This is a genomic window from Serratia sp. 14-2641, assembly GCF_001692375.1.
Classification (GTDB): Bacteria; Pseudomonadota; Gammaproteobacteria; order Enterobacterales; family Enterobacteriaceae; genus Chania; species Chania fonticola_C.
This window is the reverse complement of record NZ_LXKR01000044.1, coordinates 338,977-396,647: the sequence shown is the minus strand read 5'-3', so window position 1 is coordinate 396,647 and position 57,671 is coordinate 338,977. Positions and strand designations below refer to the sequence as shown.

The window sequence follows — 57,671 nt, the reverse complement described above, 5'->3', positions numbered from 1 at the left end:
GGTCGTTACCGATATCCCGGTAATGCCGAAAGCGGCCGTTCAGGCTCCGGTCACCGTGGCCCCGACAGCGCCTGCCTCCATCAATCAGCATCCATTAACCCCTGCGCCGCCACAAGACACGCCGCCGCTGTATTCGTTTGAACTGCCAGAAGAGACTCCGGCACCGAGAACGACGCGCGTAACGGAGCCTTATCGTGAGGAACATGAGCCGCGCCTGGGTGACTGGCAGACCCCCGTTACGCCAAAACCAGAGCCGTCACCGTTTGATTTCTCTGCGGCCCAGCGGGATAGCGACGATGTCATTGGCTCGACGGGTTTCAGCGCCAGAGAGGTAGTGAGGCCAGCGGCGGCTGCCGCAGCCGCAGCAACCGCCGGCGTGGTGAACAACACCTTTATGCCTGCGTTTACTGCCACCAGCGATGCGAGCTCGCAGATCAAACAGGGCATCGGCCCGGAACTGCCACGGCCAAATCCGGTGCGTATTCCAACCCGGCGTGAGCTGGCCTCCTACGGCATCAAGCTGCCTTCGCAGCGGATCGCGGAGCAGGAGCAGCGCAACCGTGGGGATGAACCTCAGCCAGAACCGGTCAGCAATCCGCAGGAAGAAGATGAAGCCTTGCAAGAGGCCGCATTGCGTCAGGCCTTTGCCGAACAGCAAAGCCAGCGCTATGGCGAAGAGTATCAGCAAGAAGAGTATCAACAAGATGACGAAGATGCGCAGCGTGAGGCCGAACTCGGTCAGGCATTTGCCGCGCAGCAACAGGCACGCTATGGCGTAGAAGAGCCGCAGCCTGATCCAGAACCGGCTCCGGTGACTCGTCCGGTGGATACTCGCCAGGCCTACAGTTTCTCACCGATGGCAGATCTGGTGGATGACGGCCCAACCGAGCCGCTGTTTACTCTGTCGCCACAGCTTGAGGATAGCATCGAGCAGGAAAGCGAGTTGGAAGACGATGTGCCGTTCGGGCAGTTTGAGCCTGAGGTGCCCGCTTATCAGGCACCGCGTCCACAAACTAACCCTGCGCCTGGTTACCAGCCGCAGCAGACTTATCAGCCACCCGTTCAGCAGCAACCGCCAGCACCAGCGATGGACAGCCTGATCCATCCATTCCTGATGCGTAATGATATGCCGCTGCAGAAACCGACTACGCCACTGCCAACGCTGGATCTGTTGACCGAGGCCCCGAAAGAGGTCGAGCCGGTCGATACCTTCGCGCTGGAACAGAAAGCGCGGCTGGTGGAAGCCAGCCTGGCGGATTACCGCGTCAAGGCCGACGTGGTCGATATTCTGCCTGGCCCGGTCATTACCCGCTTCGAACTGGATTTGGCTCCTGGCGTCAAGGCCGCGCGTATCTCCAACCTGTCGCGCGATCTGGCCCGTTCATTGTCAACTTCCGCCGTGCGTGTGGTGGAGGTGATCCCAGGTAAGCCTTACGTCGGCCTAGAGTTGCCGAACGTCAAACGGCAAACCGTGTATCTGCGCGAAGTGCTGGATTGCCCAGCCTTCCGCGATAATCCATCGCCTCTGGCGATCGTATTGGGTAAAGATATCGCGGGTCAGCCAGTGGTTGCCGATCTGGCTAAAATGCCGCATCTGCTGGTAGCCGGCACCACCGGTTCTGGTAAGTCGGTCGGGGTCAACGCCATGATCCTCAGCATCTTGTATAAAGCCACGCCGAAAGAAGTGCGCTTTATCATGATCGACCCGAAAATGCTGGAACTGTCGGTCTACGAAGGCATTCCACACCTGCTGACCGATGTGGTTACCGATATGAAAGACGCCGCCAATGCGTTGCGTTGGTGCGTAGCCGAGATGGAGCGCCGCTATAAGTTGATGTCTGCCCTGGGGGTTCGTAACCTGGCGGGCTATAACGAGCGCGTCGATCAGGCCGAGGCGATGGGGCGGCCAATCCCGGATCCGTTCTGGAAGCCAAGCGACAGCATGGATATCACGCCGCCGGTGTTGGAAAAAGAGCCGTACATCGTGGTGATGGTGGATGAATTTGCCGATCTGATCATGACGGTGGGCAAAAAGGTGGAAGAGTTGATCGCTCGCCTGGCACAGAAAGCGCGTGCTGCGGGGATCCACCTGGTGCTGGCAACCCAGCGTCCTTCGGTGGACGTGATCACCGGTTTGATCAAGGCCAACATCCCGACGCGTATCGCCTTTACCGTATCGAGCAAGATCGACTCCCGCACCATTCTCGATCAGGGAGGAGCGGAATCCTTGCTGGGGATGGGCGATATGCTGTATCTGGCACCGAACTCTTCGATACCGGTGCGTGTGCACGGGGCGTTTGTCCGCGATCAGGAAGTTCATGCCGTGGTTAAAGACTGGAAAGCGCGTGAGCGGCCGCAGTATAAAGAGGGCATTCTCAGCGCCGGTGAAGACGGTGAGGGTGGCGCAGGCGGTGGTCTGGACGGTGACGAAGAGCTGGATCCGCTGTTCGATCAGGCGGTTGAGTTTGTGGTGGATAAACGCCGTGCCTCGATTTCCGGTGTACAGCGTCAGTTCCGCATCGGCTACAACCGCGCCGCGCGTATCATCGAACAGATGGAAGCGCAGGGCATTGTCAGCGAGCAGGGGCATAACGGTAACCGTGAGGTGCTGGCCCCGCCACGGCATGACTGATTGCCATCAGGCGCTGTAACCATAATAAAAGGGCCGCTTTGCGGCCCTTGTGCAAAGAAGCGTAAACCCCCGCTTTATCGGAATAGTGCTCTGGCTGTCAGTCAAGCGCTTCGGGTAGAGTGGAGGTGTTCAGGGTTATATTGACCCAGTTTGCGGTAAACGCATTTCATAAGGTATCTGGAATAATGAAAAAACTGTTGATGGCCTGTTGTCTGCTTTCGGGATTCGCGTCTACTTCCGTGTTGGCGGATGCTGCGCAAGATTTGCAAAGTCGTCTGGCGAAAGTAAACAGTTTCCATGCCAGCTTCTCCCAATCGGTCACCAGTAGTGACGGCGCTGCGGTGCAGCAAGGGGAAGGTGAGTTATGGGTAAAACGCCCCAATCTGTTTAACTGGCACATGACCTCGCCGGATGAGAGCGTGCTGGTTTCGGACGGTGAGACCCTGTGGTTCTACAACCCGTTCGTCGAGCAGGTGACGGCCACCTGGCTGAAAAACGCCACCGGTAATACGCCCTTTATGCTGATCACCCGTAACGATGCTAACGACTGGAAAAAGTACAACGTGAAGCAGAAAGGCGATGATTTCGAACTGACGCCAAAGGCCAGCAGCGGTAATCTGAAACAGTTTGCCATCACCGTGACCAATAGCGGCACCATCAAAAGCTTTGCCGCGGTTGAGCAAGATGGTCAACGCAGCGCTTATCAGTTGAAGAGCCAGCAGAGCAGCAGCGTTGATGCTGCCAAATTCAAATTTACCCCACCGAAGGGGGTGACGCTGGACGACCAGCGCCAGTGAGGTCTACGTGAGCAACATGTCACTCGATTTTTCCCACAATGAGTTCCAGCCACTGGCCGCGCGTATGCGGCCAACCACGCTGGCGCAATACATTGGCCAGCAGCATTTGCTGGCCCCGGGCAAGCCGTTGCCACGCGCCATCGAGGCTGGGCAGTTGCACTCGATGATCCTGTGGGGGCCGCCGGGAACCGGGAAAACGACGCTGGCAGAGTTGATTGGCCGCTATGGTCGGGCCGATGTTGAGCGCATCTCAGCGGTGACCTCCGGCATCAAAGAGATCCGCGAAGCCATCGAGCGCGCCCGGCAAAACCGGGATGCAGGCCGCCGCACCATCCTATTTGTTGACGAGGTCCACCGCTTCAATAAAAGCCAGCAGGATGCCTTTCTGCCACATATCGAAGACGGCACCATTACCTTTATCGGTGCTACTACGGAAAACCCCTCCTTTGAACTGAACTCGGCGTTGCTGTCCCGTGCGCGGGTGTATCTGCTCAAAGCGCTGACGGCGGACGACATCGGCCAGGTGCTGGATCAGGCCATGGAAGACAAGGCGCGTGGTTTTGGCGATCAGAATATCGAGCTGCCGCCGGAAACCAAGCGCATGCTGTCTGAACTGGTGGGTGGCGATGCCCGCCGCGCCTTGAACAGCCTGGAGATGATGGCCGATATGGCGGAAATCGACGGCAAAGGCATGCGGGTATTAACCCCGGAGCTGCTCAAAGAGGTCTCTGGTGAACGCAGCGCGCGCTTCGATAACAAAGGCGATCGCTATTACGATCTGATTTCTGCACTGCATAAATCCGTGCGTGGTTCCGCACCGGATGCCGCCTTGTACTGGTATGCGCGAATTATTACCGCCGGTGGCGATCCGCTGTATGTGGCGCGCCGCCTGCTGGCCATTGCCTCTGAAGACGTTGGCAACGCCGATCCGCGCGGAATGCAGGTGGCTATTGCCGCCTGGGATTGCTTCACCCGCGTTGGCCCTGCAGAGGGGGAACGCGCTATCGCACAGGCGATCGTTTATCTGGCCTGTGCACCCAAAAGCAACGCCGTGTATACCGCTTTTAAAGCCGCCATGCGTGATGCCAAAGAGATGGCGGACTATGACGTGCCGGAGCATCTGCGTAACGCACCGACCAAGCTGATGAAAGAAATGGGGCTGGGCGCAGAATACCGCTATGCCCATGACGAACCCAACGCCTACGCGGCCGGAGAGAGCTATTTCCCGGCGGAAATGGCCACCACGCGCTACTATCATCCAACCTCACGCGGGCTGGAAGGTAAAATCGGTGAAAAGTTGGCATGGCTGGCTGAGCGGGATCAAAATAGCCAGACAAAACGCTACCGCTAGCGTTGCCGTTGCGGTAAGGTTAGCGGGTATCACACTTCTTTTATGCGGCTATACCGTTGCGGCATAAAACACAATTTCTCTTTCAATAACAACAAGCACAGGATTAGCATGCTCGATCCCAATCTGCTGCGTAATGAGCTAGACGCAGTCGCCGTAAAACTGGCTCGCAGAGGCTTTAAACTCGATCTGGATCTGCTGCGTTCGCAAGAAGAGCGCCGTAAGGTTCTGCAGGTAGAAACTGAAACACTGCAGGCAGAACGTAACTCCCGATCGAAATCCATCGGCGCGGCCAAAGCGCGCGGTGAAGATATCGAGCCACTGCGTCGCGAAGTGAACGAACTGGGTGACAAGCTGGATGCTGCCAAGGCCGCACTGGATAAGCTGCAGAACGAGATCCGTGATTACGCGCTGGTGATGCCGAACGTGCCGGACGACGCGGTGCCGGATGGCAAAGACGATAGCGAAAACCTGGAAATCTGCCGCTGGGGCGAACCGCGTCAGTACGATTTTCCGGTACGCGATCACGTTGAACTGGGCGAAATGGCCGGAGGGCTGGACTTTGCCGCTGCGGTGAAACTGACCGGTGCGCGTTTTGTGGTGATGAAAGGCCAAATGGCTCGTATGCACCGTGCGTTGGCCCAGTTCATGCTGGACCTGCACACGGAACAGCACGGCTATATGGAAACCTACGTGCCGTATCTGGTGAACCATGCCACGCTGTACGGTACTGGTCAGTTGCCGAAGTTTGGTGAAGATCTGTTCCATACCAAACCGCTGGAAGAAGAATCGGAAAGCAGCAACTATGCGCTTATCCCAACTGCGGAAGTGCCAGTTACCAACCTGGTGCGTGACGAGATCCTCGATGAAGAAGATCTGCCGCTGAAGATGACCGCGCATACGCCATGCTTCCGTTCAGAAGCCGGTTCTTACGGGCGTGACACCCGTGGCCTGATCCGTATGCACCAGTTCGACAAGGTCGAAATGGTCCAGATCGTGCGCCCAGAAGACTCGATGAATGCGCTGGAAGAGTTGACCGGCCATGCGGAGAAAGTGCTGCAATTGCTGAACCTGCCATATCGTAAAGTGCTGCTGTGCACCGGTGATATCGGTTTTGGTTCCTGCAAAACCTACGATCTGGAAGTGTGGCTACCTGCGCAGAACACCTATCGTGAGATCTCTTCCTGCTCCAACATGGGAGATTTCCAGGCGCGTCGTATGCAGGCTCGTTGCCGCAGCAAAACCGAGAAAAAACCACGCCTGGTGCACACGCTGAACGGTTCTGGTTTGGCCGTAGGCCGTACTCTGGTTGCCGTGCTGGAAAACTATCAGCAGGCCGATGGCCGTATTCAGGTGCCAGAAGCATTGCGTCCTTACATGGGCGGCCTGGAATATATCGGTTAATCCACCTCACGGTGTTAGCGAAAATAGTGTATCGAAAGCGCCTACGGGCGCTTTTTTCGTTTGAATGGTTTTTATTTACGAATGAAAGCTACATTTATTGATAGCAGACAAAGTTTACTACCCCCTAATGAGTAATATCCTTACTTATGGAGGGGGAATCGTTTTTCCACATCAAACCACCCAGCGCTAATTCAGCTTCCTCCTGTCTCTGCCAACCAAGGCATGACGTTTCCCGTTGTTCGGGCAAGACCAGGAGTGAGCTATGTCGAAGCAAAAATCTGCAGCATCATCATCCAACGGTATCAGCCGCCGTACGCTAATGAAATCCGGCACGGTAGCGGGCTTGACCCTGGCCGCTGGCGGTTTTTCGTTGCCTTTTAGCTGCCATGCAGTGGCAGAAACTGTCGATACGGCGGTGCAATCCGCATCGCAGGATAAAGTGGTGTGGGGAGCCTGCTCGGTTAACTGTGGCAGCCGCTGCGCCTTGCGGTTACACGTACGCGATGACGAAGTTTACTGGGTGGAAACCGACAACACGGGCGACGATGTTTATGGCAACCATCAGGTGCGCGCCTGTTTGCGTGGCCGCTCCATGCGTCGGCGCATGAACCATCCGGAACGTCTGAATTACCCGATGAAACGCGTCGGTCAACGTGGTGAAGGTAAATTCAAACGCATCAGTTGGGAAGAGGCTTACAGCGAAATCGCCACCAGCCTGCAGCGTATCGTCGCCAAATACGGCAATGAAGCGGTTTACATCAACTATACCTCTGGCATTGTCGGCGGCAATATCACCCGTTCTTCGCCTTATGCCTCGCTGGTTGCTCGCCTGATGAACTGCTACGGCGGTTTTCTCAGCCACTATGGCACCTACAGTACCGCCCAGATCGCCTGCGCCATGCCTTATACCTACGGCAGCAATGAGGGTAACAGCACCTCTGATATTGAAAACAGCAAGCTGGTAGTGCTGTTCGGTAACAATCCGGCGGAAACCCGCATGAGCGGCGGTGGTATCACCTATTTCCTGGAGCAGGCACGGGAACGTTCTAACGCGCGCATGATCGTCATCGATCCGCGTTATACGGATACGGCCGCTGGGCGGGAAGATGAGTGGATCCCGATCCGGCCAGGCACTGATGCCGCATTGGTCGCCGGATTGGCGCACGTATTGATCAGCGAGGATTTGGTCGACCAACCGTTCCTGGATAACTACTGCGTGGGTTACGATGAGAAAACCTTACCCGCGGGGGCGCCTGCCAACGGTCACTATAAGGCTTATATCCTGGGGCAGGGGCAAGACGGTGTTGCGAAGACCCCACAATGGGCATCCCAAATCACCGGCATTCCGGCCGACCGTATCATCAAGCTGGCACGTGAGATTGGCAGTGCCAAACCGGCCTATATCTTGCAAGGTTGGGGGCCACAGCGCCAGGCAAATGGTGAGCTCACCTCGCGGGCCATTGCCATGCTGCCGATCCTGACCGGCAACGTGGGGATCAACGGCGGCAACAGCGGCGCGCGTGAATCAACCTACACCATCACCATTGAACGGATGCCGGTGCTGGAAAATCCGGTAAAAACGCAGATTTCCTGCTTCAGCTGGACCGATGCCATCGCCCGCGGCCCGGAAATGACCGCCAAACGTGATGGGGTACGCGGCAAAGACAAGTTGGACGTGCCGATCAAGTTCATCTGGAACTATGCCGGGAACACCATCACCAACCAGCACTCCGATATCAACAAAACCCATGACATTCTACAGGATGACTCCCAGTGTGAAATGATCGTGGTGCTGGAAAACTTTATGACCTCTTCGGCGAAATACGCCGATATTCTGCTGCCGGACCTGATGACGGTCGAGCAGGAGGACATTATCCCGAACGACTACGCTGGCAATATGGGCTACCTGATCTTTATCCAGCCGGCCACCACTGCCAAGTTTGAACGTAAACCCATCTATGAAGTGATGAGCGAGGTAGCGCGTCGCCTTGGGCCTGAGGTACACCAAAAATTCACCGAAGGGCGCACTCAGGAGCAGTGGCTGCAATACCTTTACGCCAAAATGTTGGAGAAGGACCCGCAGTTGCCGTCGTATGAAGCTTTGCGCAGCATGGGGATTTACAAACGTAAAGACCCGAATGGCCACTTTGTGGCCTATAAAAAATTCCGTGACGATCCCGCAGCCAACCCGTTGAAGACGCCTTCAGGCAAGATCGAGATCTATTCGGCCAAGTTGGCAGAGATCGCCAGCAGTTGGGAGTTGGATAAGGACGAAACCATCAGCCCGTTGCCGGTCTACGCGTCAACCTTTGAAGGTTGGGATGACCCGTTGCGTAACACCTACCCGCTGCAAATGTTCGGTTTCCACTATAAGGCCCGGACCCACTCCAGCTACGGCAATATCGATGTGCTGCAGGCGGCTTGCCCGCAGGAAGTCTGGATCAACCCGCTTGATGCCAGCCAGCGCGGCATTGTCAGCGGTGAAACGGTGCGGGTATTCAATGGCCGTGGCGAAGTTCGCGTGGCCGCCAAAGTCACACCGCGCATCATGCCTGGCGTGGTAGCGATGGGGCAAGGAGCCTGGCATCAGGCCAACATGAACGGTGACCGTATCGATCACGGTGCCTGCATGAATACGCTCACCACCCACCGGCCATCACCGTTGGCGAAAGGTAACCCACAGCATACCAATTTGATCCAGATAGAAAAAATATGAAATGAAAATCATTATCAATAAAGCCTGTTATATCAACACTTTATTGATTGTGAGCAAAGTGTAACCACCTCTTTTGGAGCATAGTGCCGTTTAGGGCAGGCCACAATTAAAACATTTTTACCTGCTTTTTTGAAATCTACCTGCATTGGGAGCGGCGTAACACGTTGATTGCAGGTTTTATTGCCAGTTTTACTGGTTATTTTATGCAACCCAGAGCGAAATCATTATGAATGAATCCGAAAAAAAACCTCTGTCCGGCCTTCAGTGCTCCAGGCGAAAGCTGGTCAAAAATAGTGCCATTGGCGGGCTTGCCCTTGCCCTTGCCGTTGGTGGCGTTTCCCTGCCTTTCAGCCGCCGTGCCAACGCTGAAACCTCCCCGACATCCGCCCTTGCCAAACCCGAAGAAAAAGTGGTCTGGAGCGCTTGTACGGTAAACTGCGGTAGCCGTTGCCCGCTGCGGATGCATGTGGTCGACGGTATGATCAAATATGTCGAAACGGATAATACTGGCAACGACGAGTACCAAGAGTTGCATCAGGTTCGTGCCTGCCTGCGTGGGCGTTCAATGCGCCGTCGCGTGTATAACCCAGACCGCCTGAAGTATCCCATGCTCCGCGTGGGCAAGCGGGGCGAAGGAAAATTCAAGCAGATAAGCTGGGATGAAGCCTACACGCTGATCGCTGACAACATGAAGCGCATCATCAAAGACTATGGCAATGAAGCCATCTATTTGAACTACGGTACCGGCACCTTGGGGGGCACAGTCACCCGTTCCTGGCCACCGGGTTCTACGTTGATCGCTCGCCTGATGAATTGCTGCGGCGGCTATCTGAACCACTATGGTGACTACAGCACCGCGCAGATCGCCATGGGGCTGAATTATACCTACGGCGGTTGGGCTGACGGTAACAGCCCAACGGACATCGAAAACAGCAAGCTGGTGGTGCTGTTCGGTAACAACCCAGGCGAAACCCGCATGAGTGGCGGTGGGGTAACCTACTTGCTGGAGCAGGCGCGTGAGCGTTCGAATGCGCGCATGATTGTGATCGATCCGCGCTACACCGATACCGCTGCCGGTCGGGAAGACGAGTGGATCCCAATTCGTCCTGGCACCGATGCGGCACTGGTTGCCGGGTTGGCGCATGTGTTAATCAGCGAGAATTTGGTCGATCAGCCGTTTCTGGATAAATACTGCGTGGGTTACGACGAAAAAACCTTACCTGCGGGGGCTCCAGCTAATGGGCACTATAAGGCCTATATTCTGGGCCAAGGTGACGACGGCATTGAGAAGACGCCGGCCTGGGCCTCAAAAATTACCGGTATCCCGGCCGACCGCATTGTCAAACTGGCGCGCGAAATTGGCAGTACCAAACCGGCGTTCATTTCCCAAGGTTGGGGGCCGCAACGCCATGCCAACGGTGAGTTGACCTCACGTGCCATCGCCATGTTGCCGATCCTCACCGGTAACGTCGGGATCCATGGCGGTAACACGGGGGCACGCGAAGGCTCCTACGGCCTGCCGTTTGTTCGGATGCCGACCTTGGAGAATCCGGTTAAAACCAGCATCTCCATGTTCATGTGGACCGATGCCATTCTGCGCGGGCCGGAAATGACCGCCAAGCGTGACGGCGTGCAGGGCAAGGACAAGCTGGACGTGCCGATCAAGTTTATCTGGAACTATGCCAGTAACTGTCTGATCAACCAGCACTCAGAAATCAACCGTACCCATGACATTCTGCAAGACGAGAAGAAGTGCGAGATGATCGTGGTAATCGATAACCACATGACCTCGTCGGCGAAATATGCCGATCTGGTGCTGCCAGATTGCACCGCCTCTGAGCAGATGGATTTCTGTCTGGATGCCTCAAGCGGCAATATGGGTTACGTCATCTTCGCCGATCAGGCGATCAAGCCGCAGTTTGAATGTAAGAACATTTATGAAATGACCAGCGAGATCGCCCGACGTATGGGGGTTGAGCAGGCCTTCACCGAGGGGCGGACTCAGGAAGAGTGGCTGCGTCACCTTTATCAGCAGTCCCGCGAAGCCATTCCGGCGCTACCGGACTTTGAACAGTTCCTCAAGCAAGGGATCTTCAAGCAGCGCGATCCCGATGGTCACCATGTGGCTTACAAAGCCTTCCGGGCCGATCCGCAGGCTAATCCACTGAAAACGCCTTCAGGCAAGATCGAGATCTATTCTGCCCAACTGGCGGAGCTGGCAGCGACTTGGGAATTATCCAAGGACGACGTTATCGATCCGCTGCCGGTGTATGCGGCCGGTTTCGAAAGCCTCGACGATCCGTTAAGCAGCAAGTATCCATTGCAGATGACCGGTTTCCACTACAAGGCCAGAACCCACTCTACCTACGGTAACGTCGACGTGCTGAAGGCCGCTTGCCGCCAGGAGATGTGGATCAACCCGATTGATGCGCAATCCCGCGGCATAGCCAACGGGGACCTGATCCGTATTTACAACGATCGGGGTGAGGTACGCATTAATGCCAAGGTGACGCCACGCATGTTGCCGGGCGTGGTCGCTATGGGCGAAGGAGCCTGGTATGCGCCAGATGGTAGCCGTATCGATCATGCTGGCAGTATCAACGTGCTGACCACCCAGCGCCCGTCGCCGTTGGCCAAGGGCAATCCTTCCCACACCAATCTGGTCCAGGTCGCCAAACTTTAAGGAGTAGCTGATGACTACGCAATATGGATTCTACATTGATTCGAGTCGTTGCACCGGCTGCAAAACCTGCGAGCTGGCCTGCAAAGACTATAAAAACCTGACCCCGGACGTCAGCTTCCGCCGCATCTATGAGTATGCCGGGGGCGACTGGCAGCAGGACGGCGATAGCTGGCACCAAAACGTGTTTGCCTATTACCTGTCGATCGCCTGTAACCACTGCGAAGACCCGGCCTGTACCAAAGTGTGCCCAAGTGGCGCCATGCACAAGCGGGAAGACGGTTTTGTGGTGGTGAACGAAGAGGTGTGCATCGGTTGCCGCTACTGCCATATGGCATGTCCGTACGGCGCACCGCAGTACAACGAAGCGAAAGGGCACATGACCAAGTGCGATGGCTGCTATGAGCGCGTTGCCGTTGGCCAAAAGCCGATTTGTGTCGAGTCCTGCCCGCTGCGTGCCCTGGACTTTGGCCCGATCGACGAACTGCGTAAACAACATGGCACCCTGGCGCAAGTGGCACCGTTACCGGCCGCGCATTTCACCAAACCGTGCATCGTACTGAAACCTAACGCCAACAGCCGCCCGAGTGGTGACACTACCGGCCATCTGGCTAATCCGAAGGAGGTTTAAAATGGGAACGGGATGGCATGAATGGCCGCTGATGGTGTTCACCGTATTAGGGCAGTTTGTGGTGGGCGGCGTTATCGTAATGGGGCTGGCGTTGATCGCCGGTAATCTGACCGATCGCCAGAGCAAGGCGGTACACGGTTCTATGTTTTTCCTGTGGTTGCTGATGGGGATCGCCTTTATCGCCTCCGTGATGCACCTGGGGACGCCGATCAGGGCCTTTAACTCGCTCAATCGCATCGGTGAGTCGGCGTTGAGTAATGAAATCGCCAGCGGTTCGGTATTCTTTGCGGTAGGCGGCCTCTATTGGCTGCTGGCCATGTTGAAAAAAATGCCGCAGGCGCTGGGTAAAGCCTGGCTGGTAGTCACCATGGTGCTGGGGCTGCTGTTTGTCTACGCCATGACGCGTGTCTACCAGATCGATACCGTACCGACCTGGCATAACGGTTACACCACGCTGAACTTCTTCCTGTCGGTGTTTATCGGCGGGCCGCTGTTGGGCGTGTTGCTGCTGCGGGCGGCTGGTTTGCAAGTGGCTGGCCGTGGTCAACTGATGATGATCAGCGTGCTGGCGCTGTTGCTTAGCCTGTGCTCGGCACTGTTGCAAGGCAGTGAGTTGGCTACCATCAGCAGCTCGGTACAGCAGGCGTCGGCGCTGATCCCGGAATATGGCCAACTGATGGTATGGCGGCTGGTCTTGCTGGTTCTCGGCCTGGGTTGCTGGATTTGCCCGCAGTTGCGCCGTGGTAACGCCAGTGTGATGGGGTTGACCTTGGGCTTTGTGTTAGTCTTTGCCGGTGAGTTGATTGGCCGTGGCGTGTTCTACGGCCTGCATATGACCGTTGGCATGGCCGTGGCTGGCTAACGTTAATCTGGGCGCGGCCTGGCTGCGCCCCTGGAGAAGCCCCAAGTTATGATGCTTGAAAAAATCGCCCTGACTGGCCGTGTGCTAGGTGTTTTATTGTATGCCCCACCGGAGAGCAAAGAGTGCCAGCCTTTACTGGATTCTCTGGCCGACCCGCAGTGGTTGACCGAATGGCCTTATGAAGGTGCACAAGAGGCCGCAGCCCTGATCGCCGAAGGTTTGACTGGAAACCAGCCAGAGACGCTGTCAGAGGCTTATCAACGCCTGTTCGTTGGCCCACATACGCTGGTTGCTCCTCCTTGGGGATCGGTCTACCTGGATAGAGAGAGCGTGCTGTTTGGTGATTCGACGCTGCGCCTGCGCCAATGGTTGCGGGTGAACGGTATCGAAGCCCAGCGCAACCAGAATGAGCCGGAAGACCATATTGGCACTTTGCTGATGATGGCGGCCTGGTTGGCCGAAGAGAAGCAGCACAAAATGATTTCCGGGCTGATTGCGTTGCACATTCTTCCGTGGGCACCGCGATATCTGGAGCTGCTGCAGCAACATGCCGGACATCCGTTCTATCAAGGTGTGGCTCAGTTGGCACAAATCACGCTGGCAGCCTGGGCGGAAGAGTGCCCGTCACCGGTGCCGAGCCTGGAGCTGTATTTCTAATGAACAACAACCAACAGCTATCTGCGCAAGGCAATAGCCGCCGCCGGTTGCTGACTGGTTGGCTGGATCGTAATAAAGCCTTGCCGGAACAGGATACGCCCTCTGTAACATTGCCTGCGGTGGCTCGTCCACCTCAGGCTTTGCCGGAGGCGTTGTTCAGCTCGTTATGCAACGGTTGTGGCGGCTGCGTGAGCAGCTGCCCGTACGGATTATTGAGCCTCGAGCAAAGCAAGCCGGTATTGAGCATCGATTTCACCGAGTGTGATGTCTGCCGCAAATGCACCACCGCCTGCCAAACTGGGGCGCTGCGTGACAAAATGCCCTGCGACACGCTGCTGCGCCCGCAAATCAGCCATAGCTGCCTAGGGCGGCAAGACAGCTGCCGGATGTGTACCATCAACTGCCCGCAACAGGCTTTATCCTTCCAGCTTTCTGAAAACGGTACCCGCCAATTGCAGTGTGACGATACGCTGTGTAATGGTTGCGGACTGTGCAAGCTATCCTGCTTTCATGGGCATATTTCCCTGGCCGCCTCGGGTGAAAAATCGTTGCCGGAACAGCTATAAAGACACTTTTAACCCGTTGTTAAACATATTGTGCGATCGCCCGTTAACCGCCGATTGACTTTTTTATCGCCAGTGGCATGATGCGCGCACTCTACTCTGTCTGTTCGGTTTCAATTTCACTATGTCCGCATATTCTCGCCCAGTGCTTATGTTGCTCTGCGGCCTATTGCTGCTTACGGTTTCCATCGCCGTTTTGAACACTTTGGTTCCCCTCTGGTTAACGCATGCTCAATTGCCAACCTGGCAAGTGGGGGTGGTGAGTTCGTCTTATTTTACCGGTAACCTGCTGGGAACGCTGGTGGCGGGCAAACTGATCAAGCGGATTGGCTTTACCCGCAGCTATCATCTTGCCTGTCTGGTCTTTGCCTTCGCTACCGTGGGTATGGTGCTGTCGCTGGACTTCTGGAGTTGGATCGGCTGGCGCTTCTTTGCCGGGGTAGGGTGTGCCTGGATTTGGGTGATCGTTGAAAGCGCACTGTTGCGCAGCGGCAATCTGAGTAACCGTGGTCAACTGCTGGCGGCGTATATGATAGTTTACTATCTCGGTACGGTTGCGGGGCAGTTGCTGCTAAGCAGTGTTTCAACCCAACTGCTGGATGTGGTGCCGTGGGTGACCGCCGTTGTGATGGCCGCCATGCTGCCGATGCTGTTTGCGCGGGTCAATAACCAGGATGACGAACCGCAGCAGGCCTCTATCTGGCAGATGTTTAAACGTCGTGACGCCCGGTTGGGCATCAACGGCTGTATTATCTCGGGAATTGTGCTGGGCTCGCTGTACGGCCTGATGCCGCTGTATTTAAACCATCAGGGGATGAGTGATGCCAACGTGGGTTACTGGATGGCGCTGCTGGTCAGTTCCGGCATCGTGGGGCAGTGGCCGATAGGGCGCCTGGCCGATCGCTATGGTCGCCTGTTGGTGCTGCGCATTCAGGTGTTTGTGGTGATCCTTGCCAGCATCGCGATGCTGGGTAACTATGCGATGGCTCCGGCGCTGTTTATTCTGGGCTGTGCTGGCTTTACCTTATATCCGGTGGCGATGTCCTGGGCCTGCGAAAAGGTGCTGCCGCATCAGTTAGTGGCGATGAACCAGACATTGTTGATGAGCTATACCGTCGGCAGCTTGCTCGGCCCATCGATGACGTCGATGCTGATGCAGAGCTACTCCGATCGGCTGCTGTTTGTGATGATTGCGGTAGTGGCGCTGGTTTATTTGGTGATGCTGCTGAAGAAGCCGGACCATCACCACACCCCGTTGGCCGCGGCATGAAATAAAAAAACCCGGCAGATGCGCCGGGTTTTTTGTTGAGCAGGGAGAGGCTTAATAGATCACTTTATGGCCGTAGCTTTCCAGGATCCCCTTCACGCGATCCATGGTGTCGGCCTTCGGCGGATGAACGCCGTCCAGTTTGTACTCTTCACCCATCGCGATCCATTTGTGCTTGCCTAGCTCGTGGTAAGGCAACAGCTCGATCTTCTCGATATTGGTCATATCCTTGGTGAACTCACCGAGCAGATGCGTCGATTTATCATCGTCAGACCAGCCCGGCACCACCACGTAGCGGATCCAGGTGCGTTGATTACGTTTGGCCAGATAACGGGCAAACTCCAGCGTGCGATGGTTGGAAACTCCCACCAGGTTCTGGTGAATATCGTCATTCATCTGTTTCAGGTCTAGCATCACCAGGTCGGTAGTATCCAGCAGCTCATCGATCACCGGGTCGTAACGGCGGACAAAACCGTTGGTGTCCAGACAGGTGCTGATCCCTTCCTTGTGGCAGGCGCGGAACCAGTCGCGAACAAATTCGGCCTGCAGGATCGCTTCACCGCCGGACGCCGTTACGCCGCCGCCGGAAGCGTTCATAAAGTGACGGTAGGCCACGGTATCGGTCATCAGCTCTTCAACCGTGACCTCTTTGCCGCCGTGGGTGTCCCAGGTATCGCGGTTATGGCAGTACAGGCAGCGCATCAGGCAACCCTGGAAGAACACGATAAAGCGGATACCAGGGCCATCAACGGTGCCACAGGATTCGAAAGAGTGGATGCGGCCTTTCAAGGACATTGCGGGTTTCTCCAAAATTGACTGTCAAACGCAGTCTAAAATAGGCTGGTAACCGCCAGGCAGGGATCAACGATGTGGCGAAAAAAAGTCGCCAGGTAAAACGATTCCTGTTGGCCGGTTACGTACCGGTTCACTGTTTTGCCAGATATCCATGCAGTATATACCCATCACAGGCTAAGCAGCAGCGTAGATACCTGGCAAAACAGACTCAAGACCAGAGTCAGGGGGTAGTTAGTAAAAAGGCCGGAATATCCGGCCTTGGTAAGATTTGTTCAGCGGGGCAGAACGATCCGCCCCGGAGAAACAGCGATTAGATCGACTGGGTGAAAGTACGAGTAATCACGTCTTGTTGCTGTTCTTTGGTCAACGCGTTGAAACGCACTGCGTAACCCGATACGCGGATGGTCAGCTGAGGATATTTCTCAGGGTTTTCCATCGCGTCCAGCAGCATTTCACGGTTCATCACGTTCACGTTCAGGTGCTGACCGCCTTCGATGGACGCTTCGTGGTGGAAGTAACCATCCATCAGACCCGCCAGGTTGGCTTTACGCACGTCGTCATCTTTACCCAACGCGTTAGGCACGATGGAGAAGGTGTACGAGATACCATCTTTTGCATAGGCAAACGGCAGTTTGGCTACGGAGGTCAGAGAAGCTACAGCACCTTTCTGATCGCGGCCGTGCATTGGGTTGGCACCTGGACCAAATGGAGCGCCTGCACGACGACCATCTGGGGTGTTACCGGTTTTCTTACCATAAACCACGTTAGAGGTGATGGTCAGCACGGACTGAGTTGGTACCGCATTACGGTAGGTACGCAGTTTCTGAATTTTCTTCATGAAACGTTCTACCAGGTCACAAGCGATGTCATCTACGCGAGAATCGTTGTTACCGAACTGCGGATATTCACCTTCGATTTTGAAGTCGACAGCCAAGCCGTCTTCGTCACGGATGGTGGATACTTTGGCGTACTTGATGGCAGACAGGGAGTCGGCTGCTACGGACAGACCCGCGATACCACAAGCCATGGTGCGATAAACATCACGGTCATGCAGAGCCATCAGCGCAGCTTCGTAGCTGTACTTGTCGTGCATGTAGTGAATGATGTTCAACGAGGTCACATACTGCTTGGCCAGCCAGTCCATGAAGTGGTCCATACGCTCCATGACTTTGTCATAGTCCAGCACGGTGTCCATCATTGGGGCTTCTTTCGGGCCAACCTGCATTTTCAGTTTTTCATCAACGCCGCCGTTGATTGCGTACAACATGGTTTTCGCCAGGTTGGCACGCGCACCGAAGAACTGCATTTGCTTACCGACAATCATCGGGCTGACGCAACAGGCGATGGCATAGTCATCGTTGTTGAAGTCTGGGCGCATCAGGTCGTCGTTTTCATACTGTACGGAGGAGGTGTCGATAGACACTTTCGCGGCGTATTTTTTGAAGTTCAACGGCAGTTTTTCAGACCACAGGATGGTCATGTTTGGCTCTGGAGATGGCCCCATGGTGTACAGCGTATTCAGGAAGCGGAAGCTGTTTTTGGTTACCAGCGTACGACCATCAACACCCATACCAGCCAGGGATTCTGTTGCCCAGATTGGGTCACCAGAGAACAACTCATCATACTCAGGAGTACGCAGGAAGCGAACCATACGCAGTTTCATGACCAGGTGGTCGATCAGTTCTTGCGCTTGCAGTTCGGTCAGTTTACCGGCCTTGATATCGCGCTCAATGAACACGTCCAGGAAGGTAGATACGCGGCCGAAGGACATGGCTGCACCGTTCTGGGATTTCACCGCGGCCAGGTAGCCGAAGTAGGTCCACTGTACGGCTTCTTGAGCGGTGCTGGCTGGGCCAGAAATGTCGTAGCCGTATTTGGCGGCCATTTCTTTAATCTGAGCCAGGGCACGGTGCTGTTCAGCAATTTCTTCGCGCAGCTGGATGGTCATTTCCAGGTCTTCGCCATTTTCCAGACGGGTCTGCAGAGACTTGAACTGGTTCAGCTTGTCGGCCATCAGGAAGTCGATACCGTACAAAGCAACGCGACGGTAGTCACCGATGATACGGCCACGGCCATACGCATCTGGCAGACCGGTCAACACGCCAGACTTACGGCAGTTCAGGATGTCTTTGGTGTAAACATCGAATACGCCCTGGTTGTGGGTTTTGCGGTATTCGGTGAACACTTTCTTCACTTGTGGATCCAGTTCACGGCCATAAACCTTGCATGAACCTTCAACCATCTTGATGCCGCCGAATGGGATCAGCGCGCGTTTCAGAGGAGCATCGGTCTGCAAACCCACGATGGTTTCCAGATCTTTGTTGATATAGCCCGCATCATGAGAAGTCACGGTGGAGACGACGTTGGTATCGAAATCAACTGGCGCATGGGTGCGGTTTTCCAGTTTGATCCCTTCCATAACCTTGTCCCACAGGGTGGTAGTGGCTTGACTTGCGCCAGCCAGGAAGGATTCATCACCCTCGTAAGGAGTGTAGTTTTTCTGGATGAAGTCACGTACGTTGACTTCTTTCTGCCAGTCACCTTCGCTGAAACCTTGCCAAGCGGTCGCTAACTTCTCGTTAAGTTCGGTCATTATACACCTACCTTCTAATGTGGATTTCTTTGTAAACCCGGCGCCGTGCCAGCCAACAGATTAGTGATTCTGTTTGCCGCCACGCAGATAAATTACCCAGTAAGTCAACCCAACCAGAAGACCACCGCCAATGATGTTACCGATGGTGACGGGGATCAGGTTGTCGATGATAAAGTTGCTTACGGTCAGATGAGCGAATTGCTCGGGTGCTGCCCCCACGGCTTGCCAAAACTCTGGCGTGGCAAAGTGCTTAACCACTATACCCATAGGGATCATAAACATGTTGGCGATACTGTGCTCAAAGCCGCTGGCGACGAACATGGCTACCGGCAGGATCATGGCGAACATCTTGTCCATCAGGCTGCGGCCGGAGTAGCTCATCCAGACGGCCAGGCAAACCATCAGGTTAGCCAGGATACCCAGACAGACGGCTTCTATAAAGGTGTGGTGCAGTTTATGGTCGGCGGTTTGCAATACGTTCAAACCCCACAGGCCATTGGCTGCCATATACTCGCCTGAGAACCAGATCAGCGCTACGAAGAACAAGGCACCAATCAGGTTGCCAATATAGACGTTTAACCAGTTAAGAGCCAGTTGCCCCCAGGTAATACGCCCGCTGGCTTTGGCAATCACGGTCAGTACGGTGGAGGTAAACAGGTCCGCTCCGCAGACGACGACCAGCATTAACCCCATGGAGAAGCAGATACCACCCACCAGCTTGGCGAGGCCGAAAGGAATGGCGGCGGTGCCGGTGGTCGCTGTGATATAAAAAACAAAGGCGATAGAAATGAACACACCTGCGGTGATCGCTAAATAAAAAGTCGTCAGCGGATGCTTGGTGGCTTTATAAACCCCCGCATCCTCGGCAACTTTCGCCATCGCGGCAGGTAACAGCATATCGAAGGGGTTGTCAGCTCTCACACTAACTCTCGCTCTTAAGGGTTATTACAACACACTGAGATACTAGCAAAGCAGTATAGGGTAAAAATTGACTTGGATCATAACGCGCGGAAGTAAAACGGCTTAAAACCGCAAAATCAGTAGGGTCTATTGAGTTATATTATTGATTTTTATGTAAAAAATATTTTTTAATGTTTGCAAAAAATTTTGAAGTTAACGCCGTTTTGGGGTGGGGAGAGTTAAATTTTTGTACTTATTGTCGCTTTTTGATGAATAAGCATTAATTGATGGTTAATTAATATTTCACGCTGACGTAACAATTGGCGATTTAATTATCCTGTTGGCTGATAAGTACGCTTTTGATAAAAACATTCAACGCCAAGGTTTGCCTGTTTTTTGATCGGCAACCGAATCAAGCTGCTTCTTTGGGAGTAACGCCGGTAAGGTTCTACCGGCGTATCAATCAGGCTTATGCCTGCGCCCAGTGACGGCGTTTGGCAGTTTGCAGCTTTTCGTAAGCCGCCAACAGCGCTTGATGGGCCGGCAGGGCTTTCAATTCACTGTCGATGGCAAACAGGCCGTTGAAGCGCTCTTCGCCGCTCATAGCCGCAGAGGCCGCGTCAACAGCATCCTGACCATACATCTTCACGAAGGCCGTGTGATATTGGGCTGGGTCGCGTTCTGGCTCCAACGCCAACAGCAGCAGTGTCTGCAGGCAACGATAGTAGTTGCTGCGCTCTCGGGTAAACAGCGAGGCGTTAAACTCCTGCGTCCACTCGGCCCAGATCAGTGCCTGCTCGAGATCGCCACCGGCCAATGCCAGCATGGATTTCAGTTCGCCAACGCGCAGGGTGTACCAGGCGTTGTCTTTACCAGAGGCAATGCCCAGCAATTCACGTACGCGGGTGAAATCGTCCAACCCTTCATCATCCAACTGTTGGATCAGAGCCAGGTACTCTTCTGGCTCCCATTCGCTGCCCGGCAGTTGCAGCAGGGTTTCACGCAGGTGCGCGCCCATGCTGTTGTTTGCCAGTAGCAGATCCTCTGCCGGATAGATGTCGGACATCCCCGGTACGATGATGCGGCAGGCGTACACGTCCAGGTGCTCGTAATCGGCGATGTACACTTCGGCATCTTCTTTATTAAAGATGCTCATCAGGGTGGCGAACTCTTCCTGCGTGCTACCGCTGAAACTCCAGTCGACAAATGGATAGTCGGCATCCTGTTTGAACATATCCCAGGAGATCAGACCGCTGGAATCGATGAAGTGAGTTTCAAGGTTGGCATGCTCGGCCACTTCTTCGTCGTCGAAGGTTGGGGCGGTAAACACATCCAGATCTTTCAAGTCGCGGCCTTGCAGCAGTTCGGTAACGGTACGCTCCAGCGCGACCCCGAAATCGGGGTGAGCGCCAAAGGAGGCAAAGCAGGTGCCGTTGGCGGGGTTGAACAACACCACGCAGATCACCGGATAGTTGCCACCTAACGAGGCATCATAAGAGAGGATCGGGAAGCCTTCGGCCTCCAGCTTGGCGATCGCCTCAACCACGTCAGGATAGCGGTTCAGCACTTCACTCGGGATTTCCGGCAGGCTGATGGACTCGGCGATGATGCGGTTTTTCACATAACGCTCGAACACCTCGGAGAGACCCTGAACCCGCGCTTCGTTGGCGGTATTGCCAGCGGACATGCCGTTGGACACATACAGGTTGCCGATGATGTTCATTGGAATATAAACGGTCTGCTGATCCGACTGGCGGGTGAATGGCAGGGCGCAGATGCCACGATCGCTATTGCCAGACTGCAGATCGATCAGATCGTCGGCAGTCAATTCCTGCTCTGGATCGTAGAAGGCGTGGGTACGCTCATCTAGGATACCTTGTGGCAGCGAGTTGTCAGCCGGGATCGGGAACCATTTCTCATTGGGATAGTGAACGAAATCGCCTTCGGCAATCTGTTGACCCAAATAGAAATCGGCGAAGAAATAGTTGGTCGACAGGCGCTCGAAATATTCGCCCAGCGCGGACGCCAGCGCGGCCTTCTTGCTGGCACCCTTACCGTTGGTGAAGCACAGTGGGCAATCGCGATCGCGGATATGCACTGACCAGACGTGTGGCACCGGATTCAGCCAGGAGGCTTCTTCGATATTGAAACCCAGATCGGTTAATTTCTGCTGAAAACGGGCGATGGAGTCTTCTAGCGCAGCGTCTTTGCCAGGAATAAAAGTTTGCGTCATTGTCTTCACTTATGTGGCGTACTAAAAACGCGCAATGATACGGGGTTTTGTCCCCAAGCTCCACGTATTCCTAAAGCCGATCAGATGTCACAGTAATTATGTGGATAAAGACGATAATTCAGCGGGTTATCAATAACGGAGAAACGTAATGAAATCAGTGAAACTCAGCGTGTTGGCACTACTGTTGGCCGGGGTTTGCGGCTCGGCACTGGCGTTACCTAATATCACCTTGCTGGCCACTGGCGGTACTATCGCTGGCGGCGGCGACTCGGCCACCAAGTCCAACTACACCGCAGGTAAATTGGGCGTTGAAGCATTGGTTGATGCTGTGCCGGAGCTGAAAAAGGTTGCCAACGTCCAGGGCGAGCAGGTGGTCAACATCGGTTCACAGGATATGAATGACGAAGTCTGGCTCAAGCTGGTCAAGAAGATTAATGCGGACTGTGCCAAAACCGATGGCTTCGTGATCACCCACGGTACCGACACGCTGGAGGAGACCGCCTATTTCCTGGATCTCACCGTCAAGTGCGATAAGCCGGTCGTGATCGTGGGGGCGATGCGCCCGGCAACGGCCATGAGTGCCGATGGCCCATTTAACTTGTATAACGCCGTTGTCACAGCCGCTGACCCTCAATCGGCCAAGCGTGGCGTGCTGGTGGTGATGAATGATACGGTGCTCGATGGCCGCGACGTGACCAAAACCAATACCACCGGCGTACAGACTTTCCAGTCGCCTAACTTTGGCCCGCTGGGTTACATCCACAACGGCAAAATCGACTACCAACGTTCACCGCAGCGCAAGCACACCAGCGAAACGCCGTTTAACGTCGACCAGATGAGTACGCTGCCGACGGTCGGTATTATCTATAACTATGCCAACGCGTCCGATGCCCCTGCCAAGGCGCTGATCGCCGAAGGTTATCAAGGGATTGTCAGCGCCGGGGTGGGTAACGGTAACCTGTATAAAACCGTGTTTGATACGTTGGCCACGGCGGCCCATAACGGCGTAGCGGTGGTGCGTTCTTCCCGCGTGCCTACCGGTTCCACCACCGAAGATGCAGAAGTGGATGATACTAAACTCGGTTTTGTGGCAGCCGGAACGCTGAATCCGCAAAAAGCGAGAATCTTGCTGCAGTTGGCATTAACTCAAACCAAAGATGCTAAACAGATCCAGGCGATGTTTAATCAGTATTGATTCCTGACTCAAGTGGGGGCGTAATGCCCCCATTTTCCCCGCCCCGACTATGCTGTAGGAAATCTCTTTTTTCAGGAACGATTTCATGCAGGCATTTGATATCCAAAGAATGGCATTTGACGAGACCACGCCAGAGTTCCTGGCCGAGGTGGCACTACGCTGTCTGTTCACTTTTTTGCTGGTGTTTATCTTTTTAAAAATGACCGGGCGGCGTGGCGTACGCCAAATGTCGCTGTTTGAAGTGCTGATTATCCTGACGCTGGGATCGGCAGCCGGAGATGTCGCGTTTTATCATAATGTTCCCCTGTTGCCGGTGCTGATGGTTTTCGTTTGTATGATGGTGATGTACCGCTTTTCCACCTGGTTGATGGATCGCCATCAAAAAATACAGGTGTGGATGGAAGGCGAACCGCTGATTCTGGTCAGCGAGGGGCTGTTCGATTGGAACATTCTGTGCCGGGAAAATATCACCCATGATGAGTTCTTTATGGAACTCCGTCAGGCCGGTGTCGAGCATCTCGGCCAGGTGAGACTGGCCATCCTGGAGGTAAACGGCACCATATCGGTGTATTTCTACCCGGACGAGGAGGTACGGCCCGGGTTACCGGTGTTACCGGCACAATGCGTCAAAAGCGTGGTTGAGATTGATGTGGAGGGTGATTATGCCTGTGGGATGTGTAGCCTGATCTCCACCTTGACGCCATCGCCCGAACACGACTGCCCACGCTGTGGCAACCGTAAATGGATCGCAGCCTTGTCCCATAGCCGGGTAAGCTGAATACAGCACAAAAAACCGCGTTAACCCGCTGAATACGCCAGTGTCACAGCGTTTTATGGCACAAATAAACCCTGAGGCCGCAGAGCCTGTTATTTGCGGTCTCGCCAGTTTCCCACCCTTGGAACAATAAGCATTGCAGCCGGGTTACGTGAGTGATAAAACCGATAGAGTTGGTTAACATCAGCGTTAACTTCGGGCATATGTCGAAAGCCGGTTTTTACGGCGCACAGTGAATGTGGTGAGGGGAAATGACTCAGGTTTATAATTTTAGCTCAGGCCCGGCGATGCTGCCGGTTGAAGTGTTGCGTCGTGCGGAACAAGAACTGTGCAACTGGCACGGTCTTGGCACTTCGGTGATGGAAATCAGCCATCGCAGTAAAGAATTCATCGCCGTCGCCGAACAGTCCGAACAGGATCTGCGCGATCTGCTGAAAGTCCCCGCCAACTATAAAGTGCTGTTCTGCCACGGTGGTGCCCGCGCGCAATTCGCCGCGTTGCCACTGAACCTGTTGGGCGATAACACCACTGCCGACTATATCGATGGCGGTTACTGGGCGCACAGCGCGATCACCGAAGCGGAAAAATACTGCCAGCCAAAGGTGATCGATGTTAAAACCACCGTTGACGGCTTAAGCGGCATCAAGCCGATGAAAGAGTGGCAACTGAGCGATAACGCGGCTTACGTCCACTATTGCCCGAACGAAACCATCGACGGCGTGGCCATTGATGAAACGCCAGACTTTGGCGATAAAGTGGTGATTGGCGATTACTCTTCGACCATCCTTTCCCGTCCGTTGGACGTCAGCCGTTTCGGCGTTATCTATGCGGGCGCACAGAAGAACATTGGCCCGGCTGGCCTGACGCTGGTGATCGTGCGTGATGATCTGCTGGGTAAAGCACGCCGTGAAGTCCCGTCGATCCTGGATTACACCGTGTTGGCAGAAAATGACTCGATGTTTAACACGCCGCCAACCTTCGCCTGGTATCTGTCTGGCCTGGTCTTCAAATGGCTGAAAGAGCAGGGCGGCCTGGTGGAAATGCAAAAACGCAACCAGGCCAAGGCCGAGTTGCTGTATAGCACTATCGATCAGTCGGACTTCTACCGTAGCCGAGTGGCCATTGCCAACCGCTCCTGGATGAACGTGCCGTTCCAACTGGCCGATCCTGCGCTGGATAAAGTGTTCCTGAGTGAAGCAGAAGCCATTGGCCTGCAGGCACTGAAGGGGCACCGCGTAGTAGGCGGCATGCGTGCTTCCATCTATAATGCGATGCCGCTGGCCGGCGTGAAGACCCTGACCGACTTTATGGTCGATTTTGAACGTCGCCATGGTTGATTGCCACCGCCCGCATTGAACGGGCGGTCGTACCGCTGTTGTCCTTTTGCATTAAAGCGGCTCCGGCATTATCCCGGGGCCGTTTCGTTTATCAGATTCTGGAGAGTTTTGTTCACATGGTGGATTCCCTGACGTTACAACCGGTTGCTTTGGTCGATGGCACCGTCAACTTACCTGGCTCCAAGAGCGTATCCAATCGGGCTTTGCTACTGGCTGCGCTGGCGCGGGGAACGACCCGGCTGACCAACCTGCTGGATAGCGACGACGTGCGTCATATGCTGAATGCCTTGCAAGCGCTGGGGGTGAGTTACCAACTCTCCGACGATCGCACCACCTGTTCCGTTGAGGGCAACGCGGGTCCGTTGGTTGCCGCGCAGCCGTTGGAGCTGTTCCTCGGTAATGCCGGTACGGCAATGCGTCCATTAGCGGCGGCACTGTGCCTGGGTGAGGGCGACGTGGTGTTGACCGGTGAACCGCGCATGAAAGAGCGCCCGATTGGCCATCTGGTCGATGCTTTACGCCAGGGCGGCGCGCAAATTGATTACCTTGAACAAACCGATTATCCACCTGTGCGCCTGCGTGGTGGTTTCCGTGGCGGCGACGTCAGCGTTGACGGCAGCGTATCCAGCCAGTTCCTGACCGCCTTGCTGATGATGGCACCGTTGGCGGCCCAAGACACCGCTATCCATATTTTGGGTGAACTGGTTTCCAAGCCTTATATCGATATTACTCTGCACCTGATGAGTACTTTCGGCGTTGAAGTCACGCACGACAACTATCGCGTGTTCCATATCCGTGGGCAGCAGACTTACCGTTCGCCAGGTGACTATCTGGTGGAGGGCGATGCCTCTTCGGCATCCTATTTCCTGGCCGCTGCGGCGATTAAGGGCGGCACCGTGCGTGTTACCGGTATCGGTAAGAAAAGCGTTCAGGGCGATACCAAATTTGCCGACGTGCTGGAAAAAATGGGCGCGCGCATCACCTGGGGCGATGACTTTATCGAGTGTAGCCGCGGCGAGCTCAAAGGCATCGATATGGACATGAACCACATTCCAGATGCGGCGATGACCATTGCCACCACCGCGCTGTTCGCGACCGGGCCGACCACCATCCGCAATATCTACAACTGGCGGGTAAAAGAAACCGACCGTCTGGCGGCGATGGCTGCAGAACTGCGTAAAGTTGGCGCAGAGGTTGATGAAGGTGAGGATTACATTCACGTCGTGCCGCCAAGCAAGCTGCAGTTTGCCGAGATTGGTACCTACAACGATCACCGCATGGCGATGTGCTTCTCGCTGGTGGCGCTCTCCGATACACCGGTGACCATTCTGGATCCGAAGTGTACCGCCAAGACCTTCCCAGACTATTTTGAGCAGTTGGCGCGTATCAGCCAGTTGGCCTAATATTCTCCATATCCGTTATCGATGGGCCTCGTTTGAGGCCTTTTTTACGCATTGGTGGCCATCTTTTCGGCAATCAGACAGTTCGCGGTAACAGTAAACTCCGCAGGCGCGTATAATACGCCCCCGAATCTGCTCCTACTTGGGCAGAGAGCAGGCGTGTTCCTGTGAGGTTTCTACCTGAAGGAGAGAGAAATGACGGCTACAGTTCCGGTGATAACCGTGGATGGACCAAGTGGTGCAGGCAAAGGCACGTTGTGCAAGGCGCTGGCAGAATCCCTTGGTTGGCGTTTGCTGGATTCCGGCGCGATTTATCGCGTACTGGCCCTGGCAGCGTTGCACCATCAGGTGGATATCACCTCTGAAGAGGCGTTAGTCCCCTTGGCCGCCCATCTCGACGTCCGCTTTGTTGCTCAGGACGGCAAGCTGCAGGTTATTTTGGAAGGTGAGGACGTCAGTAATGAGATCCGCACCGAAACCGTTGGCAATACGGCTTCGCAAACGGCCGCATTTCCACGGGTTCGTGAGGCGCTGCTGCGCCGCCAACGCGCATTTCGCGAGGCCCCGGGCCTGATCGCCGATGGCCGTGACATGGGTACGGTAGTGTTCCCGGATGCGCCGGTTAAAATTTTCCTTGACGCCAGTTCCGAAGAGCGTGCGCATCGTCGCATGCTACAGTTGCAGGAAAAGGGCTTTAATGTTAACTTTGAACGTCTTTTAGCCGAGATAAAGGAACGGGATGACCGTGACCGTAATCGGGCTATTGCGCCACTGGTACCGGCTCTCGATGCCCTCGTGTTGGATTCTACCAGCATGTCGATCGAGGAAGTGATCCAGCGGGCGTTGGCATATGCACATGAAGTTTTGGCGTTGCCGCAGCAATAAGCGCGGCGGCGTTTTTAGCTTTTTGTTATATTTGTCATCGTACTGCATAGCAGTAACTGAATATATCGGGTAAAATTTTACCCCTGTAACCTAAACCTTGTCGGCAGGAAGCCAATGGCAAGGTATGTGAAACAACCCCATTCGGCGGGACGCTAAATGGACGTTAAACTATAGAACCCTGAAGATTAAACATGACTGAATCTTTCGCTCAACTCTTTGAAGAATCCCTGAAAACAATCGAAACCCGTCCGGGTTCCATCGTTCGTGGTGTTGTTGTTGCTATCGATAAAGATGTCGTACTGGTTGACGCCGGTCTGAAATCTGAATCTGCCATCCCGGCTGAGCAATTCAAAAACGCCCAGGGCGAGCTGGAAATCCAGGTTGGTGACGAAGTTGACGTTGCGCTGGACGCTGTTGAAGATGGCTTCGGTGAAACTCTGCTGTCCCGTGAGAAAGCTAAGCGTCACGAAGCTTGGATCACGCTGGAAAAAGCTTACGAAGAAGCTGAAACTGTCGTCGGTGTTATCAACGGCAAAGTTAAGGGTGGCTTCACTGTAGAGCTGAACGGTATTCGTGCGTTCCTGCCAGGTTCCCTGGTTGACGTGCGTCCAGTTCGCGACACTCTGCACCTGGAAGGCAAAGAGCTTGAGTTTAAAGTCATCAAGCTGGATCAGAAGCGCAACAACGTTGTTGTTTCTCGTCGTGCAGTAATCGAATCTGAAAACAGCGCAGAGCGCGATCAACTGCTGGAAAACCTGCAGGAAGGCATGGAAGTTAAAGGTATCGTTAAGAACCTCACTGACTACGGTGCATTCGTGGATCTGGGCGGCGTTGACGGCCTGCTGCACATCACTGACATGGCTTGGAAACGCGTTAAGCACCCAAGCGAAATTGTCAATGTGGGCGACGAAATCACTGTTAAGGTGCTGAAGTTCGACCGCGAGCGTACTCGTGTATCTCTGGGCCTGAAGCAACTGGGCGAAGATCCATGGGTTGCTATCGCTAAACGTTACCCAGAAGGCACCAAGCTGACTGGTCGTGTTACCAACCTGACTGATTACGGCTGCTTCGTGGAAATCGAAGAAGGCGTTGAAGGTCTGGTACACGTTTCTGAAATGGATTGGACCAACAAAAACATCCATCCGTCCAAAGTTGTTAACGTGGGCGATGTAGTGGAAGTGATGGTTCTGGACATCGATGAAGAGCGTCGTCGTATCTCCCTGGGCCTGAAGCAGTGCAAAAACAACCCATGGCAGCAGTTCGCAGAAACCCACAACAAGGGCGACCGCGTTGAAGGTAAAATCAAGTCTATCACTGACTTCGGTATCTTCATCGGCCTGGACGGCGGCATCGACGGCCTGGTTCACCTGTCTGACATCTCCTGGAACGTTGCAGGCGAAGAAGCAGTTCGTGAATACAAGAAAGGCGACGAAATCGCAGCTGTGGTTCTGCAAGTTGACGCAGAGCGCGAGCGTATCTCCCTGGGCGTGAAGCAACTGGCTGAAGATCCGTTCAATAACTACCTGTCTATGAACAAGAAAGGTACTATTGTTACTGGTAAAGTCACTGCAGTTGACGCCAAAGGTGCTACAGTTGAATTAGCAGGCGGCGTAGAAGGTTACCTGCGTGCTTCTGAAGCCTCTCGCGACCGTATTGAAGACGCAACTCTGGTTCTGAACGTTGGTGACGAAGTTGAAGCTAAATTCACTGGCGTTGACCGTAAGAACCGCGTTGTAAGCCTGTCCGTCCGTGCGAAGGACGAAGCTGACGAGAAAGATGCAATTGCTACGGTTAACAACACCAAGCCGGAAGAAAGCAACTTCTCTAACGCTATGGCTGAAGCCTTCAAAGCGGCTAAAGGCGAGTAATGACGGGGGGCGGTTTCTGACCGCCCCGATACGGTAGTTTAGCTGCAAAGCTTGGAGGAACTATGACCAAGTCTGAACTTATTGAAAGACTTGCTGGCCAGCAATCTCATATTCCGGCGAAGGCCGTTGAGGATGCAGTGAAAGAGATGCTCGAACACATGGCAGCTACGCTAGCCGAGGGTGAGCGCATCGAGATCCGCGGATTCGGCAGTTTTTCTCTTCACTACCGTGCTCCGCGCGTCGGCCGTAACCCTAAAACGGGTGATAAAGTTGAGTTGGACGGCAAGTACGTTCCTCACTTCAAGCCAGGTAAAGAGTTACGTGACCGTGCCAATATCTATGGCTAGTCGCTGACCACCCATAGTGTTGTTGCTTGTAAAGAATATAAAACGGTGCCTTAGGGTGCCGTTTTTTTTCGCCTGAAAACCCTCCCATACCAGCCAAAATTTGCGCTCCGCTACGCAACCTTTCCTGCAAATGCCAAATAGCCAACCGATTGTTTACGACCTCCTTTCCTGAGTAGCAACCTGCAACTGGTGGTTATCCGTTTGAGAAGTCACATTTGTTGCAGGATAAAATTTGCAAGGAGTGTGGAAATCAGGATCTCACTGGATAGGGCCACCATCGCTTCGGTGATGGGGATGCTGCCGATACTGTTTTTGCCCCACTTACCGTCGTGGCCTTTATTGATGGGGCTAGCCGTTCCGGCTTTGTGGCTATGGCGATATAAGCCGAATCCATGGCGCCAGGCACTGTGCTGCTGCCTGCTGGGCTTTATCTACGCCACTGGTAGTGCCAGCCTGTTGATGCAGCAAGTCGCAACGTTGACGACCAGCGGCGATAAAGCCGTGATTGCTTCCGTGCGTAGCATCCGGTTGAACGGGGCTGAAACGCCACAGGTACAACTGCGTATTGAGCAGGTTAGCGGGCGTTGGCTGGTGCCTGCGTTGTCCTTTACGGCAAACTGGCGCGGCGAAAAGCCCTGTGCAGGGCAACGTTGGGCGATGAAAGTTCGCTTTCGCCCGGTACACAGCAGCCTGAATGAAGGGGGTTTTGACGGGCAGCGTTGGGCCATTGCTAATCGGCAACCGTTGCGTGGCTTTATACGTTCTGCAACGGCACTGGATAAGGGCTGCAACTGGCGCCAGTTGATCGTCAAACAGAGGGATCAATCCCTCATGCCGCTGACACAACGCCCGGTGTTGCTGGCGCTGGCGTTTGGCGAACGGACGCTGATGAGTAATGAGCTGCGCGGGCAACTGATGAAAACCGGTGTGGCTCACCTGATGGCGATTTCTGGCCTGCATATTTCCCTGGCCGCTGCCTTTGCCTGGGGGTTGGCGCGTGGCGTGCAGTTTTTATTGCCCGCGCGTTATATCGGCTACCGTTTGCCGCTGATCGTCAGTTGGTTGATGGCGCTGTGCTATGTGTGGCTGGCAGGTGGGCAACCTCCGGCAATGAGGGCCTTTATTGCCTTGTCTCTGTGGCTCTGCTTGCGCCTCAAAGGCGTTTCCTGCACTTCCTGGCAAATCTGGCTGTGGTGTATCAGCCTGCTGTTGCTGTGCGATCCTATGTCAGTGCTTTCGGACAGCTTCTGGCTCTCCGCCCTAGCGGTTGCGGCCTTAATCTTTTGGTTTGAATGGGCACCGTTGCCAAGGCGCTTCAGCACTTCTTTGGGCTGGGCACCTCTGCGTTGGCTACACATGCAACTAGGAATGACGCTGTTGCTGATGCCGCTACAATTTGGCCTGTTTCATGGCTTGAGCTGGACATCGTTACCCGCCAACCTTTGGGCGGTACCGATCGTCTCTCTGTTGTCGGTTCCGCTGATATTGTTGGCACTGATGCTGTTTTTTATTCCGCCGGTAAGCCACTGGTGTTGGCAATTGGCCGATCTTACCGTCAGTTGGGCCTTATGGCCGCTACCTGGGCTTGAGCAAGGGTGGCTACAGGTTGGGGCTGCCTTGCTGCAATTTAGCGTCCTTGGGTGGTTAGCCGTGGTTTGCTGGCGTTTTCGCTGGTGGTATCACTTTCCTGTCGGTTGCGCCGTTGTGGTGCTAGGCTGTCTGTTCTGGCGGGAAAGATCGTCAGATTATCGCTGGCGGGTCGATGTGCTCGACGTAGGGCACGGCCTGGCGGTGGTGATCGAGCGGGAAGGAAAGGCCGTCATCTTTGATGCGGGCAACCGCTGGCAAGCCTCCAGTGCGGCAGAGCGCAACATTTTGCCATTTCTGCGCTGGCGGCAGATTTCGCTGGAGCAAATCGTTATCAGCCATAGCCATCTGGATCATATCGGCGGTTTGCCGATATTGGCAGCCGCATTTCCACAGGCCAGCGTGCGTACGCCGATCGTGAACGTTGGCTACCTGCCTTGCGTTCAAGGGCAGCGGTGGGTGTGGCGAGAGCTAAACTTTCAGGTGTTGTGGCCACCAGCACGGGTGGATTATGCCGCTAACGATGACTCCTGCGTAGTGCGTGTCGATGATGGCAAGTTCAGCCTGTTACTGACTGGGGATATTGAACGCCGGGCCGAGCAGGCGTTGCTGAAACAACGTGCGAATTTACCCAGCACTATCCTTCAGGTGCCTCATCACGGCAGTAAGACATCTTCAACGCCGCCATTTTTGCGTGCAGTTTCCCCCGAGCTGGCGTTTGCCTCGGCATCCCGCTATAACGCCTGGCGGTTACCGGCAGCAAAAATAGTCAAACGCTATCGGGAAAATCACATTCCCTGGCGTGATACGGCCCGCTCAGGGCAGCTTAGCGTGTTTTTTTATCGTCATGATTGGCAAGTTAAAGGCTTTCGCGAACAACTAAATCCACGTTGGTATCATCAGCGGTTTGGCGTTGAGGGGGATAATGAGTAGAATGGGCCGCTATTTCTTCCGATGCTGGTATTTGCATGATGAATGATAAAGATCTGTCCACCTGGCAGACGTTCCGCCGCCTCTGGCCGATGATCACACCGTTTAAAACCGGGTTGGTGGTCGCCGCCATTGCGCTGGTTTTAAACGCAGCGGGGGATACGTTAATGCTGTCCCTGCTCAAACCGTTATTAGACGACTTTGGTAAAGCCGATAGCCGAGTCTTGCATTGGATGCCGCTGGTCGTGATTGGCCTGATGTTGATGCGCGGCATCACCAGCTATGTCTCCAGCTACTGTATTTCCTGGGTGTCAGGCATGGTGGTGATGCAGATGCGCCGTCGTCTGTTCGGCCATATGATGCGAATGCCGGTGGCCTTTTTTGACCAGCAATCAACAGGAACTCTGCTTTCACGTATTACCTACGACTCGGAACAGGTAGCTTCATCCTCCTCCAGCGCGTTGGTTACCGTGGTGCGTGAAGGGGCCTCGATCATCGGCCTGTTCATCATGATGTTTTATTACAGTTGGCAGCTTTCACTGATCCTGATCGTACTGGCACCGATCGTCTCCTTCGCGATCCGCCTGGTCTCCAAACGTTTCCGCAATATCAGTAAAAATATGCAAAACACCATGGGGCAGGTGACGACCAGTGCAGAACAGATGCTGAAAGGGCATAAAGAAGTGCTGATCTTTGGTGGCCAACAGGTGGAAACCGAGCGCTTCAACACCGTCAGTAACCGCATGCGTCAGCAGGGGATGAAGCTGGTTTCGGCTTCTTCTATTGCCGATCCTATTATTCAGTTGATCGCCTCATTGGCTTTGGCGTTTGTGCTGTTTGCAGCAAGCTTCCCTAGCGTGATGGATACGCTGACAGCCGGTACCATTACCGTGGTGTTCTCCGCCATGATTGCCTTGATGCGCCCACTGAAATCCTTGACCAACGTGAATGCTCAGTTCCAGCGCGGGATGGCGGCCTGCCAGACGTTGTTCTCTATCCTGGATTTGGAACAGGAAAAGGATACCGGTACTCGCCAGGTTGAGCGTGCCAAAGGTGATATCGAATTCCGTAATGTGACCTTTGCCTATCCAGGGCGTGAGATCCCGGCGCTGCGTGACATCAATCTGAGCATTTCAGAAGGTAAAACTGTGGCGTTGGTTGGCCGTTCTGGTTCGGGTAAATCGACGATTGCCAACCTGTTGACGCGCTTCTACGACGTGCAGGAAGGGCAGATCCTGATGGATGGCCATGATCTGCGGGAATATACCCTGGCCTCATTGCGCGATCAGGTTGCCCTGGTCTCACAGAACGTCCACCTGTTCAACGACACCATTGCCAACAACATTGCCTATGCTCGTGAAGAGCGTTACAGCCGTGAAGAAATTGAGAAAGCGGCACGTATGGCCTATGCCACCGACTTCATTGATAAAATGGAGCATGGTCTGGATACGGTGATCGGTGAGAACGGCGTGATGCTTTCCGGTGGTCAGCGTCAGCGTATTGCCATCGCTCGTGCCTTGCTGCGAGATTGCCCAATCCTGATCCTGGATGAAGCCACCTCCGCGCTGGATACCGAATCCGAGCGTGCGATCCAGGCGGCCTTGGACGAACTGCAGAAAAACCGTACCTCATTGGTGATTGCCCACCGTCTGTCGACTATCGAGAAAGCCGATGAGATCCTGGTGGTTGAAGATGGGCGTATCGTTGAGCGTGGCCAGCATGCCGAGTTGATCGAGCAGAAAGGGGCTTACGCACAACTTCACCGCATGCAGTTTGGTCAGTAATGATAGAGCGCATCTGGTCCGGTAGTTCACTGGTTTACCTGCTGCTGTTGCCGCTCTCCTGGCTGTATGGCCTGGTGAGCGGCCTGATCCGCCTTAGCTACCGCTGTGGCTTGCGCAAGAGTTGGCGTGCGCCGGTGCCGGTGGTTATCGTGGGGAACCTCACTGCGGGTGGCAATGGTAAAACACCGATGGTGATCTGGTTGGTTGAACAGCTGCAACAGCGTGGCTACCGGGTCGGCGTGGTTTCCAGAGGTTACGGCGGCAAGTCGGCGGTCTATCCGCTGGTGCTGGATGCTCAGACTACCACCCGGCAAGCCGGTGATGAACCCGTGCTGATCTATCAGCGTACCGGGGCGCAGGTGGCTATTTCGCCAAAGCGCGCCGAAGCGGTGCAAGCCTTGTTGAACCAAGGCGAGCTTGATTTGATCATCACCGACGATGGTCTCCAGCACTATGCTTTACAGCGTGATTTTGAGCTGGTGGTGATCGATGGCGTTCGTCGCTTCGGCAACGGTTGGTGGTTACCCGCTGGCCCAATGCGTGAGCGTGTGTCCCGCTTAAAGACGGTGGATGCCTGTGTGGCAAATGGCGGTGTTGCCCAGCCGGGGGAAATCGCCATGAAGCTCCAGGCGCAGGATGCGGTGAATATCGCCAGCGGTGAACGCCGCCCGGCGATCGAATTACCCCACGTAGTGGCGATGGCAGGGATAGGTCATCCCCCAAGGTTTTTCGCCACGCTAGAAAAGTTGGGAGTTGAGGTCGAGCGTGAGGTGGCCTTTGCCGATCACCAGGAATACAACCACGGGCAGTTAGCCGCATTGGCGAGCCAAGGCCAAACGCTGCTGATGACCGAGAAGGATGCGGTGAAATGCCGTGCCTTTGCCCAGCCTGACTGGTGGTATTTACCGGTTGAAGCGGTACTTCCCACCGAGCAGGCCGAGCAACTGTTGCAAGGGATCCAGAAGTTAATCAAATAATCTAAGCTTCTAAAGCGTGCAAGCCCAAGGCTTGCGCGCAAGCTTGCAGTGAGCGCTGCTGCGTTTGCTGATAAAGCGCCAATTCATCAATCACGCCTGCCCCTAATGCCTGTTCAAACGCCGTACGGCTCGATGACGCCGCGTATTGCGCATGGCGGCTGCCCCCCAGATTAGACTGAAAAATTCCGGCGGCGCTGACTGGCAGGAAATCCTCATACACCAACGGCTGGAAGCGGATGTAGTCCAGTGCGATGAGCTGTTCGAGCGTGCTGTGCTGCTCAACGGTCTCTTTAGCTGCCAGCCCGCATTCGGTAGGGAAATAGCGGAACCAGGCTAATTGCTGCACACGTAGTGCATTGTAATCATCCGGGAAGGTCTGGAAATGTTCAGCCAGCAGTTGGTAATAGCGTGGAGCATTATCTTCCGTAGCCGGAACCTGTAATGCATCCTGCGCGGCCTGCAGCAGGCGATCGTAAAGCGCACGCCCTTTGGCGGTTAGGGCGACTCCCCGTTGCTCAATCTCACCGAAACGCGCGGTATGATGCCCCACAACCTGATGACCGTCAGGTTCGATAAACAGGACTTGCTCCTCTAACGCTTTGAAACTGGTCTGGCGTAACAGAATAGGGCAGTGGCGCGTAGGCGGGCCTTCGATCACCGCTTTGGGGGGGATCCCGCGTTCTGGCATTGCCGCCTGTACCCGATCGATATCCAGCGTTCTTGGCGTCAGATGGTTGATATGTGGCCCTTTGAAGGCAACGATATCGGCGATCAGACGATGTTGATTGTGCAACTGTTGATATTCACTGGCGCTGACGGTGGCCAAACGGTGCCAACGGAAGGTTTCGAGCGCCTGGGCAACAAATTCTTGCGCCTGTTCGGCATCCAGCCCGCCCTGGATTTCATGTACCGCTATCAGCTCCAAAGCCCGCTCGGTAAAAATGCAGCGGCGATCCAGCAGTCGTTGTGCCAGCTCGCGCAGCGCCACATTCTCAATCAGTTCCAGTCGTAGCAACGAAGTAAATATGCGAAACGGGCTGACTTGCAGATCGGCTTCGTGTACGGCACGAAAGGCGGTGGAGTGGACGGGGACGCCAGCAGCTGTCAGATCGTAATAACCCACCGGAGACATGCCCATGACGGCAAACAGTCGTCGTAAGGTCTGCAATTCAGCTGCCGTGCCGACGCGGATAGCGCCGTGGCGCTCCATCGATAATCGACCGATTTCACCGGTAATCTGCAACCCATGTGCCAGGGCTGAATCTTTACTCAGCACCTCCCGATTGGTTTCAGCGACCAGTTCGATCAAGTCACCGTACAGTGGCACCTCTTGTTGATACATGGCCGACATTGCCAGGGAAAATTTGGCGCGAATGTCATTCGGCGAGACGAAGTGCTGGTCGATCATACTGCTAGCTCCTTAGCTCAATAAAATCTGAAAAATGCGGTTTAGGCCGCCAATAGTGCTGACTAGATGACACCTCACCGTGTTTTTGACTCAAGTCTAGTCAGTTGGTTCGTGATTTGTTATCGATTGGCTAACGATATTAGTGTTTTATGCGTTGGCTCTCATTTGCAGGCATAACCCCAAGTGGTGAGTGATGAGCGAGATGCTCCTGCAATGCGCTAAAAATAAGAGGAATTTAAACTATTAAAATCAGTGCGATAGGAATATTCTTGGCGAATGTAGCTAAAAAGTGTGATAAACCTCTTGTCTTGATGATGAGTTTATGAGTAAATGTATACCGGCCTGTGATGCAGCGCTATTTATGTACGAGTATAGATTAAGTAGTTCCTCCCAAGACGTTATCATCTGATTCCGCTTCAAAGACGAACCTTCTAAGTACCTCCCATAAGTAATGATTCTGAAAAACGGCCAAATTGCCATAGGGCAGGTTTTTGTAAATATTTAAAAGGTAATAGTAATGTCTAAGAAGACTGGTCAGGTTAAGTGGTTCAACGAAAGTAAAGGTTTTGGTTTCATTGAACAACAAGATGGCGGCAAAGATGTATTCGTACACTTCTCTGCAATCATGACCGAAGGTTTCAAGACTCTGGCAGAAGGCCAGCGTGTTGAGTATACCATTCAGGACAGCCCGCGCGGGCCGGCTGCCGCCAACGTTGTTGCTCTGTAAGTTTACAGGGAATAGCGTATAGAGAGCTTAATACAACCATAATGACGCGTTAATGCTGAGTTATGCGGAAGATATTAAGCTCAACAAGCCCGCCGCAGTGCGGGTTTTTTAATTTTTGCTCACGAGAGGTTTGTTACGAAAAACTTTAGGATGGGCTGGTAGCGTCCACACAATAACAAAAATAACGTTGTGAAGGATGCTCAAGTGAAAGGATATAAAATATGTTTAAGAATACAATGCTAAAAATGGGCCAGGTAAAATGGTTTGATCAGGCTCAAGGCTATGGTGTTATTTCACCGGTCGATGGTAGTGACGAAATTTATGTTAGCCGCCGTGCTATCGCCAATACCAAAAACAAGTCATTAAACGAAGGTCAGAACGTCGAGTTCTCGATTTATCGTAGCTCTCACGGGCTGTCAGCGGCAGACGTTATCGCGTTCTGACCCAAACTTTCCTCGCCAGTGCCGGTGCCGCCACCCCATGCACTGGCGAAGAAAATTTCCTCAGGATCCTCTATCATCAGGCCATTGCTCAATGACCCTTGGATATCAGGATGCCAATCCCCGTTATTTCGCTTTCCTCTGCCCGCGCGCTTCATCTTGCCGCTCAAGGGCTGCTATCCCCAATTAAACGCCAGGCTTGCCCCGATGATGTAGTGAACGCCATCGATCGTATGGGGTTGCTGCAAATTGACACCATCAGCGTGGTGGCCCGTAGCCCTTACCTGGTGCTGTTCAGTCGCCTGGGCGATTATCGGCCAGAATGGCTGGAACAGGCGTTGGCTAGCCGCAAACTGTTCGAGTACTGGGCGCACGAAGCCTGTTTTCTCCCCATCGATGACTTTGGTTTGTTACGCCATCGCATGCTGCAACCGCAGGGGATGGGGTGGAAATACTCGCAGGAATGGGTACAACAGCACCAACAGGCTATCGATGAACTGCTACAGCATATCGCGGTGCAAGGGCCGGTGCGTTCGGCCGATTTTAGCGCGGAAAAGAAAGGCGCTAACGGCTGGTGGGATTGGAAGCCGGAAAAGCGTCATCTGGAAATTCTGTTTACCTCTGGCAAGTTGATGGTGGCTGAACGCCGTAATTTTCACCGTGTCTATGATCTCACCGAACGTTTATTGCCGCAGTGGGATGATGATGTGCATGCCTTATCTCAGGCGACAGCGCAGCAACAGATGCTCACCCGCAGTTGCCGCTATCTCGGCGTGTTTAAAGCCGAATGGCTGGCGGATTATTACCGATTGAAACGCGTCGCTCCCAAACCGTTGTTGGCAACGCTATTACAGCAGGGAGAGATCTCCCAGATCGCTATCGACGGGCTGGAAGGGGAATTTTATGTCCATCAGTCGCTGGCGGCCGAGTTGGCACTGGCGGAACAAGGGAAGTTGAAATCCACGGTAACCTGCCTGCTGTCTCCTTTTGATCCGGTGGTGTGGGATCGGCGGCGCGCGCTGGAACTGTTCAGCTTTGACTATAGGTTGGAATGCTACACGCCAAAAGAAAAACGCCAGTACGGCTATTTCACCTTGCCGCTGTTGCAGCGGGGCGAACTGATTGGCCGGGTAGATGTGAAAATGCACCGAAAGCAGGGTGTTTTTGAAGTGATCAGTTTCCATCTTGAAACTGGGATCAAGCTGGGTAAGCAGCGTTGTCAGGATATTCGTCAGGCAATTACCCGTACGGCGAAATGGCACGGGGCGCAGCAGGTCTCGCTAGGAGATGTACCCGCATCGCTGGCAGCAGAGTGGGGGCAAGGCTGGGGAATAGAATAACGAACGACGTTGTCACCGAGGGTAAAACGAATTTCAACGCCGCCCGCTAAATTGTAGGGGCGCATATACTCGCCCCGCGTTCCTCAGTTGCTGTAGTTGGCAAACAGCGCGATGATTTTATGGAGACGTTTGATCATTTGCAGGTTCTCATTTTTTTGTGATGTAAGTCACAAAAAATTCTACGCCTGCCAATGGAGTGATTCAACCCCCGCAGAAAAATTTCCCGTTCGGCAGCCCTCTGAGCAAATCAGGCGGTGATTAACCGGCCCTATGGCGTTATGCTATCCTCACGCACTTTCCTTGTTAGCATATCTTCCCCTGGAGGAAGCATGGATCACCGTTTACTCGAAATCATTGCCTGCCCAGTTTGCAACGGTAAGCTCTATTTCAATAAAGAACATCAGGAACTGGTCTGCAAACTGGACGGCCTGGCCTACCCACTGCGTGATGGTATTCCGGTATTGCTGGAAAACGAAGCACGCACCATCCCACTGGACGAGAAGCACGCATGAGTTTTATCGCTATCATCCCGGCGCGTTACGCGTCCACCCGCTTGCCGGGTAAACCGTTGGCGGATATCCACGGTAAGCCGATGGTGGTGCATGTGATGGAACGAGCCCGTGAATCAGGGGCTTCCCGCGTGATTGTCGCCACCGATCACCCAGAGGTGGCCAAAGCGGTTGAGGCTGCCGGCGGTGAAGTTTGCATGACCAGCCCGGACCACCATTCCGGCACCGAACGCCTAGCGGAAGTGATCGAGAAATGTGGCTTTGCCGATGATGAGATCATTGTCAATGTGCAAGGCGATGAGCCGATGATCCCGCCGGTTATCGTGCGTCAGGTAGCAGAAAACCTGGCGGCCAGTAGCGCAGGGATGGCCACGCTGGCGGTGCCGATCGAAACCGCAGAAGAAGCCTTCAACCCGAATGCGGTCAAGGTGGTGATGGATGCGCAAGGCTATGCGCTCTATTTCTCACGCGCCACCATCCCTTGGGATCGTGAGCGTTTTGCTCAGTCAAAAGAGAGTATTGGCAATAGCCTGCTGCGGCATATCGGGATTTATGCCTACCGTGCCGGTTTTGTCCGCCGCTACGTCAGTTGGCAACCAAGCCAGCTGGAACAGATTGAACTGCTGGAGCAGTTGCGTGTGCTGTGGTACGGCGAAAAGATCCACGTCGCGGTGGCGCAGGCCATTCCGAGCGTCGGTGTCGATACTCCAGAAGACCTGCAACGAGTGCGGGACAGCATCAAGCGTTGAGTCGTCTATCGGCCGGAGACCCCGGCCATCTCAATTCCCTGATTCCCTCCTTTTATTGATCTGCATTGAAGAATTTCTCCGCTCACCGTTCAATGATGACAGGTGCTTATCCTTAATCTGGAGGGGGTCGTCCTATGGAGCAGCTGCGTGCCGAATTGAGTATTGTGCTGGGAGAGTCCGTCGGTCGTCTGGAACGCGTCAGCGAACAGCCTTATGCCCATCTGTATTCATTGTACGATCGCCAGGATCATGCGATCCCGCTGATGGCGAAAAGCTTCGTCTGTGAGGGCATTGCCCAGCAGGAAGCTTACAAGCTATCCATGCTGGCGCGCGAAGGGGACATTCGTCTGCCAACGGTGTTTGGCGTGGTCTACACCCGGCAAGCGCCCTACAAAGAGATTTTGCTGATCGAACGCCTGCGTGGCGTGTCGGTCGAGGCGCCAACCCGGACTTTGGCCCGTTGGGAAGCCTTGATGGACCAGATTGTCGACGGCATGCTGGCCTGGCACCGTATCGACAGCCACGGCTGCGTGGGCACGGTTGACAGCACGCAGGAGAATGACTGGTGCAGCTGGTACCATCAGCGTATCGAGGTACTTTGGTCAACTCTGGGTAATATGAACTCGCCGCTGTTAAGCATGGCAGATCGCCGTCTGCTGTACCGCACGCGCGAAATGCTCATCGACTTCTTTGCCGATTTTGACGACCCTTGCGTGCTGGTGCACGGTAATCTGGGCTTGCGCAGCATGCTGAAAGATGCCAAAACCGACCAACTGCTGGCGATGCTCAACCCAGGCATGATGCTGTGGGCGCCACGGGAATATGAGCTGTTCAGGCTTTGCGAGGCGGGGATGCCGGATCAACTGCTGTTCCACTACCTACAGCGTGCGCCGGTGGCGGAGTCTTTCCTGTCTCGTCGTTGGCTTTATGTGGTGTGGGAGGCGGTAGCCAGGATGATCCATACCGGCAAGCTGGATCGCCCGGCGTTCGATCAGGCCGCACAACAGCTACGGCCCTGGCTGGCTCACTAATCGCTGCTGACCTCACCATCCCCTTTTAGCTGTTGCCACAGGCTGCCCAGCGTTTCATATGCCGCCCGTTCGCTGTGCCCAAGGAACATGGCGGAAGGCATTACCCGATCCCAGATATTCAGCGGTGAAGTAATGGCCAGTTGATTGGCCGGAGCCGGGATTGGGTGCAGGCCTTGGGCCTCAAAGAAACGCATGGCACGTGGCAAGTGATTGGCGGATGTCACCAGCGCAAACGGCTGTTTCCCCACCAATTTGGCGACCTCTGCGGCTTCCTGTTCGGTATCCCGCGGGCGGTCCACCAGCACGATGTCGTTGGCAGGTACGCCCAGGCTTTCCGCCACCAGTGCTGCGGTGGCCGCGCTGCTTTGCGTTTTCGCGCCTTTTCCACCGGTAAAGACCATCTTGCTACCCGGGTGCGACAGGTATAGCCTGACGCCTTCGGTCACCCGTGGCAGGCTGTTGTTGAGCAGGTTAGAGCTGGGAGCCCAGTCCGGGTTATAAGTATAACCGCCGCCAAGCACCACGATATAGTCAATCTGGCCGTTGCCTCTATAGGTCGGGTAACTGGATTCTAACGGCTTCAACAGGCGATCGGCGACCGGTTGCAGGCTGAGCAACAGCAACAGCAGCCAGCTCAGGCTTAATATGACTTTGCCGCTTTTCTGCCAACGGGTAAACCACAGCAGCAATAATGCCAGCCCCATTAACAACAGCAGGGCGGGTAGAGGCATCATCAGGCCACCAATAAATTTTTTTAAGTTAAATAACATCAAAAATCAGGTCCTTTTGGGCGAAAAAACGACATCTGGCCGCATTCATGCTGCAAGAAGATTTATTCTAAGCCAGTCTGTGCCAAAATAGCAGGTTTGAATGGGCAGGCGCTTTGCCGTCGGCCAAGATAAAATCAGCGGAGCCGTTGTCCATGCAGGATCGCAATTTTGACGATATTGCCGAGAAGTTTGCGCGTAATATTTACGGCACCACCAAGGGGAAAATCCGTCAGGCGGTGGTCTGGCAGGATCTGACCACGCTGCTGGCCCAGTTGCCACAGCGGCCGCTGCGCATTCTGGATGCTGGTGGGGGCGAAGGCCATATGGCCTGCCAACTGGCAGAATTAGGACATCAGGTCTTGTTGTGCGATCTTTCTGGTGAGATGATCCAACGCGCTGCGTTGCTGGCCGAGCAGAAAGGTGTGAGCCAGAACATGCAATTCATACAAAGTTCGGCGCAAGAGATTGGTCAGCATTTGGCACAACCGGTCGATCTGATATTGTTTCATGCGGTTTTGGAGTGGATCGCCGAACCACAGGTGGCATTACAGGCGTTGTTTGATTGCCTGGTGCCCGGTGGCGCACTGTCATTGATGTTCTTTAATGCCAACGGTTTGTTGATGCGTAATGTGGTGTTGGGCAATTTCCAACTGGTGGATCCCGAGGTCAGGCGGCGTCGCAAGCGCTCGCTGTCGCCGCAGTATCCACACAGCCCACCGCTGGTCTACGGCTGGTTGGAGCAGATGGGCATGCAGATTTCAGGCAAAACCGGCGTGAGGGTTTTCCATGATTATCTGCAAAGCAGGCAGCTACAGACCCAAAAATTTGAAGAGTTACTGGCGCTTGAACAGCTTTATTGTCGGCAAGAGCCTTACGTGAGTTTGGGGCGCTATATTCACGTCTCGGCGCATAAACCGAACCTGAAGGACGAACTATGAGTGAATTTTCCCAGACAGTACCCGAACTGGTCGCCTGGGCACGGAAAAATGATTTCTCTATTTCGCTCCCCACTGAGCGTCTTGCGTTTTTGCTGGCTATCGCCACGTTAAATGGTGAGCGGCTGGACGGCGAGATGAGCGAAGGTGAGCTGGTTGATGCATTTCGCCATGTCAGCAAAGGGTTTGAACAGACGCATGAAACGGTGGCGATACGCGCCAACAATGCGATTAACGACATGGTGCGCCAGCGCCTGTTGAACCGTTTTACCAGCGAGTTGGCAGACGGCAATGCCATCTATCGCCTGACGCCGCTGGGTATTGGTATAACCGATTACTATATCCGCCAGCGTGAGTTTTCGACCCTGCGCCTTTCCATGCAGCTGTCGATCGTGGCGGAAGAGTTAAAGCGTGCCGCAGACGCAGCCGAAGAGGGCGGCGATGATTTCCATTGGCACCGCAACGTCTTTGCTCCGTTGAAATACTCGGTAGCGGAGATCTTCGACAGTATCGATCTGACCCAGCGCCTGATGGATGAACAGCAGCAGAGTGTGAAAACCGATATTGCGGCGCTGCTGAATCAGGATTGGCGAGCGGCGATCTCCAGCTGTGAAATGCTGCTGTCTGAAACCTCCGGTACCTTGCGTGAACTTCAGGATACGCTGGAGGCCGCAGGTGATAAACTCCAGGCCAACCTGCTGCGCATTCAGGACGCCACGCTGGGTGAGATGGAGCTGGGCTTTGTCGATAAGCTGGTGTTTGATTTGCAAAGCAAGCTGGATCGCATCATCAGTTGGGGCCAACAGGCGATTGATCTGTGGATCGGCTACGATCGCCACGTGCACAAGTTTATCCGTACCGCCATCGATATGGATAAAAACCGCGTGTTCGCCCAACGCCTGCGCCAATCGGTACAAAACTACTTCGATAACCCTTGGACGCTGACCCATGCCAACGCCGATCGTCTGCTCGATATGCGAGACGAGGAGCTGGCGTTACGCAGTGAGGAGGTCACCGGGGAACTGCCGCCAGATCTGGAATATGAAGAGTTCAGCGAAATTCGCGAACAGCTGGCAGCGATGATCGAACAGGCACTGAAGGTTTACCAGGAACAAAAAATGCCGCTCGATTTAGGGGCAGTGATGCGCGATTATCTGGCGCAATATCCGCGTGTGCGTCACTTTGACGTTGCCCGCATTGTGGTCGACCAGGCAGTGCGCCTTGGTGTGGCTGAAGCTGATTTTTCAGGGTTGCCCGCGCAGTGGCAGGCAATCAATGATTACGGAGCCAAGGTACAGGCCCATGTCATCGACAAATATTGAACAAGTAATGCCAGTCAAGCTGGCCAAGGCATTGTCTAATACGCTGTTTCCGGCGTTGGACAGCCAATTGCGCGCAGGTCGTCACATCGGTATCGATGAATTGGACAACCACGCATTCCTCATGGATTTTCAAGACGAGCTGGAAGAGTTTTATACCCGTTACAGCGTCGAGCTGATCCGGGCGCCGGAAGGGTTCTTCTATTTGCGCCCGCGCTCGACCACGCTCATTCCACGCTCGGTGCTTTCCGAGCTGGACATGATGGTCGGCAAGATCCTGTGCTACCTCTACCTGAGCCCCGAACGCCTGGCGCACGAAGGCATTTTCAGCCAGCAGGAACTGTACGATGAGCTGCTGAGCCTGGCGGATGAGAGCAAGCTGCTGAAGTTCGTCAACCAGCGCTCCACCGGTTCGGATCTCGATCGTCAGAAGCTGCACGAGAAAGTGCGCTCCTCGCTCAATCGCCTGCGCCGTCTGGGCATGGTGTATTTCATGGGCAATGACAACAGCAAATTCCGCATTACCGAGGCGGTGTTCCGCTTCGGTGCCGATGTGCGTAGCGGTGACGACCCGCGCGAAGCCCAGTTGCGGATGATCCGCGACGGTGAGGCGATGCCGGTTGAAAACAGCCTGTCACTGAACGATGACGTTGATGCGGAAGATGCGCAGGCAGAAGCCACCCCGGACAGTGCAGAGGATGAACAGGAATGATTGAACGCGGTAAATTTCGCTCACTGACGCTGGTTAACTGGAACGGTTTCTTTGCCCGAACCTTTGATCTCGATGAGCTGGTCACCACGCTTTCGGGCGGTAACGGGGCCGGTAAGTCCACCACCATGGCGGCCTTCGTCACGGCGCTGATCCCGGATCTGACGCTGCTGCACTTTCGTAACACCACCGAAGCCGGTGCCACCAGCGGTTCACGCGATAAAGGCCTGCACGGTAAATTGCGCGCCGGTGTCTGCTACTCAACGCTGGACGTAGTCAACTCACGCCACCAGCGTGTGGTGGTCGGGGTTCGTCTGCAACAGGTTGCGGGGCGCGATCGTAAGGTCGATATCAAACCTTTCACCATTCAGGGGCTGCCAACGGCGGTGCAACCGACCGAACTGCTGACCGAGACCGTGGGTGAGCGCCAGGCTCGAGTCCTCTCGTTGCAGGAACTGAAAGAGCGTGTTGAAGAGATGGAAGGGGTGCAGTTCAAGCAGTTCAACTCCATCACCGATTACCACGCCTTGATGTTTGATCTGGGGGTGCTGCCCAAGCGCCTGCGCACTTCTTCCGACCGCAGCAAGTTCTATCGTCTGATCGAAGCCTCGCTGTACGGCGGGATTTCCAGCGCCATCACCCGTTCTCTGCGTGATTACCTGTTACCGGAAAACGGCGGTGTGCGTAAAGCGTTCCAGGATATGGAAGCCGCACTGCGCGAGAACCGCATGACGTTGGAAGCGATCCGCGTCACCCAGTCGGACCGCGATTTGTTCAAGCATCTGATCTCCGAAGCGACCTCGTACGTTGCCGCAGACTACATGCGACACGCCAATGAACGGCGTATCCATCTGGATGGGGCGCTGGTATTGCGCAACGAGTTGCTGAGCAGTCGCAAACAGCTGGCCGCCGAGCAGTTCCGCCACGTTGAAATGGCGCGTGAGCTGGCTGAGCAAAGCGGTGCCGAATCCGATCTGGAAACCGATTATCAGGCTGCCAGCGATCACCTCAATCTGGTGCAGACCGCAATGCGCCAGCAGGAAAAGATCGAACGCTATGAAGGCGATCTGGAAGAGCTGACCTACCGTCTGGAAGAACAGAATGAGGTTGTCGCCGAAGCGAGCGAGCAGCAGGCAGAAAACGAAGCGCGTGCCGAAGCCGCAGAGCTGGAGGTGGATGAGCTGAAAAGCCAGCTCGCCGATTACCAGCAGGCGTTGGACGTGCAGCAAACCCGCGCCATTCAATATCAGCAGGCTCTTCAGGCTCTTGAACGCGCTCGTGCGCTGTGCCAGGTGCCGGAACTGACCGCCGAAAATGCCGAGGAGTGGCTGGATACCTTCCAGGCGCGTGAGCAGGAAGCGACAGAGTCCCTGTTGCTGTTGGAACAAAAGTTAAGCGTGGCGGATGCCGCTCACAGCCAGTTCGAGCAGGCCTACCAACTGGTGGGTAAAATTGCGGGCGAAGTCAGCCGCAGTGAAGCCTGGCAAACTGCGCGTGAGCTATTGCGTGATTGGCCTTCGCAGCAGCATCAGGCCGAGCGTGTGCAGCCGTTGCGGATGCGTTTGAGCGAGTTGGAGCAACGCTTGCGCTCGCAGCAGGATGCCGAACGTCTGTTACAGGAGTTCTGTAAACGTCACGGGCAGAGTTATCAGCCGGATGAACTTGATGCCTTGCAGCAAGAGCTGGAAGAGCGTTTGGAATCGTTGTCGCAAAGCGTCAGCGAAGCCGGTGAGCGCCGGATGGAAATGCGCCAGGAGCTGGAGCAGATCCAACAGCGCATCAAAGAGCTGACCGCCAGGGCACCAATTTGGTTGGCCGCGCAGGATTCACTGACCCAGCTCAGCGAGCAGAGCGGTGAAGCCTTCGAAGATGGTCAGCAGGTTACCGAATACATGCAGCAACTGCTGGAGCGCGAACGCGAAACCACGGTTGAACGTGATGAAGTGGCCAGCCGCAAGCGCGAAATCGAAGCGCAGGTTGAACGCCTCAGCCAGCCGAGCGGGGCAGAAGATCAGCGTCTGGTGACGCTGGCGGAGCGCTTTGGCGGCGTGCTGCTGTCGGAAATCTATGACGATGTCACCATTGACGATGCCCCGTACTTCTCCGCGCTGTACGGCCCGTCGCGCCACGCCATTGTGGTGCCGGATCTGTCTCTGGTGCGCGAGATGCTGGAAGGGTTGGAAGATTGCCCGGAAGATCTCTACCTGATCGAAGGGGATCCGCAGTCGTTTGACGACAGTGTGTTCGCCGTCGAAGAGCAAGAAAAAGCGGTGGTAGTGAAAATTGCCGATCGCCAGTGGCGTTACTCGCGCTACCCTGAGGTGCCGCTATTTGGCCGTGCTGCCCGGGAAAATCGCCTGGAAGTGCTGTACGCAGAACGTGACTCATTGGCCGAACGCTACGCCACCTTGTCATTTGACGTGCAGAAAACCCAGCGTTCTCACCAGGCGTTCAGCCGCTTTATCGGTTCACACCTCGCCGTGGCGTTTGACGCGGATCCTGAAGCGGATATCCGTGCTCTGAACAGCCGGCGGGGTGAAATTGAGCGTGCGCTCAATAACCACGAAGCGCAGAACCAACAGCAGCGTCAGCAATACGATCAGGCAAAAGAGGGCATTTCTGCGCTCAACCGCCTGATGCCGCTGGTCTCACTGTTGAATGATGAAACCTTGCAGGATCGTGTCGAAGAGATCCGTGAGGAAATGGAAGAGGCGCAGGATGCTGCGCGCTATATCCAACAGCACGGCGTTTCCTTGGCCAAGCTGGAGCCCATGTTGTCGGTGCTGCAAAGCGATCCGGAGCAGCATGAGCAGCTACAGCAGGACTATGTACAGGCCCAGGCAACCCAACGCCAGGCCAAACAGCAAGCCTTTGCCCTGACGGAAGTGGTACAGCGCCGCGCGCACTTCAGCTATACCGACTCTGCCGGTATGCAGAATGCTGATAACGATCTCAACGATAAACTGCGTCAACGCCTGGAACATGCGGAAGCGGAACGTACCCGCGCCCGCGAGCAACTGCGCCAGTATCAGACCCAGTTTACGCAATACAGCCAGGTGCTGGCCTCGCTGAAAAGCTCTTATGACGCCAAACGCGACATGCTTAAAGAGCTGAGCCAGGAACTGGTGGACATTGGCGTGCAGGCCGATGCCAATGCCGAAGCCCGCGCGCGGCAGCGCCGGGACGAATTACATGCCTCGCTGAGTAATAACCGTAACCGCCGTAACCAGTTGGAGAAACAGCTGACCTTCTGCGAAGCGGAAATGGACAGCCTGCAAAAGAGACTGCGCAAGCTGGAGCGTGATTATTACCAACTGCGTGAGCAAGTGGTGACGGCCAAGGCGGGCTGGTGTGCCGTGATGCGTCTGGTGAAAGACAACGGGGTTGAACGCCGTTTGCACCGTCGTGAACTGGCCTATATGGACGGTGACGAGCTGCGTTCGATGTCGGATAAGGCATTGGGTGCGCTGCGTCTGGCGGTGGCAGATAACGAACATCTGCGTGATGTGCTGCGCCTGTCGGAAGATCCGAAACGGCCAGAGCGCAAGATCCAGTTCTTTATCGCGGTCTATCAGCATCTGCGCGAGCGTATCCGCCAGGATATTATCCGCACTGACGATCCGGTCGAAGCTATCGAACAAATGGAGATCGAACTGGGCCGTCTGACCGAAGAGCTGACCGCGCGCGAACAGAAACTGGCGATCAGTTCGAAGAGCGTGGCGAACATTATCCGCAAGACCATTCAGCGCGAGCAGAACCGTATCCGGATGCTCAACCAGGGGCTGCAGGCGGTTTCCTTCGGTCAGGTGAAGAGCGTGCGCTTGAACGTCAACGTACGGGAAGCACATGCCACCTTGCTGGATGTGCTCTCCGAGCAGCAGGAACAGCATCAGGATCTGTTTAACAGCAACCGTCTGACCTTCTCGGAAGCGTTGGCCAAGCTGTATCAGCGCCTGAATCCGCAGATCGATATGGGCCAGCGTACGCCACAAACCATTGGTGAAGAGCTGCTGGATTACCGTAACTATCTGGAGCTGGAAGTGGAAGTCTTCCGTGGCTCCGACGGCTGGCTGCGTGCAGAAAGTGGCGCGTTGTCTACCGGGGAAGCGATCGGTACCGGCATGTCAATTCTGGTGATGGTGGTGCAGAGCTGGGAAGAGGAATCACGCCGCCTGCGGGGTAAAGATATTTCACCTTGCCGCCTGCTGTTCCTTGATGAAGCCGCGCGTCTGGATGCCAAATCCATCGCCACGCTGTTTGAGCTGTGCGATCGTCTGGAGATGCAGTTGATTATCGCCGCGCCAGAAAACATCAGCCCGGAAAAAGGGACTACCTATAAACTGGTGCGTAAGGTGTTCCAGAACCATGAGCATGTGCACGTGGTTGGCCTGCGTGGGTTCGCCAGTGAACAACCGGCTTTAGACTCGGTGTCGGAATAAACGCCACAAAGTTAAAAAAGTGCACTATAAATCTGAAAATAGCCGCCTGAAGGTGGCTATTTTTTTACATGGCGAGGATGATAGGCGTGTTTTTTTGCCAGTGGTAAGCTGGGACTAAATGGTTATTTACGGCGCTGAGAGCAAAAGCGCCGTTCTGTTTGTATACTGAAACTAATAATAGTCTGTGCGGTATTTTTGTGAGCCTACAGGGGGCAAGGGATGTTGCTTAAAAATGGAAACTCAGTACGACTTCTGGCATTGAGTTGCGCAATAGCGTGTGGTTTTGCCGTGTCGTTTTCCGCATGGGCAACCGTTCCGGCGTTACCGGTGGCGTCATCGTCATCGGGAATGTCCGTGGCACAAAGTCGTGCCGAACTGCTGGCGGCATTGCCGAAAAGCGTTGTGCCGTATTATCTTTCCACTTTGGCACCGCTGTACGCTGCCAACCAGATGCAGCCTATGTGGCAAGATCGGGAAGCGGTACAGCAATTTCAGCAGCAACTGGCTGAGTTGGCAATTTCTGGTGTACAGCCGCAGTTTACTCAATGGGTAAAACTGCTGACCGATCCGCTTATCACCGATATGGCACGTGATATTGTGCTGTCGGATGCGATGCTGGGTTATTTGCAGTTTGTCTCCTCAATCGGGGCCAACGGCAACAACTGGCTGTACAGCAATGTTCCTTACAAGCTGAAGGTACCAGCGAATACGGTGATCAACCAGTGGCAGCTCTCGATACATCAGGGCAAAACGCTGGCGTATATTAATTCGTTGGCCCCGCAGCATCCTCAGTACGCCAAAATGCATTTGGCGCTGCGCGAAATGCTGGCGGCTGGGCGCCCGTGGCCACAAATGACCAATGGCGCAAGCCTGCGTCCAGGTCAGCTCAGCGACGATATTCCCGCACTGCGCGAGATTCTGGCGCGTACCGGAATGCTAATCGCCACTCCGGCGGTAGCATCTGCTTCGCCTGAGGCTCAAGTTACCAACGCCAGCGCGACGACCCCGGCGGCGGATGACGATCTGTCGGTGGATGAAGAGAAGGATCGTGCTACCGCAGTGGCTGTTGTTAGCCCGGGCGCGGCATCGATCAAAGATCTCGCTCCCTCTCCAGAAGCGACCGCGCAGGTACAACCTGCCAGTCCGGTTTCGGTAACGGATAATCGTTACACAGAAGATTTGGTGGAAGGAGTCAAACGTTTCCAAACCTGGCAAGGGCTGACGCCTGATGGCGTCATCGGTGCCCGGACACGTGAATGGCTGAACGTTTCGCCACAAACTCGTGCTTCACTGCTGGCGTTGAATATCCAGCGCCTGCGCATTCTGCCAGGGCACGTTGATACCGGCATTATGGTCAACATCCCGAACTACTCGCTCACCTACTATCTGAATGGTAATGAAGTGTTATCTTCGCGGGTGATTGTTGGCCGTCCGAGCCGCAAAACGCCATTGATGAGCAGCGCGCTGAATAACGTGGTGGTCAACCCGCCGTGGAACGTGCCAACCAAGCTGATCCGTGAAGATATCGTGCCCAAGGCCATGCATGATGCCAGCTACTTCCAGAAACACGGCTACCGTGTATTCTCTGGCTGGAGCAACGATGCGCAAGTGATCGATCCGGCAATGATTGACTGGAGTGTGGTTTCACCACGCAACTTCCCTTACCGCATCCAGCAGGCGCCGGGGACCAGCAACTCGTTAGGGCGTTTCAAGTTCAACATGCCGAGCTCGGATGCCATCTATCTGCATGACACCCCGAACCACGGCCTGTTCCAGAAGGATATCCGGGCGTTAAGCTCTGGCTGTGTGCGCGTTAACAAGGCTTCCGATTTGGCCAATATGTTGCTGCAGGATGCCGGTTGGAACAACGCGCGCGTTTCCTCCACGCTGAAAGGCGGTAATACGACGTATGTGAACATCCGCCAGAACATCCCGGTGCAGCTGTATTACCTGACGGCCTGGGTCTCTGATGATGGTAAGCCACAGTTCCGCACAGATATTTACAATTATGATGCGACAGTGAGATCGGGTGCACAAATTTTGGCTCAGGCCGAAAAATTGATGCAATAAATGCAGTAATTCTAGATAAATAACGGTCTGAATGTCTGGCCAGTAGCAGGCTCTGTTTTTTGTGAGCACTGGTAAACCACAGCGTATCGCGGGTTGACTCCGCATACGCTGGCGGTTATGGTTCGGGCAGTGCGCAGTTTTGTGCATATATTTTGACATTCTTGCCGAGTTTAAAGAGTCATGGACAAAATTGATCATCATCGCCGTAAATGGCTGGCGTTAGGTAGCGCCGCCGTGGGTATCGCACTGCTTCCTGGGCAGGCGTTTGCCAGTCTTTCTACCTCTCGCCCACGTATTCTGTTGTTGAACAACCTCAATACCGGCGAATCCATCAAGGCCGAGTTCTTCAACGGTAAAGGTTACAATAAAGAAGAATTGGCGCGCCTGAACCATATCTTCCGTGACTATCGGGCCAACAAGGTCAAGAGCATCGATCCGGCTCTGTTTGATCATCTCTATCGCCTACAGGTGATGCTGGGTACCAGCAAACCGGTACAGCTGATCTCCGGCTACCGTTCAATGGCGACCAATACCGAAATGCGTGAGCACAGCCGTGGCGTGGCCAAGCAGAGCTACCACACCAAAGGCCAGGCGATGGATTTCCATATCGAAGGGATCCAGCTGAGTAATATCCGTAAGGCAGCGTTAAAAATGCGCGCCGGCGGGGTAGGCTATTATCCACGTAGTAACTTTGTGCACATCGATACCGGCCCGGTGCGGACCTGGTAATCATTGTGCATCATGATCGCTGAATGACACCCGCCCCTTGGGCGTGGTGCCGTTGTCGTTGGAGCTTTATGAAATACCACATTATCCCCGTTACGGCGTTCAGTCAGAACTGTACGCTCATCTGGTGCGACGTGACCAAACAGGCGGCGTTGGTCGATCCTGGTGGCGATCCGGAAAAACTGAAGGCCGCCATTGCCGAAAAGGGCGTGCAGGTCAGCCAGATCTTACTGACGCACGGCCATCTCGATCACGTAGGCGCGGCGGCAGAAATGGCCGAGCATTATCAGGTACCAATCTATGGGCCGGATAAGGAAGATGCCTTCTGGCTTGAAGGTTTGCCAGCACAGAGCCGTATGTTTGGCCTGGATGAATGCGCCGCTCTAACGCCGACCAAATGGCTGGAAGAGGGGGATAAAGTGCAGGTGGGCGAAATGTCGCTGAACGTACTGCATTGCCCTGGTCATACGCCTGGTCATATCGTTTTTATCAACGAACAGGCGCGTTTGGCATTGGTGGGTGACGTGTTGTTCAACGGTGGCGTTGGCCGCAGCGATTTCCCGCGCGGTGACCATCAGGCGCTAATCGCTTCAATCCGCAGCAAATTACTGCCTCAGGGCGACGATATGGCGTTTATTCCAGGACATGGCCCAATGTCTACCTTTGGCCATGAACGTCAAACCAACCCGTTCCTGCGCGAAGAACCGGCCATCTGGTAAGGGTACTTCCCGATAAATAACAAAGGGGCGCAAATGCGCCCCTTTTTCAATGCCAAAACTGCTTACAGCACGGCAACGATGGCTTCGCACAGCGGCGCCATATTGTCCGGCGTCATCCCCGCCACGTTAACTCGGCCGGAGTTAACGGCATACACGCCAAATTCATCACGCAGACGCAGAACCTGCTCTTTGGTCAGGCCGCTGAAAGAGAACATGCCGTTCTGGTTGATGATGAAGCTGAAATCCTGCTCCGCCCCTTTTTCCTGCAGGGTATTAACGAACAGCTGGCGCATACGGTGAATGCGCTGGCGCATGTCAGTCAGCTCTTGTTCCCAAATGGCGCGCAGCGCCGGGTTACCCAAGATGGTAGCAACTACGGCCGCACCGTGTGACGGCGGGTTCGAGTAGTTGGCACGGATCGCGGCTTTAACCTGGCTGAAGGCGCGCTCGGCGGTTTCTGCATCGGTAGCTACCACGGTGCAGGCACCGACACGCTCGTTATACAGGCCGAAGTTCTTCGAGTAGGAGCTGGCAACGATCAGTTCCTGATGTTTGGCAGCAAAGATACGCAGACCCTGTGCATCTTCCTCCAGGCCCTTGGCAAAGCCTTGGTAAGCGAAGTCGAACAGCGGCAACCAGCCCTTGGCTACGGACAGTTCAGCCAACTGAGCCCATTGTGCTTCGGTTGGATCGATACCGGTAGGGTTATGGCAGCAGCCGTGGAACAGTACTACGTCGCCGGCCTGAGCCTGGTTCAGGCTGGTGAGCAGACCGTCGAAGTCCAGCGCATGGTTGGCGGCGTCGTAATAGTTGTATTCCAACACTTCCAGGCCAACGGCACCAAAGACGTTTTTATGGTTTGGCCAGCTTGGATTGCTGACCCAGATACGCTTGACGTTGGTCTGGTTGGCGATAAAATCGGCCGCGACACGAAGAGCACCGGTACCACCAGGAGTTTGTGCGGTACGGGCACGCTTGTCGGCAATGATTGGGCTCTGCTTGCCGAACAGCAGCTCTTGCGTGCAGCTGGCAAATTCAGGAATACCTTCAATACCCAGATAGTTTTTGGTGGTCTCATTTTCCAGCAGATACTGCTCAGCTTTCTTGACGCTGGTCAGCACCGGCGTTTTGCCAGTTTCGTCTTTATAGACGCCAATACCCAGGTTGATTTTATTCTCACGCTTGTCGGCGCGGAAAATGTCGGTCAGACCCAGAATCGGATCGGCAGGTGCAGCGGTGATTTTTTCAAACATGTCAGATGCTTCCATGGCCTAGAGTTAAGCAGACAGAAACATCAGGGTAGCGCCAGTTATCGTCTTTGCCAACCGTTTGCGAGAAAAACACCTCGATCTTGTGACGGCGGCAGATTCAGCACAAAAAATGACGGGGAAGGGCGGGTTGGCAGAATAAAAAATGGCGCAAAGCGCTAAAAACAAAAACAGGGCCGAAGCCCTGTTTTTTTAACTTAACTGACGGCGAGCCGTCATCAAGTGCAACAACTTAGAACTGGTAAACCAGACCGGTAGCTACGATGTTGTCAGTAGCGATGCCGTTAGCACGAGTGAAGTCGTTTTCGTCCAGCAGGTTGATTTTGTAATCAACGTAGGTAGACATGTTTTTGTTGAAGTAGTAAGTAGTACCTACATCAATGTATTTAACCAGGTCTTGATCGTTGCCATAAGCTGAACCCAGGTTTTTACCTTTAGACTGCAGGTAAGCGATAGATGGGCGCAGGCCGAAATCGAACTGGTACTGTGCTACCACTTCAAAGTTCTGAGTTTTGTTAGCGATAGTGTCAAAAGAATCGCCATATGGAGTCATGTTGCGAGTTTCCGCATACATGGTTGCCAGGTAGACGTTGTTGGCGTCGTATTTAGCACCAACGGTCCATGCTTCAGCGTCTTTACCACCAGCAGTCGACAGATTGGTCTGAGCGTCAGTACGGTCAGAACCAGAGTATGCAGCACCTACGCTCACGCCTGAATCCAGGATTGCGTAAGTAGAGGAGATACCCCAACCGTCACCGTTTTGTTTCTTCAGAGCACGACCGTCGTTTTCGTTCTTGCCTTGGTACTGCACAGCGAAGTTCAGGCCATCAACCATACCGAAGAAGTTGTTGTTACGGTAAGTAGCAACACCGTTGGTACGGCCAGTCATGAAGTTGTCGGTAGTAGTGTAAGTGTCGCCACCGAACTCTGGCAGCATATCTGTCCAGCCTTCAACGTCATACACAACGCCGTAGTTACGGCCGTAATCGAATGAACCGAATTCAGCAAATTTCAGACCTGCGAAGCCCAGACGAGTCTTAGTACCTTCGGTACCTTGTGACTCAGCGTGGTTAGCTTGCACGTTGTATTCCCACTGGCCGTAACCGGTCAGTTGGTCAGTAATCTGGGTTTCACCTTTGAAGCCAAAACGCACGTATGACTGGTCGCCATCGTTGTTTTTGTCGTTAGAGAAGTAGTGCAGACCGTCAACTTTACCGTACAGATCCAGTTTGTTGCCGTCTTTGTTGTAGATCTCAGCTGCGTTGGCTGCACCAGCTGCTAACAGAGCTGGGATCACTACTGCAAGAATGTTGCGCTTCATCATCATTATTACCCTCATTGGTTTTATTCGGACACCCTGCCACTGCCGCCAATAATTCTTTTGGAACTATTGTTGATAGATTGGTGTCGTCCTGTGTCTGCACGCAGTGTTCCATTCACGGGCAGGTTTATCTAGAACGAAAATGCTACCAATGTCGCAATCTGGTTTCAGAAAGAAACGATGTGTAACAATTTGTGTATTTTGGGGAACTTTGTGATGTAGGTCAATAATCAAAAATGCGAAAGGCCAGCTAAGCTGGCCTTTATTATGTAAAAAAAATGTTTAAATTATGCTGAATTTTCTGACTTAGAAGCTGGCGTTACGAGGCGTTCTTGGGAACGGGATCACGTCACGGACGTTCTGCACCCCGGTGACATAGGCGATTAAACGCTCAAAACCTAAGCCAAAACCAGAATGTGGCACGGTGCCATAGCGGCGCAGGTCACGATACCACCAATAATCTTCTTTATTGAGGCCCATCTCTGCCAGACGCTGATCCAGCACATCCAGACGTTCTTCACGCTGTGAACCACCGATGATTTCACCAATGCCCGGCGCTAGCACGTCCATCGCCGCGACGGTTTTGCCATCTTCGTTCATGCGCATATAGAAGGCTTTGATATCTTTCGGGTAGTTTTTCACAACTACCGGAGCCTTGAAGTGTTGTTCGGCCAGGTAGCGTTCGTGTTCAGATGACAGATCGATACCCCAGGAAACCGGGTTCTCGAAGGTCTGGCCCGAAGCAATCAGGATCTCGACCGCCTCGGTGTAGTCCACCTGGGCGAAATCGGAGGAGACAAAGCGCTTCAGACGGTCAATAGCGTCTTTATCTACCCGCTCAGCAAAGAATTGCAGATCGTCGGCACGTTCATCCAGCACCGCCTGGAAGACATACTTCAGCATGCTTTCGGCCAGCCCGGCAACGTCGTCCAGGGTAGCAAAGGCGACTTCCGGTTCAATCATCCAGAATTCCGCCAGGTGACGACTGGTGTTCGAATTCTCGGCACGGAAGGTGGGGCCAAAGGTATAAATTTTTGACAGCGCACAGGCGTAGGTTTCGCCGTTCAACTGGCCGGATACGGTCAGGAAGGCTTCTTTACCGAAGAAATCCTGGCTGAAATCGACCGCACCTTTATCGGTGCGTGGCAGGTTTTCCATATCCAGCGTGGAAACGCGGAACATTTCACCGGCACCTTCGGTATCAGAGGCGGTGATCAGCGGGGTTGAAACCCAGAAATAACCGTTCTCGTGGAAGTAGCGGTGGATTGCCTGTGCCAAGGTGTGGCGAACGCGGGCAACCGCGCCAATCAGGTTGGTGCGTGGGCGCAGGTGGGCAACTTCGCGCAGGTATTCGATGCTGTGGCGTTTGGCCGCCATTGGATAGGTGTCTGGATCGTCAACCCAACCGACCACCTTGATAACCGTGGCTTGCAGTTCGAAGCTCTGGCCTTCACCCGGCGATGGCACCACGGTACCGGTCACTTCAATGGAACAGCCGGTAGTCAGGCGTAGCACTTCGTCCTGATAATTCGGCAGAGAATCATTAACGACGGCCTGTAACGGATTAAAGCAGGAGCCGTCATAAACGGCGAGGAAGGAGATACCAGCTTTAGAATCTCTCCGGGTACGTACCCAACCGCGCACGGTGACTTCACTGTCAACCGCAGCACGACCTTGCAGTACGTCGACTACAGGCACTACGCTCATAGATTTCTCTCTTATAAGTTTTTCAGAAATAGGCTAACAACCCAAGAATTTGGGGATATTGCTATGTTACTTGCCGCGTTGCAGAGCACAAGTAGAAATCATCAGAATGGGACAACATTTATCGCGGTGGGGTAAAAAAACAGGGGGTATATAAAGGAAGAGAGGGATCGCTGGTGAGAAATGCCACACGGTTTGTATCACCGGTTGGCTCCTGTTCCTTAATGCTCCTCCGTAAAGTACCCTCTCCCAGTGGGAGAGGGTTGGAGAGAGGGGGCACCTTAACTGGCTTTCTTCACCAGCGGCAGATCGAAGGCTTTGCGC

The 57,671-nt window shown here is 54.5% G+C and carries 44 protein-coding genes (2 of these 44 only partly in view); 34 read left to right on the top strand and 10 right to left on the bottom strand.

The features are described 5' to 3' along the window. The 11 genes from A6U95_RS17165 to A6U95_RS17115 form a co-directional block, all read left to right on the top strand. A protein-coding gene (locus A6U95_RS17165) for a DNA translocase FtsK 4TM domain-containing protein (protein WP_065685427.1) crosses the window boundary here: on the top strand, nucleotides 1-2,632 show its 3' portion. Its footprint begins 842 nt before the window's first position; the window shows 2,632 of its 3,474 coding nt (coding positions 843-3,474); its start codon lies beyond the left edge, outside the window; its stop codon occupies nucleotides 2,630-2,632. A 185-nt stretch (nucleotides 2,633-2,817) separates the two neighbouring features. After that, entirely contained in the window at nucleotides 2,818-3,429 is a 612-nt protein-coding gene (gene lolA, locus A6U95_RS17160) for an outer membrane lipoprotein chaperone LolA (protein ID WP_024529867.1), read from the top strand. Between the two features lie 7 nt (nucleotides 3,430-3,436). Continuing rightward, a complete protein-coding gene (locus A6U95_RS17155) occupies nucleotides 3,437-4,780 on the top strand; it encodes a replication-associated recombination protein A (protein ID WP_065685332.1) in 1,344 nt (447 codons plus the stop codon). A 108-nt stretch (nucleotides 4,781-4,888) separates the two neighbouring features. Then, nucleotides 4,889-6,181: a serine--tRNA ligase gene (serS, locus tag A6U95_RS17150; protein WP_024529865.1), complete on the top strand. Its 1,293-nt coding sequence runs from the start codon at nucleotides 4,889-4,891 to the stop codon at nucleotides 6,179-6,181. Nucleotides 6,182-6,443: 262 nt separating this feature from the next. Then, nucleotides 6,444-8,897: a selenate/tellurate reductase subunit YnfE gene (gene ynfE, locus A6U95_RS17145; protein ID WP_065685331.1), complete on the top strand. Its 2,454-nt coding sequence runs from the start codon at nucleotides 6,444-6,446 to the stop codon at nucleotides 8,895-8,897. Nucleotides 8,898-9,123: 226 nt separating this feature from the next. Further along, the gene (gene dmsA, locus A6U95_RS17140) at nucleotides 9,124-11,580 is read left to right on the top strand and encodes a dimethylsulfoxide reductase subunit A (RefSeq protein ID WP_065685330.1); all 2,457 of its coding nucleotides are present in this window, start codon (nucleotides 9,124-9,126) and stop codon (nucleotides 11,578-11,580) included. A 10-nt stretch (nucleotides 11,581-11,590) separates the two neighbouring features. Then, a complete protein-coding gene (locus A6U95_RS17135; RefSeq protein ID WP_024529862.1) occupies nucleotides 11,591-12,208 on the top strand; it encodes a DMSO/selenate family reductase complex B subunit in 618 nt (205 codons plus the stop codon). Between the two features lies 1 nt (nucleotide 12,209). After that, nucleotides 12,210-13,070, top strand: coding sequence for a dimethyl sulfoxide reductase anchor subunit family protein (locus A6U95_RS17130; protein WP_024529861.1), 861 nt, complete (start codon nucleotides 12,210-12,212; stop codon nucleotides 13,068-13,070). 48 nt (nucleotides 13,071-13,118) lie between these two features. Further along, nucleotides 13,119-13,727 (top strand): Tat proofreading chaperone DmsD, encoded by a 609-nt coding sequence (gene dmsD / locus A6U95_RS17125; RefSeq protein ID WP_037412102.1) that lies wholly within the window; start codon nucleotides 13,119-13,121, stop codon nucleotides 13,725-13,727. Continuing rightward, nucleotides 13,727-14,293 (top strand): ferredoxin-type protein NapF, encoded by a 567-nt coding sequence (napF, locus tag A6U95_RS17120; RefSeq protein WP_065685329.1) that lies wholly within the window; start codon nucleotides 13,727-13,729, stop codon nucleotides 14,291-14,293. Before dmsD ends, napF begins: the two co-directional genes overlap by 1 nt. Before the next feature lie 121 nt (nucleotides 14,294-14,414). Then, nucleotides 14,415-15,560, top strand: coding sequence for an MFS transporter (locus tag A6U95_RS17115; RefSeq protein ID WP_065685328.1), 1,146 nt, complete (start codon nucleotides 14,415-14,417; stop codon nucleotides 15,558-15,560). Nucleotides 15,561-15,611: 51 nt separating this feature from the next. Here the strand turns inward: A6U95_RS17115 and pflA are convergent, their stop codons facing one another. The 4 genes from pflA to ycaO all read right to left on the bottom strand — a co-directional run bounded on the left by pflA (nucleotide 15,612) and on the right by ycaO (nucleotide 22,078). Beyond that, nucleotides 15,612-16,352, bottom strand: a complete 741-nt coding sequence (gene pflA, locus A6U95_RS17110; RefSeq protein WP_024484611.1) for a pyruvate formate lyase 1-activating protein — start codon at nucleotides 16,350-16,352, stop codon at nucleotides 15,612-15,614. A 310-nt stretch (nucleotides 16,353-16,662) separates the two neighbouring features. Next, nucleotides 16,663-18,945, bottom strand: a complete 2,283-nt coding sequence (gene pflB, locus A6U95_RS17105; protein ID WP_065685327.1) for a formate C-acetyltransferase — start codon at nucleotides 18,943-18,945, stop codon at nucleotides 16,663-16,665. A gap of 60 nt (nucleotides 18,946-19,005) precedes the next feature. Beyond that, a complete protein-coding gene (gene focA / locus A6U95_RS17100; RefSeq protein WP_024484609.1) occupies nucleotides 19,006-19,866 on the bottom strand; it encodes a formate transporter FocA in 861 nt (286 codons plus the stop codon). 448 nt (nucleotides 19,867-20,314) lie between these two features. Then, complete coding sequence (gene ycaO / locus A6U95_RS17095; protein ID WP_065685326.1) at nucleotides 20,315-22,078, bottom strand: 30S ribosomal protein S12 methylthiotransferase accessory factor YcaO; 1,764 nt, start codon at nucleotides 22,076-22,078, stop codon at nucleotides 20,315-20,317. Nucleotides 22,079-22,226: 148 nt separating this feature from the next. Here ycaO and ansB point away from each other — a divergent pair, with 148 nt between their 5' ends. The 10 genes from ansB to lpxK all read left to right on the top strand — a co-directional run bounded on the left by ansB (nucleotide 22,227) and on the right by lpxK (nucleotide 35,163). After that, on the top strand, nucleotides 22,227-23,273 hold the full coding sequence (ansB, locus tag A6U95_RS17090) for an L-asparaginase 2 (protein ID WP_024529856.1): 1,047 nt from the start codon (nucleotides 22,227-22,229) through the stop codon (nucleotides 23,271-23,273). A gap of 85 nt (nucleotides 23,274-23,358) precedes the next feature. Beyond that, a complete protein-coding gene (locus A6U95_RS17085; protein WP_065685325.1) occupies nucleotides 23,359-24,051 on the top strand; it encodes a DUF421 domain-containing protein in 693 nt (230 codons plus the stop codon). A 248-nt stretch (nucleotides 24,052-24,299) separates the two neighbouring features. Further along, nucleotides 24,300-25,385 (top strand): 3-phosphoserine/phosphohydroxythreonine transaminase, encoded by a 1,086-nt coding sequence (serC, locus tag A6U95_RS17080; protein WP_024529855.1) that lies wholly within the window; start codon nucleotides 24,300-24,302, stop codon nucleotides 25,383-25,385. 116 nt (nucleotides 25,386-25,501) lie between these two features. Beyond that, on the top strand, nucleotides 25,502-26,788 hold the full coding sequence (aroA, locus tag A6U95_RS17075; protein WP_065685426.1) for a 3-phosphoshikimate 1-carboxyvinyltransferase: 1,287 nt from the start codon (nucleotides 25,502-25,504) through the stop codon (nucleotides 26,786-26,788). Nucleotides 26,789-26,980: 192 nt separating this feature from the next. Beyond that, nucleotides 26,981-27,670, top strand: coding sequence for a (d)CMP kinase (cmk, locus tag A6U95_RS17070; protein ID WP_021804920.1), 690 nt, complete (start codon nucleotides 26,981-26,983; stop codon nucleotides 27,668-27,670). A gap of 191 nt (nucleotides 27,671-27,861) precedes the next feature. After that, nucleotides 27,862-29,538 carry a 30S ribosomal protein S1 gene (gene rpsA, locus A6U95_RS17065; RefSeq protein WP_021804919.1) on the top strand — a complete coding sequence of 559 codons (1,677 nt, stop codon included), beginning with the start codon at nucleotides 27,862-27,864 and terminating at the stop codon, nucleotides 29,536-29,538. A 62-nt stretch (nucleotides 29,539-29,600) separates the two neighbouring features. Continuing rightward, nucleotides 29,601-29,885 (top strand): integration host factor subunit beta, encoded by a 285-nt coding sequence (ihfB, locus tag A6U95_RS17060; protein WP_004928264.1) that lies wholly within the window; start codon nucleotides 29,601-29,603, stop codon nucleotides 29,883-29,885. A gap of 243 nt (nucleotides 29,886-30,128) precedes the next feature. Next, complete coding sequence (locus A6U95_RS17055; protein WP_083196401.1) at nucleotides 30,129-32,405, top strand: ComEC family protein; 2,277 nt, start codon at nucleotides 30,129-30,131, stop codon at nucleotides 32,403-32,405. 35 nt (nucleotides 32,406-32,440) lie between these two features. Beyond that, the gene (msbA, locus tag A6U95_RS17050; RefSeq protein ID WP_024484602.1) at nucleotides 32,441-34,186 is read left to right on the top strand and encodes a lipid A ABC transporter ATP-binding protein/permease MsbA; all 1,746 of its coding nucleotides are present in this window, start codon (nucleotides 32,441-32,443) and stop codon (nucleotides 34,184-34,186) included. Continuing rightward, nucleotides 34,186-35,163, top strand: a complete 978-nt coding sequence (lpxK, locus tag A6U95_RS17045) for a tetraacyldisaccharide 4'-kinase (RefSeq protein ID WP_065685324.1) — start codon at nucleotides 34,186-34,188, stop codon at nucleotides 35,161-35,163. Before msbA ends, lpxK begins: the two co-directional genes overlap by 1 nt. A gap of 1 nt (nucleotide 35,164) precedes the next feature. On the opposite strand, the gene A6U95_RS17040 is transcribed toward lpxK, so the two are convergent. Next, nucleotides 35,165-36,571 (bottom strand): VOC family protein, encoded by a 1,407-nt coding sequence (locus A6U95_RS17040; protein WP_065685323.1) that lies wholly within the window; start codon nucleotides 36,569-36,571, stop codon nucleotides 35,165-35,167. A gap of 517 nt (nucleotides 36,572-37,088) precedes the next feature. Between A6U95_RS17040 and A6U95_RS17035 the strand changes: the two genes are divergently transcribed. The 6 genes from A6U95_RS17035 (at nucleotide 37,089) to A6U95_RS17010 (ending at nucleotide 41,367) form a co-directional block, all read left to right on the top strand. Further along, entirely contained in the window at nucleotides 37,089-37,298 is a 210-nt protein-coding gene (locus tag A6U95_RS17035; RefSeq protein WP_021804914.1) for a cold shock domain-containing protein, read from the top strand. A 221-nt stretch (nucleotides 37,299-37,519) separates the two neighbouring features. Continuing rightward, nucleotides 37,520-37,741 (top strand): cold shock domain-containing protein, encoded by a 222-nt coding sequence (locus A6U95_RS17030; RefSeq protein ID WP_021804913.1) that lies wholly within the window; start codon nucleotides 37,520-37,522, stop codon nucleotides 37,739-37,741. A gap of 110 nt (nucleotides 37,742-37,851) precedes the next feature. Beyond that, nucleotides 37,852-39,078 carry a winged helix-turn-helix domain-containing protein gene (locus A6U95_RS17025; protein WP_065685322.1) on the top strand — a complete coding sequence of 409 codons (1,227 nt, stop codon included), beginning with the start codon at nucleotides 37,852-37,854 and terminating at the stop codon, nucleotides 39,076-39,078. A gap of 329 nt (nucleotides 39,079-39,407) precedes the next feature. Then, nucleotides 39,408-39,590 (top strand): Trm112 family protein, encoded by a 183-nt coding sequence (locus A6U95_RS17020; RefSeq protein ID WP_021804911.1) that lies wholly within the window; start codon nucleotides 39,408-39,410, stop codon nucleotides 39,588-39,590. Then, nucleotides 39,587-40,336: a 3-deoxy-manno-octulosonate cytidylyltransferase gene (kdsB, locus tag A6U95_RS17015; RefSeq protein WP_024530368.1), complete on the top strand. Its 750-nt coding sequence runs from the start codon at nucleotides 39,587-39,589 to the stop codon at nucleotides 40,334-40,336. The genes A6U95_RS17020 and kdsB overlap by 4 nt, the downstream gene beginning before the upstream one ends. Before the next feature lie 134 nt (nucleotides 40,337-40,470). Then, nucleotides 40,471-41,367: a YcbJ family phosphotransferase gene (locus A6U95_RS17010; protein WP_065685321.1), complete on the top strand. Its 897-nt coding sequence runs from the start codon at nucleotides 40,471-40,473 to the stop codon at nucleotides 41,365-41,367. Here the strand turns inward: A6U95_RS17010 and elyC are convergent. Beyond that, nucleotides 41,364-42,137 carry an envelope biogenesis factor ElyC gene (gene elyC / locus A6U95_RS17005; RefSeq protein ID WP_065685320.1) on the bottom strand — a complete coding sequence of 258 codons (774 nt, stop codon included), beginning with the start codon at nucleotides 42,135-42,137 and terminating at the stop codon, nucleotides 41,364-41,366. The genes A6U95_RS17010 and elyC overlap by 4 nt on opposite strands. Nucleotides 42,138-42,289: 152 nt before the next feature. Between elyC and cmoM the strand changes: the two genes are divergently transcribed. From cmoM to A6U95_RS16970, 7 genes are all read left to right on the top strand, one after another. Next, nucleotides 42,290-43,075 carry a tRNA uridine 5-oxyacetic acid(34) methyltransferase CmoM gene (gene cmoM / locus A6U95_RS17000; protein WP_024484594.1) on the top strand — a complete coding sequence of 262 codons (786 nt, stop codon included), beginning with the start codon at nucleotides 42,290-42,292 and terminating at the stop codon, nucleotides 43,073-43,075. Beyond that, nucleotides 43,072-44,394 (top strand): chromosome partition protein MukF, encoded by a 1,323-nt coding sequence (mukF, locus tag A6U95_RS16995; RefSeq protein ID WP_024484593.1) that lies wholly within the window; start codon nucleotides 43,072-43,074, stop codon nucleotides 44,392-44,394. The genes cmoM and mukF overlap by 4 nt, the downstream gene beginning before the upstream one ends. Beyond that, nucleotides 44,375-45,103: a chromosome partition protein MukE gene (mukE, locus tag A6U95_RS16990; protein WP_024484592.1), complete on the top strand. Its 729-nt coding sequence runs from the start codon at nucleotides 44,375-44,377 to the stop codon at nucleotides 45,101-45,103. Before mukF ends, mukE begins: the two co-directional genes overlap by 20 nt. Beyond that, a complete protein-coding gene (gene mukB / locus A6U95_RS16985) occupies nucleotides 45,100-49,539 on the top strand; it encodes a chromosome partition protein MukB (protein WP_065685319.1) in 4,440 nt (1,479 codons plus the stop codon). Before mukE ends, mukB begins: the two co-directional genes overlap by 4 nt. A gap of 219 nt (nucleotides 49,540-49,758) precedes the next feature. Further along, a complete protein-coding gene (ldtD, locus tag A6U95_RS16980; RefSeq protein WP_074423368.1) occupies nucleotides 49,759-51,609 on the top strand; it encodes a L,D-transpeptidase in 1,851 nt (616 codons plus the stop codon). Nucleotides 51,610-51,789: 180 nt separating this feature from the next. Further along, nucleotides 51,790-52,338 carry a YcbK family protein gene (locus A6U95_RS16975; protein WP_021804901.1) on the top strand — a complete coding sequence of 183 codons (549 nt, stop codon included), beginning with the start codon at nucleotides 51,790-51,792 and terminating at the stop codon, nucleotides 52,336-52,338. 68 nt (nucleotides 52,339-52,406) lie between these two features. Continuing rightward, nucleotides 52,407-53,054, top strand: coding sequence for an MBL fold metallo-hydrolase (locus A6U95_RS16970; RefSeq protein WP_065685317.1), 648 nt, complete (start codon nucleotides 52,407-52,409; stop codon nucleotides 53,052-53,054). Nucleotides 53,055-53,116: 62 nt separating this feature from the next. Here the strand turns inward: A6U95_RS16970 and A6U95_RS16965 are convergent, their stop codons facing one another. From A6U95_RS16965 to pncB, 4 genes are all read right to left on the bottom strand, one after another. Continuing rightward, nucleotides 53,117-54,307, bottom strand: a complete 1,191-nt coding sequence (locus A6U95_RS16965; RefSeq protein ID WP_065685316.1) for an amino acid aminotransferase — start codon at nucleotides 54,305-54,307, stop codon at nucleotides 53,117-53,119. A gap of 247 nt (nucleotides 54,308-54,554) precedes the next feature. After that, on the bottom strand, nucleotides 54,555-55,646 hold the full coding sequence (gene ompC / locus A6U95_RS16960; protein WP_065685424.1) for a porin OmpC: 1,092 nt from the start codon (nucleotides 55,644-55,646) through the stop codon (nucleotides 54,555-54,557). Nucleotides 55,647-55,949: 303 nt separating this feature from the next. Then, nucleotides 55,950-57,350, bottom strand: a complete 1,401-nt coding sequence (gene asnS, locus A6U95_RS16955) for an asparagine--tRNA ligase (protein WP_065685315.1) — start codon at nucleotides 57,348-57,350, stop codon at nucleotides 55,950-55,952. A gap of 278 nt (nucleotides 57,351-57,628) precedes the next feature. After that, nucleotides 57,629-57,671: the 3' portion of a nicotinate phosphoribosyltransferase gene (gene pncB / locus A6U95_RS16950; RefSeq protein ID WP_065685314.1), read on the bottom strand. Its footprint extends 1,163 nt past the window's final position; the window shows 43 of its 1,206 coding nt (coding positions 1,164-1,206); its start codon lies beyond the right edge, outside the window; it ends in the stop codon at nucleotides 57,629-57,631.

Bases quoted from the DNA above. Each gene is read 5' to 3' on its own strand.
- ldtD (WP_074423368.1), top strand. From the start codon at position 49,759: ATGTTGCTTAAAAATGGAAACTCAGTACGACTTCTGGCATTGAGTTGC.
- mukE (WP_024484592.1), top strand. From the start codon at position 44,375: ATGTCATCGACAAATATTGAACAAGTAATGCCAGTCAAGCTGGCCAAG.
- mukF (WP_024484593.1), top strand. From the start codon at position 43,072: ATGAGTGAATTTTCCCAGACAGTACCCGAACTGGTCGCCTGGGCACGG.
- dmsA (WP_065685330.1), top strand. From the start codon at position 9,124: ATGAATGAATCCGAAAAAAAACCTCTGTCCGGCCTTCAGTGCTCCAGG.
- A6U95_RS16975 (WP_021804901.1), top strand. From the start codon at position 51,790: ATGGACAAAATTGATCATCATCGCCGTAAATGGCTGGCGTTAGGTAGC.
- lpxK (WP_065685324.1), top strand. From the start codon at position 34,186: ATGATAGAGCGCATCTGGTCCGGTAGTTCACTGGTTTACCTGCTGCTG.
- pflA (WP_024484611.1), bottom strand. From the start codon at position 16,352: ATGTCCTTGAAAGGCCGCATCCACTCTTTCGAATCCTGTGGCACCGTT.
- A6U95_RS17130 (WP_024529861.1), top strand. From the start codon at position 12,210: ATGGGAACGGGATGGCATGAATGGCCGCTGATGGTGTTCACCGTATTA.
- ynfE (WP_065685331.1), top strand. From the start codon at position 6,444: ATGTCGAAGCAAAAATCTGCAGCATCATCATCCAACGGTATCAGCCGC.
- cmoM (WP_024484594.1), top strand. From the start codon at position 42,290: ATGCAGGATCGCAATTTTGACGATATTGCCGAGAAGTTTGCGCGTAAT.
- lolA (WP_024529867.1), top strand. From the start codon at position 2,818: ATGAAAAAACTGTTGATGGCCTGTTGTCTGCTTTCGGGATTCGCGTCT.
- aroA (WP_065685426.1), top strand. From the start codon at position 25,502: ATGGTGGATTCCCTGACGTTACAACCGGTTGCTTTGGTCGATGGCACC.
- serC (WP_024529855.1), top strand. From the start codon at position 24,300: ATGACTCAGGTTTATAATTTTAGCTCAGGCCCGGCGATGCTGCCGGTT.
- asnS (WP_065685315.1), bottom strand. From the start codon at position 57,350: ATGAGCGTAGTGCCTGTAGTCGACGTACTGCAAGGTCGTGCTGCGGTT.
- pflB (WP_065685327.1), bottom strand. From the start codon at position 18,945: ATGACCGAACTTAACGAGAAGTTAGCGACCGCTTGGCAAGGTTTCAGC.
- A6U95_RS17040 (WP_065685323.1), bottom strand. From the start codon at position 36,571: ATGATCGACCAGCACTTCGTCTCGCCGAATGACATTCGCGCCAAATTT.
- A6U95_RS16970 (WP_065685317.1), top strand. From the start codon at position 52,407: ATGAAATACCACATTATCCCCGTTACGGCGTTCAGTCAGAACTGTACG.
- cmk (WP_021804920.1), top strand. From the start codon at position 26,981: ATGACGGCTACAGTTCCGGTGATAACCGTGGATGGACCAAGTGGTGCA.
- kdsB (WP_024530368.1), top strand. From the start codon at position 39,587: ATGAGTTTTATCGCTATCATCCCGGCGCGTTACGCGTCCACCCGCTTG.
- A6U95_RS17010 (WP_065685321.1), top strand. From the start codon at position 40,471: ATGGAGCAGCTGCGTGCCGAATTGAGTATTGTGCTGGGAGAGTCCGTC.
- A6U95_RS17030 (WP_021804913.1), top strand. From the start codon at position 37,520: ATGTTTAAGAATACAATGCTAAAAATGGGCCAGGTAAAATGGTTTGAT.
- msbA (WP_024484602.1), top strand. From the start codon at position 32,441: ATGATGAATGATAAAGATCTGTCCACCTGGCAGACGTTCCGCCGCCTC.
- rpsA (WP_021804919.1), top strand. From the start codon at position 27,862: ATGACTGAATCTTTCGCTCAACTCTTTGAAGAATCCCTGAAAACAATC.
- mukB (WP_065685319.1), top strand. From the start codon at position 45,100: ATGATTGAACGCGGTAAATTTCGCTCACTGACGCTGGTTAACTGGAAC.
- dmsD (WP_037412102.1), top strand. From the start codon at position 13,119: ATGATGCTTGAAAAAATCGCCCTGACTGGCCGTGTGCTAGGTGTTTTA.
- A6U95_RS17135 (WP_024529862.1), top strand. From the start codon at position 11,591: ATGACTACGCAATATGGATTCTACATTGATTCGAGTCGTTGCACCGGC.
- A6U95_RS17020 (WP_021804911.1), top strand. From the start codon at position 39,408: ATGGATCACCGTTTACTCGAAATCATTGCCTGCCCAGTTTGCAACGGT.
- ompC (WP_065685424.1), bottom strand. From the start codon at position 55,646: ATGATGAAGCGCAACATTCTTGCAGTAGTGATCCCAGCTCTGTTAGCA.
- serS (WP_024529865.1), top strand. From the start codon at position 4,889: ATGCTCGATCCCAATCTGCTGCGTAATGAGCTAGACGCAGTCGCCGTA.
- napF (WP_065685329.1), top strand. From the start codon at position 13,727: ATGAACAACAACCAACAGCTATCTGCGCAAGGCAATAGCCGCCGCCGG.
- A6U95_RS17025 (WP_065685322.1), top strand. From the start codon at position 37,852: ATGCCAATCCCCGTTATTTCGCTTTCCTCTGCCCGCGCGCTTCATCTT.
- ihfB (WP_004928264.1), top strand. From the start codon at position 29,601: ATGACCAAGTCTGAACTTATTGAAAGACTTGCTGGCCAGCAATCTCAT.
- A6U95_RS17115 (WP_065685328.1), top strand. From the start codon at position 14,415: ATGTCCGCATATTCTCGCCCAGTGCTTATGTTGCTCTGCGGCCTATTG.
- A6U95_RS17035 (WP_021804914.1), top strand. From the start codon at position 37,089: ATGTCTAAGAAGACTGGTCAGGTTAAGTGGTTCAACGAAAGTAAAGGT.
- ycaO (WP_065685326.1), bottom strand. From the start codon at position 22,078: ATGACGCAAACTTTTATTCCTGGCAAAGACGCTGCGCTAGAAGACTCC.
- ansB (WP_024529856.1), top strand. From the start codon at position 22,227: ATGAAATCAGTGAAACTCAGCGTGTTGGCACTACTGTTGGCCGGGGTT.
- A6U95_RS16965 (WP_065685316.1), bottom strand. From the start codon at position 54,307: ATGTTTGAAAAAATCACCGCTGCACCTGCCGATCCGATTCTGGGTCTG.
- A6U95_RS17085 (WP_065685325.1), top strand. From the start codon at position 23,359: ATGCAGGCATTTGATATCCAAAGAATGGCATTTGACGAGACCACGCCA.
- elyC (WP_065685320.1), bottom strand. From the start codon at position 42,137: ATGTTATTTAACTTAAAAAAATTTATTGGTGGCCTGATGATGCCTCTA.